45 protein-coding genes (1 of these 45 running past the window's edge) are annotated in these 57,671 nt (G+C 74.4%); 25 read left to right on the top strand and 20 right to left on the bottom strand.

Annotated features, from left to right (window positions below):
• The 6 genes from tap to ACYVO2_RS31050 form a co-directional block, all read left to right on the top strand.
• On the top strand, positions 1-706 hold part of the coding region annotated (gene tap, locus ACYVO2_RS31075; RefSeq protein ID WP_461011395.1) for a telomere-associated protein Tap (this coding region is incomplete at its 5' end). 1,029 nt of the annotated region lie to the left of the window's left edge; 706 of 1,735 annotated nt are visible.
• A 3-nt stretch (positions 707-709) separates the two neighbouring features.
• The gene (gene tpg / locus ACYVO2_RS31070) at positions 710-1,267 is read left to right on the top strand and encodes a telomere-protecting terminal protein Tpg (protein WP_461011394.1); all 558 of its coding nucleotides are present in this window, start codon (positions 710-712) and stop codon (positions 1,265-1,267) included.
• Between the two features lie 67 nt (positions 1,268-1,334).
• Positions 1,335-2,204, top strand: coding sequence for a class I SAM-dependent methyltransferase (locus ACYVO2_RS31065; protein ID WP_461011393.1), 870 nt, complete (start codon positions 1,335-1,337; stop codon positions 2,202-2,204).
• Between the two features lie 1,112 nt (positions 2,205-3,316).
• On the top strand, positions 3,317-4,324 hold the full coding sequence (locus ACYVO2_RS31060; RefSeq protein ID WP_461011392.1) for a hypothetical protein: 1,008 nt from the start codon (positions 3,317-3,319) through the stop codon (positions 4,322-4,324).
• A 210-nt stretch (positions 4,325-4,534) separates the two neighbouring features.
• A complete protein-coding gene (locus ACYVO2_RS31055; protein WP_461011391.1) occupies positions 4,535-6,052 on the top strand; it encodes an amino acid permease in 1,518 nt (505 codons plus the stop codon).
• On the top strand, positions 6,049-7,512 hold the full coding sequence (locus tag ACYVO2_RS31050) for a glutamine synthetase family protein (protein WP_461011390.1): 1,464 nt from the start codon (positions 6,049-6,051) through the stop codon (positions 7,510-7,512). Before ACYVO2_RS31055 ends, ACYVO2_RS31050 begins: the two co-directional genes overlap by 4 nt.
• A gap of 110 nt (positions 7,513-7,622) precedes the next feature.
• On the opposite strand, the gene ACYVO2_RS31045 is transcribed toward ACYVO2_RS31050, so the two are convergent.
• Both ACYVO2_RS31045 and ACYVO2_RS31040 read right to left on the bottom strand, forming a co-directional pair.
• Entirely contained in the window at positions 7,623-9,704 is a 2,082-nt protein-coding gene (locus ACYVO2_RS31045; RefSeq protein WP_461011389.1) for an RICIN domain-containing protein, read from the bottom strand.
• A 104-nt stretch (positions 9,705-9,808) separates the two neighbouring features.
• The gene (locus tag ACYVO2_RS31040) at positions 9,809-11,854 is read right to left on the bottom strand and encodes a beta-galactosidase (RefSeq protein ID WP_461011388.1); all 2,046 of its coding nucleotides are present in this window, start codon (positions 11,852-11,854) and stop codon (positions 9,809-9,811) included.
• A 313-nt stretch (positions 11,855-12,167) separates the two neighbouring features.
• On the opposite strand from ACYVO2_RS31040, the gene ACYVO2_RS31035 reads away from it, so the two are divergent.
• Positions 12,168-13,223: a LacI family DNA-binding transcriptional regulator gene (locus tag ACYVO2_RS31035; RefSeq protein WP_461011387.1), complete on the top strand. Its 1,056-nt coding sequence runs from the start codon at positions 12,168-12,170 to the stop codon at positions 13,221-13,223.
• A 15-nt stretch (positions 13,224-13,238) separates the two neighbouring features.
• Here ACYVO2_RS31035 and ACYVO2_RS31030 read toward each other — a convergent pair whose 3' ends face one another.
• The 4 genes from ACYVO2_RS31030 to ACYVO2_RS31015 all read right to left on the bottom strand — a co-directional run bounded on the left by ACYVO2_RS31030 (position 13,239) and on the right by ACYVO2_RS31015 (position 17,340).
• On the bottom strand, positions 13,239-13,589 hold the full coding sequence (locus ACYVO2_RS31030; protein WP_461011386.1) for a hypothetical protein: 351 nt from the start codon (positions 13,587-13,589) through the stop codon (positions 13,239-13,241).
• A 433-nt stretch (positions 13,590-14,022) separates the two neighbouring features.
• The gene (locus tag ACYVO2_RS31025) at positions 14,023-14,886 is read right to left on the bottom strand and encodes a hypothetical protein (RefSeq protein ID WP_461011385.1); all 864 of its coding nucleotides are present in this window, start codon (positions 14,884-14,886) and stop codon (positions 14,023-14,025) included.
• A gap of 104 nt (positions 14,887-14,990) precedes the next feature.
• Positions 14,991-15,617 carry a hypothetical protein gene (locus tag ACYVO2_RS31020; RefSeq protein WP_461011384.1) on the bottom strand — a complete coding sequence of 209 codons (627 nt, stop codon included), beginning with the start codon at positions 15,615-15,617 and terminating at the stop codon, positions 14,991-14,993.
• Between the two features lie 40 nt (positions 15,618-15,657).
• Entirely contained in the window at positions 15,658-17,340 is a 1,683-nt protein-coding gene (locus ACYVO2_RS31015; protein WP_461011383.1) for a glycoside hydrolase family 13 protein, read from the bottom strand.
• A 563-nt stretch (positions 17,341-17,903) separates the two neighbouring features.
• Between ACYVO2_RS31015 and ACYVO2_RS31010 the strand changes: the two genes are divergently transcribed.
• The 3 genes from ACYVO2_RS31010 (at position 17,904) to ACYVO2_RS31000 (ending at position 21,256) form a co-directional block, all read left to right on the top strand.
• Positions 17,904-18,770: an isocitrate lyase/PEP mutase family protein gene (locus tag ACYVO2_RS31010; protein WP_461011382.1), complete on the top strand. Its 867-nt coding sequence runs from the start codon at positions 17,904-17,906 to the stop codon at positions 18,768-18,770.
• 231 nt (positions 18,771-19,001) lie between these two features.
• Positions 19,002-19,559: a methanogen output domain 1-containing protein gene (locus tag ACYVO2_RS31005; protein WP_461011381.1), complete on the top strand. Its 558-nt coding sequence runs from the start codon at positions 19,002-19,004 to the stop codon at positions 19,557-19,559.
• On the top strand, positions 19,559-21,256 hold the full coding sequence (locus ACYVO2_RS31000) for a PP2C family protein-serine/threonine phosphatase (protein WP_461011380.1): 1,698 nt from the start codon (positions 19,559-19,561) through the stop codon (positions 21,254-21,256). The genes ACYVO2_RS31005 and ACYVO2_RS31000 overlap by 1 nt, the downstream gene beginning before the upstream one ends.
• A 243-nt stretch (positions 21,257-21,499) precedes the next feature.
• On the opposite strand, the gene ACYVO2_RS30995 is transcribed toward ACYVO2_RS31000, so the two are convergent.
• The 6 genes from ACYVO2_RS30995 to ACYVO2_RS30970 all read right to left on the bottom strand — a co-directional run bounded on the left by ACYVO2_RS30995 (position 21,500) and on the right by ACYVO2_RS30970 (position 26,328).
• Positions 21,500-22,066, bottom strand: a complete 567-nt coding sequence (locus tag ACYVO2_RS30995; RefSeq protein WP_461011379.1) for an Rv1733c family protein — start codon at positions 22,064-22,066, stop codon at positions 21,500-21,502.
• 161 nt (positions 22,067-22,227) lie between these two features.
• Positions 22,228-22,779, bottom strand: coding sequence for a phosphatase PAP2 family protein (locus ACYVO2_RS30990; RefSeq protein ID WP_461011378.1), 552 nt, complete (start codon positions 22,777-22,779; stop codon positions 22,228-22,230).
• A gap of 57 nt (positions 22,780-22,836) precedes the next feature.
• Positions 22,837-24,057, bottom strand: a complete 1,221-nt coding sequence (locus ACYVO2_RS30985) for a cytochrome P450 (RefSeq protein ID WP_461011377.1) — start codon at positions 24,055-24,057, stop codon at positions 22,837-22,839.
• A gap of 219 nt (positions 24,058-24,276) precedes the next feature.
• A complete protein-coding gene (locus tag ACYVO2_RS30980) occupies positions 24,277-24,867 on the bottom strand; it encodes a TetR/AcrR family transcriptional regulator (protein ID WP_461011376.1) in 591 nt (196 codons plus the stop codon).
• A 130-nt stretch (positions 24,868-24,997) separates the two neighbouring features.
• Positions 24,998-25,858, bottom strand: a complete 861-nt coding sequence (locus ACYVO2_RS30975) for an NmrA family NAD(P)-binding protein (protein ID WP_461011375.1) — start codon at positions 25,856-25,858, stop codon at positions 24,998-25,000.
• Positions 25,855-26,328: a nuclear transport factor 2 family protein gene (locus ACYVO2_RS30970; RefSeq protein ID WP_461011374.1), complete on the bottom strand. Its 474-nt coding sequence runs from the start codon at positions 26,326-26,328 to the stop codon at positions 25,855-25,857. Before ACYVO2_RS30970 ends, ACYVO2_RS30975 begins: the two co-directional genes overlap by 4 nt.
• A gap of 320 nt (positions 26,329-26,648) precedes the next feature.
• Here ACYVO2_RS30970 and ACYVO2_RS30965 point away from each other — a divergent pair, with 320 nt between their 5' ends.
• From ACYVO2_RS30965 to ACYVO2_RS30925, 9 genes are all read left to right on the top strand, one after another.
• Complete coding sequence (locus ACYVO2_RS30965; RefSeq protein ID WP_461011373.1) at positions 26,649-27,563, top strand: alpha/beta fold hydrolase; 915 nt, start codon at positions 26,649-26,651, stop codon at positions 27,561-27,563.
• 99 nt (positions 27,564-27,662) lie between these two features.
• Positions 27,663-28,307 carry a TetR/AcrR family transcriptional regulator gene (locus ACYVO2_RS30960; protein WP_461011398.1) on the top strand — a complete coding sequence of 215 codons (645 nt, stop codon included), beginning with the start codon at positions 27,663-27,665 and terminating at the stop codon, positions 28,305-28,307.
• Positions 28,308-28,723: 416 nt separating this feature from the next.
• Positions 28,724-30,085 (top strand): endo-1,4-beta-xylanase, encoded by a 1,362-nt coding sequence (locus ACYVO2_RS30955; RefSeq protein ID WP_461011372.1) that lies wholly within the window; start codon positions 28,724-28,726, stop codon positions 30,083-30,085.
• A gap of 155 nt (positions 30,086-30,240) precedes the next feature.
• Positions 30,241-31,053 (top strand): alpha/beta fold hydrolase, encoded by an 813-nt coding sequence (locus tag ACYVO2_RS30950; protein ID WP_461011371.1) that lies wholly within the window; start codon positions 30,241-30,243, stop codon positions 31,051-31,053.
• Positions 31,050-32,384 (top strand): PP2C family protein-serine/threonine phosphatase, encoded by a 1,335-nt coding sequence (locus ACYVO2_RS30945; RefSeq protein ID WP_461011370.1) that lies wholly within the window; start codon positions 31,050-31,052, stop codon positions 32,382-32,384. Before ACYVO2_RS30950 ends, ACYVO2_RS30945 begins: the two co-directional genes overlap by 4 nt.
• Before the next feature lie 619 nt (positions 32,385-33,003).
• Positions 33,004-33,588: a hypothetical protein gene (locus ACYVO2_RS30940; protein WP_461011369.1), complete on the top strand. Its 585-nt coding sequence runs from the start codon at positions 33,004-33,006 to the stop codon at positions 33,586-33,588.
• Between the two features lie 180 nt (positions 33,589-33,768).
• On the top strand, positions 33,769-35,538 hold the full coding sequence (locus ACYVO2_RS30935; protein WP_461011368.1) for a phosphorylase family protein: 1,770 nt from the start codon (positions 33,769-33,771) through the stop codon (positions 35,536-35,538).
• Positions 35,539-35,547: 9 nt separating this feature from the next.
• Positions 35,548-38,511 (top strand): DEAD/DEAH box helicase, encoded by a 2,964-nt coding sequence (locus ACYVO2_RS30930; RefSeq protein WP_461011367.1) that lies wholly within the window; start codon positions 35,548-35,550, stop codon positions 38,509-38,511.
• Positions 38,508-39,731: a hypothetical protein gene (locus ACYVO2_RS30925; protein WP_461011366.1), complete on the top strand. Its 1,224-nt coding sequence runs from the start codon at positions 38,508-38,510 to the stop codon at positions 39,729-39,731. The genes ACYVO2_RS30930 and ACYVO2_RS30925 overlap by 4 nt, the downstream gene beginning before the upstream one ends.
• 204 nt (positions 39,732-39,935) lie before the next feature.
• Here the strand turns inward: ACYVO2_RS30925 and ACYVO2_RS30920 are convergent, their stop codons facing one another.
• From ACYVO2_RS30920 to ACYVO2_RS30905, 4 genes are all read right to left on the bottom strand, one after another.
• On the bottom strand, positions 39,936-40,730 hold the full coding sequence (locus ACYVO2_RS30920) for an ABC transporter ATP-binding protein (RefSeq protein WP_461011397.1): 795 nt from the start codon (positions 40,728-40,730) through the stop codon (positions 39,936-39,938).
• A gap of 68 nt (positions 40,731-40,798) precedes the next feature.
• On the bottom strand, positions 40,799-41,857 hold the full coding sequence (locus ACYVO2_RS30915; RefSeq protein ID WP_461011365.1) for a FecCD family ABC transporter permease: 1,059 nt from the start codon (positions 41,855-41,857) through the stop codon (positions 40,799-40,801).
• Positions 41,854-42,858: a FecCD family ABC transporter permease gene (locus ACYVO2_RS30910; protein ID WP_461011364.1), complete on the bottom strand. Its 1,005-nt coding sequence runs from the start codon at positions 42,856-42,858 to the stop codon at positions 41,854-41,856. Before ACYVO2_RS30910 ends, ACYVO2_RS30915 begins: the two co-directional genes overlap by 4 nt.
• A gap of 77 nt (positions 42,859-42,935) precedes the next feature.
• Entirely contained in the window at positions 42,936-43,985 is a 1,050-nt protein-coding gene (locus ACYVO2_RS30905) for an iron-siderophore ABC transporter substrate-binding protein (RefSeq protein WP_461011363.1), read from the bottom strand.
• A gap of 218 nt (positions 43,986-44,203) precedes the next feature.
• Here ACYVO2_RS30905 and ACYVO2_RS30900 point away from each other — a divergent pair, with 218 nt between their 5' ends.
• Positions 44,204-45,475 carry an oxygenase MpaB family protein gene (locus ACYVO2_RS30900; protein WP_461011362.1) on the top strand — a complete coding sequence of 424 codons (1,272 nt, stop codon included), beginning with the start codon at positions 44,204-44,206 and terminating at the stop codon, positions 45,473-45,475.
• Positions 45,476-45,948: 473 nt separating this feature from the next.
• The gene (gene guaD / locus ACYVO2_RS30895; protein WP_461011361.1) at positions 45,949-47,475 is read left to right on the top strand and encodes a guanine deaminase; all 1,527 of its coding nucleotides are present in this window, start codon (positions 45,949-45,951) and stop codon (positions 47,473-47,475) included.
• Positions 47,476-47,523: 48 nt separating this feature from the next.
• Here the strand turns inward: guaD and ACYVO2_RS30890 are convergent, their stop codons facing one another.
• The 3 genes from ACYVO2_RS30890 to ACYVO2_RS30880 all read right to left on the bottom strand — a co-directional run bounded on the left by ACYVO2_RS30890 (position 47,524) and on the right by ACYVO2_RS30880 (position 52,175).
• The gene (locus ACYVO2_RS30890; protein ID WP_461011360.1) at positions 47,524-48,372 is read right to left on the bottom strand and encodes an MmyB family transcriptional regulator; all 849 of its coding nucleotides are present in this window, start codon (positions 48,370-48,372) and stop codon (positions 47,524-47,526) included.
• Between the two features lie 119 nt (positions 48,373-48,491).
• Complete coding sequence (locus ACYVO2_RS30885; RefSeq protein WP_461011396.1) at positions 48,492-50,594, bottom strand: discoidin domain-containing protein; 2,103 nt, start codon at positions 50,592-50,594, stop codon at positions 48,492-48,494.
• Positions 50,595-50,885: 291 nt separating this feature from the next.
• Complete coding sequence (locus ACYVO2_RS30880) at positions 50,886-52,175, bottom strand: ROK family transcriptional regulator (RefSeq protein WP_461011359.1); 1,290 nt, start codon at positions 52,173-52,175, stop codon at positions 50,886-50,888.
• A gap of 182 nt (positions 52,176-52,357) precedes the next feature.
• On the opposite strand from ACYVO2_RS30880, the gene ACYVO2_RS30875 reads away from it, so the two are divergent.
• The 4 genes from ACYVO2_RS30875 to ACYVO2_RS30860 all read left to right on the top strand — a co-directional run bounded on the left by ACYVO2_RS30875 (position 52,358) and on the right by ACYVO2_RS30860 (position 57,029).
• On the top strand, positions 52,358-53,674 hold the full coding sequence (locus tag ACYVO2_RS30875; RefSeq protein ID WP_461011358.1) for an ABC transporter substrate-binding protein: 1,317 nt from the start codon (positions 52,358-52,360) through the stop codon (positions 53,672-53,674).
• 11 nt (positions 53,675-53,685) lie between these two features.
• Complete coding sequence (locus tag ACYVO2_RS30870) at positions 53,686-54,681, top strand: carbohydrate ABC transporter permease (RefSeq protein ID WP_461011357.1); 996 nt, start codon at positions 53,686-53,688, stop codon at positions 54,679-54,681.
• Positions 54,674-55,555: a carbohydrate ABC transporter permease gene (locus ACYVO2_RS30865; protein WP_461011356.1), complete on the top strand. Its 882-nt coding sequence runs from the start codon at positions 54,674-54,676 to the stop codon at positions 55,553-55,555. The genes ACYVO2_RS30870 and ACYVO2_RS30865 overlap by 8 nt, the downstream gene beginning before the upstream one ends.
• 109 nt (positions 55,556-55,664) lie before the next feature.
• Positions 55,665-57,029 (top strand): GH1 family beta-glucosidase, encoded by a 1,365-nt coding sequence (locus tag ACYVO2_RS30860; protein WP_461011355.1) that lies wholly within the window; start codon positions 55,665-55,667, stop codon positions 57,027-57,029.
• Between the two features lie 102 nt (positions 57,030-57,131).
• Here the strand turns inward: ACYVO2_RS30860 and ACYVO2_RS30855 are convergent.
• Positions 57,132-57,671 (bottom strand): DUF305 domain-containing protein (locus ACYVO2_RS30855; RefSeq protein ID WP_461011354.1); only part of this gene is annotated, 540 nt, incomplete at its 5' end.

Here is a 57,671-nt window from a genome sequence, read left to right as displayed (position 1 = left end):
GCGCCCCTCGGGCCCCGCCTGGTACGCCACCCCCACCGTCGCCTACGCCGTGGAGCTCGGCGCAGACGTGGCACCAGTCGAGGCGTACCTGCGCCGGGAGACCGGCGCGTGGCTCGACCCGTGGCACGACCGGCTCAAGGACGCCTACCTGGCCACCATGGCCGACCTCGGCGTACCGGTCGGCAGGGAGCCGGACGAGGCCGCGTTCCTCGCCGCGATGGAGCGCCACAAGCACGTGGACCCCGCGCTGGCCTGCGTGCTCTCGGCGATCAAGGCCACGGTCAAGGGCGGCATCGGCAAGCTCCGCGAACGCCCCCAGGGCCGCGGCTACCGCGACGGGGAGCGCTGGCCCGCGCTGGAGCGCCCCACCTGGCGACCCGACATCCGCGCCGCCGTCATCGCCAAGGCCCGGGTGAACATGCACCGCAAGCTGCTCAACACCGTGCGCGCCGGCGGCCCGCACCCCCTGGCCGTGCTGTCCGACTGCGTCGTCTACCCCAGCCCGGGTCCCTCCCCGCGGGACTTCCTGCCCCGCACACCGGACGGCGCGCCCGTGCCCGGCACCTTCCGCCTGGGCGCCACGCCGGGTTCGGCCAAGCTGGAGGGCGTCCAGGAGATGGCCTGGGCGGTGGACCTGATGGAGCAGGGCCACAACCCGGCCCGGCACATCAAGGGCGGCGACGCCGTCCTGGACGAGGGGGAGTGACCCGTGGGCGACATCGACGACGCCCTCCGGCGCGCCGAGGCCGAGGCGTTCACCCGGCAGCCGCCGAAGACCCCGCTCGCCCAGATGCGGCTGCTGATGCGCGCCGAGAGGGGCTCCACCCGGGCGGTGGCCGCGCGCCTCGGCGTGTCCCGGCGCACCGTGGAGCGCTACCTCGCCGGGCAGCGCAAACGCCCCCGGCCGCCGCTGCGGGACGCCCTGGCCCGCGAGGTCGCCAAGGTGTGGCAGCCCCGGGTGCGGTTGCGCCGCCGCAGGCAGGCCGCCACCAGCACCGGCATCACCATCGAGACCAGGGCCCGCTTCGGCTACACCGCGCCCATCGGCACCACCGACGACCCCCGGCTGCGGCGCCTGACCGTCCACCTCCCGCCCGAGCACGCCGCCCGCCTGCTGTCCGCCCAGGAGCGCGGCGCGGGCGACCGGGAGCTGCGCGACATCGTCGCCCGGGGCCTTCAGGAGGTGTACTTCCAGGACCACGGCTCCCGTGCCCTGAACCTCGAGGTGGAGATCACCGACATCGACTACTTCGACGCCCAGTTCTGACGCCGCGCGCCGCGGCCGTCCGCCGAGCCGTGGGATCATCGGCGGCCGGGCGGTCGGCGATCACGCGATGCGAAGGTGGTGGACGGACGTGACCGGCGTCTGGGAGTGGGACGACACGCTGTTCGCGGGCACCGCGGCCCACTACCGGCGCGGGCGGCTCCCCTACGCCCCCGGGCTGGCGGACGTCCTCGCCGGGGCCCTGGGGCTCGACGGGCGGGGGCGCCTGATCGACGTGGGCTGCGGACCGGGAACCCTCGCCCTGAGCCTGGCTCACCTGTTCGCCGAGGTCGTCGGCGTGGACCCGGACAGCGGGATGATCGCCGAAGCCGCCCGGGGAGCCGCCCGGGCGGGGGTGGCCGGGAAGGCGCGGTGGGTGCGGGCCCGGGCCGAGGACCTGCCCGCGGGACTCGGCACGTTCACCGTCGCGACGTTCGGCCAGTCCTTCCACTGGATGGACCGCGACCTGGTGGCGGCGACCATCAGGGGGATGCTCCGGCCCGGCGGGGCCCTGGTGCACATATCGGACCTGAAGACGGAGGCGCGCACCGCCGGAGGACTGCCCCATCCGGCGCCGCCCGCCGCGGCGATCGACGAGCTGGTCAAGCGCTACCTGGGACCGGTCCGGCGGGCCGGCCGGGGCGTGCTGCCGCAGGGCACGCCCGGCGGTGAGGCGGCGGTGCTCGCCCGTGCGGGATTCGCCGGTCCCGACCGCCTCGTCGTCCCCGCGGGGCAGGCGCTGGAGCGCACCTGCGACGACATCGTCGCGTGGGTGTTCTCGATGTCCTACTCGGCCCCGCACCTGTTCGGCCCGCGCCAGGGCGCCTTCGAGGCGGACCTGCGCGGGCTGCTGCGGGAGGCCTCCCCGTCCGGCCGCTTCTCCGAGCGCCGTCCGAGCACCGAGGTCCACGTCTGGTGGCACGACCCCGCCGAACGGTGACCAGGTCGCCGATCGGCGCGCGCCATCCGCGCCCGGGTTCCCCGCCGGGGGCCGCGCGTCCACGGGGTCGGGTCGCCGCTGGTGGCGACGGCGAGGGTGGCGCCCGAGGGGGACAAGCCCGCGGCGCGCAGCTCCGAGCAGTGGGAGTGGAAGGGTCCGGCCACGGCCGAGCGCTCCCCTCGGGGCCCGCGGAGGCCCGTCCGTATCCGGTCAGGTTCGGCGGGAACACCGCGGGGCGGGGGCGAGCCGATGGCTTCGGGCCGTCCGCCCGGCGGCCTCCGCGCGGCTCGCGGGGTTCGCGGTCGGGGTTGGCGACCGGGTCCGCCGGCCGCGCCGGCATGTGTGCGGGATGACGTGTGGAAAAGGCGGGAACGGCCGGTCGCGCTTTTCCTCACCGTCTTCTCCGCGTCACCGGGAGGAAATCTTCCCCGGATGAGGCGAGAACGCGTACGGGGGATCGGCCCACCGCCTTCAAGGTGATTTTCCGTCACTTCCCGGAGGTCCGAAAACACCGGCGGCGAAGCCCCACCGGGCGGGGCGGAGTTTCGGCGGGGGAGGCCCGTGCTGGTAGGACTGGACGGCGACGTCAGGCCGGGGCGCCGGCCGCCGCCTTCCCCCGCGGACAGCGGGCGGCGGGCAGCGGTGCGCACGGGCGGCCCCGGCGGTGTCGCGGAAAGCGGCTGGGCGGCGGAGAGAACCACCGGCGGAACTCCGGACGGAACACGGAACGGAGCACCGGGCGGAACACGGGCGAAACCCCGCCCGGAAAGCCACGCGGAACACCGCGGAACACCGCGGAACGCGCGGAGCAATGCGGAGCAGTACGGCACGACGCGGAACACCGCGCCACCACGCGCGGCGACGCGCGATCGCACGGGTCACCGGCCGAACCCGGCCGTTCGCCATTCACCGCCCCCGCCCACCGCCTGCCGCCCGCCCCCGCCGTCCACCCGTCGCGAGGCAATGACCGTGACTCCCCGTGAGAAAGGGCCATGGCGCGTTGAGCTGCAACACCTCCGCCACTGCGGGGCCGGCACACCGGTCCGCGAGACGTGCGGGCACCGCCGGATGAGCACCGCGGTCCCGGAGCGGCGGCCAGGGAGGGGCGTGGAATGGCACGGGCTGCGGAGGCCGCGGTCTACCATCCGGGCGGGCTCGACGCGGAGCTGCGCGCCGCCGTGGACGAGGTGGTCGCCGGCCACTGGATGGCGATGCGCGACCTCCTGGCCAGGACGGGCGCCGACTGGGCGCGGCGGACCTCGCGCACCCAGGTCCTGGCGGTGACCGCCGCCCGGTCGGACCTGGTGCGGGTGTGGCGGGCCGAGGAGCCGGACAGCTACGACGCGCTGGTGATGTCGGCGCGGGTCGCGGTGGAGCGGGCGCTGCTCGCCCACGGCCACGCCCGCGGCCCGCACACCTCCACCGCGCAACTGGCCGCCACCGCGCGGCGGCTGTGCCTGGCCGCGGCGGAGCGGCACCCGCGGGACCCCGTGCCGTGGGTGTGCCTGCTGGCCCTGGCCCGGACGGACGCGCGCCGGGAGCGGCCGGAGCACCGGGTGCCGCACGGCGACGTGATGCTGCCGCCGGGCCCGTGGCGGCTGCTGGCGCACGTGGACCGGCTGGACCCGGGCAACCGGGAGGCGTACCACCGGGCGCTGCAATTCGTGCGCACCTGCGCCGGCGGGACTCCCGCTGCGGGCCTGGAGTTCGTCCGGTGGGCGGACTCCCGGGCGCCGGAGGGGTCGTCGCTGCTGGTGCTGCCGCTGTACGTGTACGTGGAGAACTACTGGAGCGGCAGGCGGCCCGGTGCCGTGGACGTGCTGCGGTACATCCACTGGGCGGCGCCCGGCGTCGCCTACCACACCCGCCGGGCCCTGGAGTCCTGGTTCGACTCCCCGGCCACGGCGGAGCGCTCCCTGCTGGACCTCAACCACCTGGCCTACGCCCTGTGGTCCGCGGACCGCCGCGCGGACGCGGGCCGCGTCTTCCGGGCGATGAAACGATTCCGCACCCCGCTGCCCTGGGCCTTCGAGGCCCCGCCAGGGGACTCGGGCGCCGAGGTCTTCGCCGAGGCCCGCCAGGCCTGCCTGCGCGCCCTGGACGAGAGCGGACGCGCATGACCGGCCCCGCGCGGCCGGGCGGCTGACCCCCGGCGGTCCAGGGGGGGCGAAGCCCTCTGGACTCCCACCGGGTGCGCGCCCCCGGACCCCCTGCCCCCGAAGCCCATGCCGCGGCCCGCACCCCAAACCCCGTGCCGGGGCCGCGCCCCCGGATCTCCGCCGGGCCCCGCGGCCCCCCGACCCCACCGACGCTTCCCCGAGGTGATACCCGTGTCCCACAGCGCAAGCCCCCGGCGCCTCGCCCGCGACGAGGACGCGTTACTGCGCGAACTCGACATCAGGCCCCAGCTCACCCGCCGGATGAGCGGCTTCGGCAACGCCGCCGCCTCGTTCAGCGTCATCAGCATCCTCTCCGGCTGCATGACGATGTTCGCGTTCGGCATGGGCGCCGGCGGACCGGTGATGATGCTGGGCGGCTGGCTGGTGGTCTTCGCGGCGGTGATGTGCCTCGGCGCGTCGCTCGCCGAGGTCACCAGCGCCTATCCCACCGCGGGCGGGCTGTTCTTCATGGCCGACCGGCTGCGCGGCCCGCGCTGGGGCTGGTACACCGGCTGGCTCAACACCCTCGGCCTGATCGGCGGGATCGCGGCCATCGACTACGGCGCCGCCACCTTCGTCAGCGCCCTGCTCAACCTCCAGTGGGGGATCGCCCCCACCGAGGGCCGGGTGCTCGCCGTCTTCGCCTGCATTCTGCTGCTGCACGCCGTGCTGAACCTGTTCGACGTGCGGCTGGTGTCCCTGCTGAACACCGTGAGCGTGTGGTGGCACCTGGCGGGCGTGGCCGTGATCGCCGGCGCGCTGGTGGTCGTCCCGTCCCACCACCGGTCCCCGGACTTCGCGTTCGAGTTCGTCAACGGCACCGGCTGGTCCAGCACCGTCTACGTCGTCGCGCTCGGGCTGCTGATGGCCCAGTACACCTTCAGCGGCTACGACGCGTCCGCGCACATGTCGGAGGAGACCACCGGCGCCTCGGTCAACGCCCCGCGCGGCATCGTCCGCGCCATCGCCTGGTCCGGGGTCGCCGGGTTCGTCCTCATCGCCGCGATGGTCTTCGCCATCCAGGACTACGCCGGCACCCAGGCGTCGGCCACCGGGGTGGCGCCCGCCCAGATCTTCCTCGACGCCCTGGGCATGACGGCGGCGAAGGCCCTGCTGCTCGTGGTGATCGTGGCCCAGTTGTTCTGCGGCAACGCGGAGGTCGCTGCCGCCTCGCGCATGGTGTTCGCGTTCAGCCGCAAGAGCGCGATGCCGTTCTCGGCGCGGCTGGTGCGCACCAACCGCCACACCGCCCCGCACTGGGCGGTGCTGCTGTCGGTCGCCACCGCCTTCGTGTTCGCCCTGCCCTCCCTGTGGTCGGCGACGGCCTACGGCGCGGTGGTGGCCATCAACGTCGTCGGGATGACGCCCGCCTACGCGATACCGGTCCTGCTGCGCCTGCTCGCGGGCAGCCGGTTCGTGCCCGGGCCGTGGAACCTGGGCCGCTTCTCCAAGCCGGTCGGCGTGGTGGCGGTGGCGTGGGTCGCCTGCGTCACCGTCGTGTTCTGCCTGCCCCAGTCGTCGCCGGTCACCACGCAGACCTTCAACTACGCCCCCGTCGCCCTGCTCACCGCGCTCACCCTGGCCTGGGTGTGGTGGCGGGTGCGGGGACGGCACGCCTACACCGAGCCCACCACCGTGGACTACGCGGGCGACCGCGGCATGGCCAAGGTCGGGGAGGGAGTCGTATGACCGCCACGGAACCGGTCGGCGCACGGGAGGCCGCCGCACCCGCGGGAGGGGCGCCGCGCGGCCGGCTGGCCGCGGAGGAGCTGCGCCGGCAGGCGGCGGTCGGCGCCGTCACCACCGTGCTGGTGGCCCTGCCCGACCTCCAGGGCCGGCTGAAGGGCAAGATCCACGACGCCGCGCACCTGCTGGAGGCGCCCGCCCGGGGCACGGACATGTGCGCCTACGTCCTGGCGACCGACGCGGACATGACGCCGCTGGACGGGTTCGCCCTCACCTCCTGGGACGACGGCTACGGCGACCTGGTCGCCGTCCCCGACCTGGCCACCGCCAGGACCCTGCCGTGGCGCCCGCGCACCGCGCTGCTCCACGCCACCGCGCTGCACGGCGACGGGCGGCCGGTGGAGGTGGCGCCGCGGCGGATGCTGCAACGCCAGATCGAGCGGCTCGCCGCGTCGGGGCTGACCGCGCGGGCGGCGCTGGAGACCGAGTTCACGCTGTACCGGCCCGCCGGGAACGGGCCGCGCCCGCCGGCCGGCCGGGACGACCCCGCCGGCCGGGACGGCACGGGCGGCCCCCTGCCGGCCGACCCCCGCCGCCGCCTCGTCCCCGTCACCCACCACAACCTGGACTACGCCCTGGACCACCCCCCGCGCCTGGAGCGGTTCCTGCGCAGGCTGCGGTCGGCCGTGACCGGCGCGGGCCTGCCGCTCGAAGCACTCAAGACCGAGTCGGCGCCGGGCCAGGTGGAGATCACCTTCCGGCACGGCGACCCGCTCCGCGCCGCCGACGACCACACCGTGCTCAAGCCCGCCGTGCGTCACGTGGCCGGCGCCTGCGGCCTCGCGGCGACGTTCATGGCCGCGCCCGAGACCGGCACCGGCAACGGCTGCCACGTCCACCTGTCCCTGTGGCGGGACGGCGCGCCCCTGTTCGCCGGGCCGGGCGGCGCCCACAGCGACCCGGTCCGGCACGCCGTGGCCGGGCTGCTGCGCCTCATGCCGCACCTGGCCCCGCTGTGGGCGCCCACCCCCAACTCCTACCGCCGCTTCCGGCCGGGCTCCTTCGCCCCGACCGCGTTCACCTGGGGGGAGGACAACCGCACCTGCGCGGTGCGGGTCACCGGCCACGGCCGGGGCCGCCACCTGGAGGTGCGGCTGCCCGGGGCGGACGCCAACCCCTATCTGGCCCTGGCCGCCGTGCTGGCCTGTGTCGCGGCCGGCCTGGCGGACGCCGCGGAGCCGCCGGCGCCGTGCGCCGGGGACGCCTACCGGGACGCGGGGGGCGCCCGGCCGCTGCCCGCCACGCTCGCCGAGGCGCTCGACGCCTTCCTGGAGCCCGCGGGGCGCGACGTGTTCGGCGCCGAGGTCACCGCGCACTACGCCCGGCACGCCGCGGCGGAGCTGGACCACGCCCGCCACCTCGTCACGGACGTGGAGCGGCAGCGCGGCTTCGACCGGGCGTGAGTCCGGCCCGGTTCGGACGCGACCCGGGCTCGCGGGGGAGGACGCGGAAAGGCCGCGGGCTCCGCCGCCGGTCCCCTGGCGGCGGAGCCCGCGGGGCGGGCGGGCGGGCGCTACTCGGCCCGCGCGGCGCCGGTCACGTCGGTGACCTTCCACCGCTGGTTTGCCCCGGAGTTGGGCTCCCACACCCCGACGGCGGCACCGTCGTTCGTAGCCTGCCCGGACACCTCCAGGAGCCGGCCGGTGGCGGCGTTGACCAGGGTCCAGGTGCCGTCACCGGTCGTGGACATGATCCACTGGGTGGCCCGGTCGCGGGGCCCGCGGTCCGGTTCGAGCACCGCGGCGCCGTCGCGCACCGCGAGCCGCTCGCCCCGCGCGGGGTTGGCGAACACGTACCGCTTCTGGTTGCCGGTGTCGCCGCTGACCTGCTTGATCTGCCACCGCTTGGCGGGGTCGGCCGAGCCCGGGCCCGCGGTCTCGATGACCAGGCCCTCGCCGTCGTCGGCGACGGTGAGCGCCTTGCCGCTCTGGGCGCCGGTCAGCTCGTAGGTGTGGCCCTTGCGCAGCGTCGCCGCGTCCCCGGCGACCCCGGAGACCCCCTTGACGAGGAAGGACGTCACCGACTGGGCCGGCACGGTGAACGACGCCCGCTCGCCGGTGACGGCGATCGGGGCCCGCCGCTCCAGCTTGCCCTCGGCGCTGGTCACCACGGGGGTGACGGTGGCGCCCCGGGCGACGTGGCCGAACTTGGACAGGTCCACGGTGACCGTGCGCGGCGCGGTGGCGCTGTTGACGTGGACGACGGTGGCGGCGTCGCCCCTCCGGGACACGGCGGCGGCGCTCGAGGTGTCGTCGACCTTCACCAGCCGGTCGCCGGGCTTGATGAAGTGGGTGAAGTTCCTGGCGGTGTGGAACTTGGTGTTGGTGCGGATCGGGCAGGTCGCCAGGGTGTCCTCGGCGGTGCAACTGAAGGGGAGCTGGATGCTGCCCCAGTTGCCGCCCTTGGCGGACTCGCCGCCGGGCTTCATGTTGTCGTAGTCCTCGACGGGCTGCCAGAACACCCACGCCTCGGGCTCCAGCTCGCGCAGGTCGTCCACGATGCGCTGGGCGAGGCCGAGGCCGGGACGCATGTCCTCGAAGTCCTGGCCGTCGCCCCAGTCGCCCTCGACCTCGCTCATCCACAGCGGCTTGTCCGCGGCCTTGGCCAGGTCCCGCACGGTGGTGCGGTTGCCGGTGCCGTAGGTGTGGACGTTCATCTGGTCGACCAGGTCCCGCACCTGCTGGGGATAGGTCCGCCAGTTCTGCGCGAAGATGGTGGGGTTGGTCTCGTCCATCGCGGAGATCTCCGCCTTGGTCCCGGACTTGTCCAGCGCCTTGTCCAGGGCGGTGATCACCTTCTGCTGGAGCTCGGGGCCCATGTGCGCCCCCTCCTGGCGGCCGCCGACCGGCTCCCCGTCGGGGCCCAGGCGGGTGCCCCAGTACCCGGTGTTGGGCTCGTTGAACGGGTCGAGGGTGTCCACCTTGATGCCGTGGGCCTTCTCCAGCTTCTCGGTGGCGCCCACCAGGTACTCGGCGAAGTCGTCGACGGACTCCGCCTTGAGCTGGTCGGCGTTGGCGTCGAACCCGCCGGAGACGTAGCCGCTGACGGTCATGAACCACGGCGGGGAGTTGCTGAACGTCTCCCAGTGGTCGATGTCGTCCTTGATCCGGTCCACCCACCAGCGCTGGGTCGCGTCGGCGTCCGGGTTCCAGTCGGCCGGGTCGTCGGCGCTCCACCAGTCGGTGTCCTCGCGGGTGGTGCCCTCGGGGGCGTTCCACCAGCCCTGGACCGCGCCGCCCGCGCGCAGGTAGTCCTTCACGTCCGGGGCGTTGCCGCCGCCGATGTTGTAGCGGGCGATGTTCAGGGCGAGGCCGTCGTCGCCGAAGAGGAGCTGCGCCAGCTTCTCCCGGATCTCCGGCGGGTAGTCGCCGGTGGCGTTGGCGAACCAGACCAGGCTGGTGCCCCAGCCCTGGAACTTCTCGTGCGCGTAGGAGGGGTCGGGCCGGACGGTGACGGACTCGGCCGCGGCCTGCGCGGCCCGCGCGTCCTGGGCCTGGGCCAGCGGGGGCTGGACCGCGGTCAGGACGGCGCCGGTGGCCAGGGCGGTGCCGATGGCTCCGATGAGTCGTCGTCTGCTGCGGGTGCGACGTGCCATCGTGTGCTCCCAACTTCTGTGGTGGTCGCTGCGGTGGGACGGAGGGTGCGGCATGGCCGGCGGGCATGCCGGGTGCGCTGACCGTGCGCTGCGCGGTTCAGGCGTCAGGAGGCGGGCTGCCGCAGTACGGCGACGTCCCGGGGCGGGAGGACGAGCGGCCCTGCGGCGCCGGTGCCGCCGATGAGCGGCTCCCCGGTGAGGCCCGGCAGGGGCACCGGCTCGTCGGTCCGGTTGACCAGGAACAGGTAGCGGTTCCCCGCGTCGCGCCGCACCGCGAGCTCCACCCGCCCGCGCGCCTCGGCGGGCAGCTCGCTGCCCACCCCGGCCGCGTCCAGCAGCCGCGGCAGCAGCCGGGCCAGGCCGTCGGGGCCCAGCCGGGTGGAGACGTACGCGGCCGAGCCGCGGCCGGCGGCGCGGCGGGTGACGGCGGGGCGCCCGGCCCAGGCGCCGGTGCGGTAGCCGGCCAGCACCTCGGTGGCGGGGTCGGTGACGGTGATCCGGTCGGTCCACAGCGTGCCCGGCGAGGCGTCGTCGAGCTCGACCGACTCCCCGTCCGGCAGCGGGCCGAACTCCTCGACGCGGATGCCGAGCAGGTCGCGCAGGGCGCCGGGGTAGCCGCCCAGCCAGACGTGGTCGTTCTCGTCCACGATCCCGGAGAAGTACGTGGTCACCAGGTGGCCGCCGTTCTCGGCGTACCGCGTCAGCTCCTCGGCCAGCGCCGCGGGCACCATGTGCAGCACGGGCGCGACCACCACCGGGTAGGGCGCCAGGTCGGTGCCGGCCGGCACGACGTCGGCCCGCACCCCGAGGGCCAGCAGGGCCGAGTACCAGTCGAGCGCCTCCTGGCGGTAGTCCAGCAGCGAGGTGGGGTGGGAGTCCTGCTCGCTCGCCCACCACGACGCCCAGTCGAACAGCACCGCCACCCGGGCCCGCTCCCGCTCGGCCCCGGCGACCGGCGCGAGCGCCCGCAGGGTCCGGCCGAGCGCGGCCACGTCCCGGAACAGGTCGCTGTCGGCCCCGCCGTGCGGCACCATCGCCGAGTGGTACTTCTCCGCCCCGGCCGCGGACTGCCGCCACTGGAAGAAGCACACCGCGTCCGCGCCGTGCGCCACGTGCACCAGCGAGTCCCGCGCCAGCTCGCCCGGGAGCTTGGGCACGTTGACCGGCTGCCAGTTGACGGCGCTGGTGGAGTGCTCCATCAGGAACCACGGCCGCCCGCCCGCGATGCCGCTGGTGAGGTTGGCGGAGAACGACAGCTCGTCCCTGGCCTGCGGCCCCGGGCGCACGTAGTGGTCGTTGGCGACGAAGTCGACCTCCCCGGCCCAGTCCGCGTAGTCCATGCCCTTGATGTCCTTCATCACCATGAAGTTGGTGGTGACGGGCACCCGCGGCGTGATCTCGCGCAGCACCTCCCGCTCCGCGCGCAGGTACTCCTTCAGCACGTCGGAGGAGAACCGCTTGAAGTCGAGCTGCTGCGTCGGGTTCGGGTGGGACGCGGCCAGCCGGGGCGGCAGGATCTGCTCCCAGTCGGTGTAGTGCTGGGACCAGAACGCCGTGCCCCAGGCGTGGTTGAGCGCCTCCAGGGTGCCGTAGCGGGCCCGCAGCCAGTCGCGGAACGCGCGCGCCGCGTCGTCGGAGTAGTCGTACACGTTGTGGCAGCCCAGCTCGTTGGAGATGTGCCACGCCACCAGCGCGGGGTGGTCCGCGTAGCGCTCGGCCATGCGCCGCACCAGGGCCAGCGCGTACCGCCGGAAGACGGGGGAGGTGGGCCGCCAGTGCTGGCGCGCGCCCGGCCACACCGTCTCGCCGGACGCGGTCACCGGCAGGATCTCCGGGTGCGCCGCGGTGAGCCACGGCGGCGGGGACGCGGTGGCGGTGGCCAGGTCCACGGCGATGCCGCCGGCGTGCAGCAGGTCCATGACCTCGTCGAGCCAGGAGAAGTCCCACTGGTCCTCGGCGGGCTGGAGGCGGGCCCAGGAGAAGATCGCCAGGGAGACGACGGTGACCCCGGCCTCGCGCATCAGCCGGATGTCCTCGGCCCACACCTCGCGGGGCCACTGCTCGGGGTTGTAGTCCGCGCCGTAGGCGATGTGCGGTGCGGGGTCACCACCCGGTCCGTGCGGCAGCCGGGACGGGAGGGCGGGGGTCATGGCGGTCCTTCCGGTGCTGCGCCGGGACGGCGGTGGCGCGGACGTCGTCGTCGGGCGGGGAACGGCCGCGGGCGGGTGCCCGCCCCCGCGGTCGCGGCGCCGCTCGCGGCCCGGGCCTCGTTCCGAAACGGGACCAGGGTCGCGGGCGGCCGGTGCGGCCGCGGATGTCCACGTGAACACCGGCCGGCGCGCGAGCGGCTCCGCGCGGATGATGTTTACGTAAACATGCGGTGGCGGCATGTCTACACTGTCCGATGTCGGCGGTCAAGGGTCGTCCGGGGACCCCGACGCGGCACGAAACTGGGGGACAGCAGTGGACACAGCGGACAGCGCGCCCCCCACCCGCGTCCGCGCCCGCGCGCGGGTCCGGCCCGGCGCGTCCATGGCCGACGTGGCCCGCCTCGCCGGCGTCTCCTCCCAAACCGTCTCCCGCGTCTCCAACGGCTACCCGGGCGTGACCGAGGAGACCAGGCGGCAGGTGCTGGCCGCCATGCAGGAGCTCGGCTACCGGCCCAACAGCGCCGCCCGGGCCCTGCGCCGCGGCGAGTTCCGCACCATCGGCGTCATCACCTTCACCCTCTCCACCACCGGCAACGTGCGCACCCTCGAGGCCATCGCCGCCTCCGCCGCCCAGGAGGGCTACGCCGTCACCCTCCTGCCCGTCGCCGTCCCCACCCATGACGAGGTGCGCGGCGCCTTCTCCCGCCTCGGCGAGCTCGCCGTGGACGCCGTCATCGTCATCATGGAGGTGCACCTGCTGGACGCGGCGACCGTCTCCCTGCCGCCCAACGCCCAGGTCGTCGTGGTCGACTCGGACGCGGGCGACCGCTACAGCGTGGTCGACACCGACCAGTCGGGCGGGGCCCGCGACGCCGTGCGGCACCTGCTCGACCTCGGCCACCGCACCGTGTGGCACCTGGCGGGCCCCGAGGAGTCCTTCGCCGCGCAGCGCCGCGCGGACGCCTGGCGCACCACGCTCACCGGGGCGGGCCGGGTGGCGCCGCCGCCGGTCAGGGGCGACTGGTCGGCGGAGTCCGGCTACCGGGCGGGGCTGCGGCTGGCCGAGCGGGCGGACTGCACGGCCGTGTTCGCCGCCAACGACCAGATGGCGCTGGGGTTGCTGCGGGCGCTGCACGAGAGCGGCAGGAGGGTCCCCGACGACGTCAGCGTGATCGGGTTCGACGACATCCCCGAGGCCGGCTCCTTCCTGCCGCCGCTGACCACGGTCCACCAGGACTTCGCCGAGGTGGGTCGGCGCTGCGTGGAAGGCGTCCTGCGGCAGATGCGCCAGGACTCCCCGGAGCGGGGCACCACCCTGGTGCCGACCCGCCTCGTCCTGCGGCGGAGCACGGCGCCGCCGCCGCGGTAGGGGCCGGCCGGGCCGCTACGGTTCGCCGGGGTCGCCACGCCGCGCCCCCTCCGCCGTGACCAGGAGGCCGCCAAGGTCCTGGGCCGGCGCCACCGAGTGGCCGAGCTGGGTGAGCAGGCCCACGACCGCCGTGAGCACCACCTCCCGCAGCCGCTCCTCCACGCTTCCGCCCCGCTCCCCGGTGCCGCCGCCGTGCTCGGCGAGCGACGCCAGCCCCGCCGACGAGGTCCAGGTGATCAGGACACCCCCGGCGACCGGCCGCACCCGGAGCCCCGGCTTGCGCACATCGGTCCCGCCCGCCACCTGGAGGCCCGCCGCCTCCAGGGAGCGCGTCACCTGCTCGGCCAGCAACTGGTGATCCGTCATGGGTTCCCTTCAAGGCACGTGGCGACTCGCCGGCACGGGGCCGGGCGGGGCGAGGGGCGGCGGGCCGATCCCGAAGGCGCCGGCGGCCGGGGCGCCGGGCGGCGGATACGGCGGCGAAGGAGAGACGAGGGGCGCTTCGGCGTGGACGCGCGAAGGGCCGCGACACGGCTCGGGCGTCGTGCGAGCGCCATCGGGGGGCTCCGTTCGGTGAACAGACGGGTGTCCTGCTCGCCGACCAGACTTCCCGGCACTCCTCCCGAAACCCTATCGGAGATCGCCGACACGGCGACGACATCACCGGCCGCCCCCGCGCGAGCCGCGAGCGGGCGCCGGCGCCGGGGGCCGGTCCGCGGGGGCGTGCCCCGCCCGGCGGCGCCGCGGACCGCGCGCCCCGGTGACGGGCGCCTCCCCCTCCGGGCGGCCTCCCTCACCGTCACCCCGGCCCGCCTCCACCGGGGGCCCGATCGCCCCCGGCGGCCCCGGCGCGCTCCGCCGCCGCGGACGCGGAGCGCAGGGCGCGGTCGGCCTGCCGCAGCAGGTCGCGCCGCTCCCGCTCCCGCTCGGCCGCGGCCCGCTGCTCCGCCTCGGCGCGGGCCAGCTCCTCGCGCAGCCCGGCGGCGCGCCGCTCGCAGCGCTCCCGCTCCCGCACGGCCCGCTCCAGCTCCCGCCGGGCCGCCGCCTGCCCCTCCCGCCGGGCGGCGACCTCCCGCTCGGCCTCCTCCTTCTCCCGCCGCGCGCGGGCCTGCTCCGCCTCCCGCCGCCGGTCCGGGCGGGCGGGCCGGGCCGGGCGGCTCGCGGGGCGGCGGGCGGCGGCCACGTCCGCGGCGGGCAGGCCGGTGGCGGGGGACAGGGGAGCGACCAGCCGGCCCTCCGCCCAGGCGCGGGCCGCCTCCGGGTCGGCCAGCGCCGCCCGCAGGGTCTGCTCGACCTCGCGCTGGGCGTCGTCGCCGAGCGGGTGACCGGCCCCGGCGGCCAGCCGCCGCGCCCGCCGGGACAGGCCGGCCACCACGGCGCCCTGGCGGCGGCTGAGCTCACGGAGCCGTCCGCCGTCCAGCACGCGGTGGGCGTCGCGCAGCGCCTGCCCGAGCTCGACCAGGGCGGCGGCCTCCGCGGGCTCCGCCCTGACCAGCAGGTTGCTCGCCCAAGCGGCCAGCGTGGGCCGGCGCAGCGCCGCGACGCGCTCCGCGAGGTCGCGCCTGCCGGCCCGCCTCGCCTCCCGGGCGCGCTCGTCGCGGACGGCGGTGAACCGCTCCGGCCGCAGCCCGTACAGCTCGTGGACGACGGTGTCCCAATCCACGGGTCCCTCGCGCTCCGCACCTGGTGCCCGGGGCGGCGCACCCGGGCACCACCGGGGTTCCCCCGCGGCGCGGGCGCACACCCGGCGGGCGGCCCCGGGCCGGGTCAGTACGGGACGAGGCCCACCACCGCCCAGCCGCGCCGCCCGGCCTCGTCCACCACCTCGGCCCAGTCGTGCAGCAGACCGCGGAACTCGGCGAAGTCGCGCGTCCAGCCCGAGGGCCTGGCGGCGTGGACGGCGAACGGCTCCGCGAGGCCGTCCAGCAGGGGGAGGGCCTCCCGCCACGCGGCGGCGAGCGCCGGGACGTCCTCCGGCGGGCAGGCGACCATCACCCGCCGCCGGGGCAGCAGACCGCCGTCCCCGTCCCCGCCGTCCCCGTCCTCCGGGGGCCACGGCCCGTCCCAGAACAGCCCGGAGAGGAACGTGTCCAGCGCCGAGCGCAGCGCGGGCCCGGCGTGGCCCCGGACCCGCTCCCACGCCTCTCCGGCCCAGAAGTGCGGCTTGAACGAGTCCAGGGTGCCCGGGAACCGGTACACGCCGTACCAGGGCGTGCCGGCCCGCGCGGGCCACGCCCAGCCCTCGTCCGCCCCGGCGCCGCCGCCCCCGCCGCCCCGGTCGCCCTCGTCGTCCAGCGCGGACACGGCGTCCCGCAGCAGGCGCAGCCGCTCCCCGCGGGGCGTCCCGGTCAGGCGCTCCGGGTCGACGACCAGCACCGCGATGTCCACACCCATGCCCGTCGACCCGTCCGTCCGGGGGCGCCCGCGGGCGCTCTCAGTCCCCGTCCGGCCCGGCCGTCACCTCCAGCCACACCGCGCCGTCCGGCGGGATCGCGCCGTCCTCGGGCTCCTCGCTGGCCAGGATCACCCGGGCGCCGTCCGGCAGGGGCAGCGGGCGCCCGGAGAAGTTGACCCGGCACTCCAGTCCGGAGCCCTTGCGGAACGCCAGCTCGCCCTCGCGCGACGGCAGCCAGGCGAAGCCGGTGTCCCCGGCGTGGGCGCGGCGCACTCGCAGCGCCGTCCGGTACAGCTCCAGGAAGGAGCCGGGGCGGCCCTCCTGCTCCTCCACCGCGTACGCCCCCCAGCCCTCGGGCTGCGGCAGCCAGGTCGCCTCGCCCGGACCGAAGCCGTGGCCGGGGCCCGTACGGGTCCAGGGCAGGGGGACGCGGGAGCCGTCGCGGCCCTTGCGGGCCCGGCCGGTGCGCTCCCACATCGGGTCCCGCAGCGCCTCCCGCGGCAGGTCCGCCACCTCCGGCAGGCCCAGCTCCTCGCCCTGGTACACGTACGCCGCGCCCGGCAGCGCCAGGGTCAGCAGCGCCGCGGCGCGCGCCCTGCGCCGCCCGAGCCCGGTGTCCGGCGCGGGCTCGCGGCCGTCGGAGGCCAGCCAGGCCACCAGGTCGGTGCCCTCGGGCAGCGCGTACCGGCTCGGGTGCCGCACCACGTCGTGGTTGGACAGCACCCACGTCGGCAGCGCACCCACCGAGCGCGCCCCGTCCAGGGAGGTGTCCACGACCCGGCGGAACTCCTGGGGGTCCCACGGGCAGCGCAGATAGAAGAAGTTGAACGCCTGGTGCATCTCGTCCGGACGCGTGTACAGCGGCAGCCGCGCGGCGCTGACGCCCGCCTCGGCGACCAGGATCCGCGGCGGGTCGTAGGCGTCGACCACCTTCCGCCAGGCGCGGTGGACGTCGTGGACCTCGTCGCGGTCCCAGAACGGGTGGTTGTCGCCCTCCGGCGGGGCGTTGAGCGGCGCGGTGTCACCGCCGAGGGTGTCGCGCAGCGGCGGGGTGAGGTCCTTGCACAGGCCGTGCGCGACGTCCACGCGGAAGCCGTCGACGCCGAGGTCGAGCCAGAACCGCAGGGTGCGCTCGAAGTCGGCGGCGACCTCGGGGTTCGCCCAGTTCAGGTCGGGCTGCTCGGCCGCGAAGATGTGCATGTACCACTGCCCGTCCGGCACCCGGGTCCAGGCGGGGCCGCCGAACTTCGACTGCCAGTCCGACGGCGGCTCGCCACCGTCCGGGCCCCGGCCGTCGCGGAAGACGAACCGGTCCCGCGCGGCCGAGCCGGGCGGCGCGGCCAGCGCCTCGCGGAACCACGGGTGCCGGTCGGAGCAGTGGTTCGGCACGATGTCGACGATCACCTTCAGGCCGAGCCCGTGCGCCCCGGCGAGCAGGTCGCGGAAGTCGTCCAGGGTGCCGTGCCGGGGGTCGACGTCCCGGTAGTCGGCGACGTCGTACCCGCCGTCGGCCCACGGCGAGGGGTAGAACGGCGTCAGCCACACCGCGTCCACGCCGAGCCGGGCCAGGTGGCCGAGGCGGCCGGCGATGCCGCGCAGGTCGCCGATCCCGTCGCCGTCCGAGTCGGCGAAACTCGGGACGTAGACCTGGTAGACCACCGACTCACGCCACCATGCGCCGTCCCGCTCCCGCGCGCGGTCGCCAGGGGTGCTGCCTGTCACGTTGTCTCTCCTGTGTGGTGCTGTGGCCCGCCCCGCGCCGCCGGGCGGGGCACGCTCCGCCGGGACCGGGCAGGCGGACGGCGGGGCCGGGGCACGCGTCCCCGGGCCACCGCACGCGGATGGGTGGAGGAGTGCGCCTCGGCCGCGCCGCGCCGGTGCGCGGAGCGCCGCCGTCGGGCCCGGTGCCGCGGCGGGACGTCACGTCCCTTCCGCCGCGGACACGGCCGCCCGCACGGCCATGGCCACCTCCGCCGGGCAGACTACCGTTTCAACCGACCGCGTCCGCGGTCACTTCATCAACTCGTGCCACACGCGGGGACGGACGCGGATCCCCGTTCCCCCGGCCCGGGGCTCCGGGCCGAGGCCCCGACCCGGTGACGCCGCCCGGTGCGCTTGTTGCGGGGCCCGCCCATGACTAATGTCCTGCCGGACAGTAGTCGATCGCGGACGGTGAGTGACGGTCCCGCGGCGGCCGCGGCGCTGACGCCTGCCCCGCGCCGCCCCGCCGGGGCCGCCCGCCCCACCGGGGCCGCGTCCGCCACCGAGAACCGGGAGAGTCGCCGGTGAACCACCCCAGCCGACTGCGGGCCGCCATCGCGCAGGAGGGCACCACGCCGATCATCGGCATCTTCGACATGCTCTCCGCGTCCGTCGCCGCCCGGCACTACGACGGCCTGTTCGTCTCCGGCTTCGGATTCGCCGCGTCCCACTACGGCCTGCCGGACATCGGCTTCATCGCCTGGCCGGACATCGTCGCCTTCGTGCAGCGGCTCAGGCTCGCCCTGCCCCGGCAGCACCTGCTGGTCGACATCGACGACGGCTACGTGGACCCGGAGACCGCCTGCCACGTCGTGCAGCACCTGGAGGCGATCGGCGCGTCCGGCGTGGTCCTGGAGGACCAGAAGCGCCCCCGGCGCTGCGGCCACGTCGGCGGCAAGCAGGTCCTGCCCCTGGACGAGTACCTGGAGAAGCTGGCCATGGTCCTCGACGCGCGGCGCGACCTGGTGGTGGTCGCCCGCACCGACGCCACCGAGGAGGAGGAGATGCTGCGCCGCGCCGCGGCGCTCGCCGCCACCGACGCGGACGTGGTCCTGGTCGACGGCGTGCGCAGCGTCGAGCAGATCCGCGGGGTGCGCGCCGCCGTGCGCGGCAAGCCGCTGCTGTTCAACCAGATCGCGGGCGGCAGGTCGCCGATGCTGTCCCTGCCGGAGCTCACCGAGCTGGGCGTGGACGTCGCCGTGTACAGCACGCCCTGCCTGTTCGCGGCCCACGCCGCCATCGACCGGGCGCTGGGCGAGCTGAAGAGGTCCGGCGGGCGCCTGCCCGCGCCCGGCGAGGACGGCGTGGGCGTGCCCGAGGCGTTCGCCCTGCTGGAGCGGAACATCAGCAGGCACCACGCCAGGCCGGAACCGGAACTCGAGTACGGCTGACGGACGCCGCCGCCCCGGCGGGCCGCTCGCGCCGCAGGTCGGCGCGGTCGCGCGGCGGCCGCCCCGGCCCACGGCCGGGGCCGGGCCGGGGGCGGAGCGAGTCGGCGTGGCCGGGAACGCCATCCGTAACGAGATACGCGTCTCACAACGGCGGGAAAGCGGTTTATGCTGGTCTCGAACCATGTCGGGGCAACCAGTGAGGCGTGCGCGCTGAGGCGAGGGGAGGGCTCCGTGAGCCAAGTGGCGGACGCCGACATCGGACTGGACCGCGACGTATTCCTCCGAACGCTGGTGAGGGAGCTGGCCACCTCGCTGGAAGCGGTGGTCGGCCTGGAGGAGGCCTCCGGCTACATCAGCCTGGTGTCCCAGGGCGTGGGCAACCAGATCAACGACTCCTACACCCGCGCCCTCGCCGTCGACCGGCTCGACCGCGAGCAGGTGGCCGAGGTGCTGGTCGACCTCAAGCAGCGCATCCAGGGCGACTTCTACATCGTCGAGCAGGACGACGAGAGGATCGTGCTGGCCAGCCGGAGCTGCCCCTTCGCCGAGAAGGTCGTCGGCCGCGAGTCGATGTGCATGATGACCTCCAACATGTTCGGCACCATCGCCGCGCGCAACCTCGGCTACGCCAAGGTCGAGCTCCAGGAGACCATCGCCAGGGGCCACGGCAGGTGCCGGGTCGTCGTCCACCTCGTGCCCGACAAGCAGGCCGAGGAGGCCGTCGGCCGCGAGTACTACGACAGTGCCCCCTTCGAGGGCACCGGCCCCGAGCCCACACGGGTGCCTTGATGGACCTCGGCCTTTTCAAGGCCATCGTCAAGGTGCTGCCCAACCCGGTCCTGCTGTGCGCGGCGGACGGGCGGATCCTCGCGGTGAACGCCGTCACCACGCGCCAGGCCCCGGTGCTGAGCGTCGGAGCGAACCTGTTCGACCTGGCGGTCAACGACAGGCACATCCTGCTCAGCCAGATGGAGCACTGGCTGTGCAGCGGCGACCCCCTCCCGGGCGCCCTCACCGTGCCGGGGGCCGACGGGTCGCTGGTGCGGTTCCGCTGCCACGGCGCCCGCGCCACCTGGTACGACGACGGGGAAGCCGCCGTGCAGGTGGTGATGACCCGCCTGGACCGCAGCGACCGCTTCGTCGCCCTGAGCCAGCAGGTGGCCGCCCTCAACCGCGAGGTCGCGTTCCGGCGCGTGGCCGAGGCCGAGCGCGAGCGCCTGCTGGCCGCCGAGCACGCCGGGCGGGTGCGCCTCCAGCACCTGTACCGCCTCACCGCCTCGCTGGGCGCCGCCACGACCCTGGCCGCCGTGGTCACCGCGGTGCACCGGACCGCCCCCCAGACGCTGGGCGCCCGCGGCATCGCCCTGGCGCTGCACTCCCAGCGGCTCCTGCCCTCCCTCGGTCCCGCCGAGGACCTGCGCGCCCTGGTGGGGGACCGCTGGACCGACCTCGACCAGCAGCCGGGCCGGGCCGCCCCGCCCGGCGCGGAGCCCGCGCACCGGCCGGGCACGGAGGGCACCGAGGTCACGGTGGAGCTCGAGGCGGACGGCCTGGTGCTGGGGAACCTGACCGTCACCTACACCCCCGGCGACACCCCGGCCGGGCCCGAGCACACCACCGCGGTCTGCCAGCAGATCGCCCAGGCCCTGCGCCGCGCCGCCCTGTACGAACACGAGCACCGCCTCGCCGAGCGGCTCCAGCGCAGCCTGCTGCCGACCCTCCCGGTCGTCCCCGGCATCGACATAGCGGGCCGCTACGCCCCGGGCACCGACAGCGTGGACGTCGGCGGCGACTGGTACGACGTGCACGTCCTGGACCGGGACCACGTGGGCTTCACCATCGGCGACGTCGCCGGGCACGGACTGGCCGAGGCCACCGCCATGGCGCAGATCAGCACGGCCCTGCGCGGCATCGCCCTGCGCTGCGGCACGGCCCCCGGCGCGGTCCTGACCGAGCTGAACGCCTTCCTGAACGTCTACCACCACGGGCTGATGGCGACCGCCTGCTACCTGGTGTACGACCGCCGCACCCGCGTCCTGCGCTACGCCAGGACCGGGCACCTGCCGCCGCTGCTCATCCGCCCCGACGGCACGAGCCGCTACCTGGACCAGGCGACCGCGCCGCCGCTCGGTCCCGTCACCGGCATCGAGTACAAGGAGGCGGAGATCGCCCTGGAGGGCGGCGAGGTCCTGCTGCTCTACACCGACGGCCTGATCGAGCGGCGCGGCGAGACCCTGGACACGGGCCTGGCCCGGCTGACCGAGCTCGCCCGCCGCACGGCGGGGGCGACCGTGGAGGAGCTGTGCGACCGGTTCCTCGACCACCACCCCGACGCGGAGATGCCCGACGACCGGGCCCTCCTGACCATCCGCTTCCCCCACAGCCCCGCCGCGCCCGTGCCCTGCGAGCCGGTGGCGCCGCACCCGCGGGCCCGGCGGGTGGCGCCGACCCCGGAGGCGGCCGGCGCCGCGGGCGCCGAACGCTGAGGGACAGGGCGGCGACGGCGCCGCGCGGACCGGGGGAGCGAGGCGCTCACGGAGGGTGCGGGCCGCGGGGGCGGGTCTGCGGGCTGCTCGGCCTGCTGATCGGCGACCCCCGTCCGCTGCGGGCCGACGGCATCCCCGGCCACCCCGGCTCCTCGGGCCTCCCGCCGGGGCACTCGCCGACGCGCACCCCGCTCGGGACGGCACCCCGGCCGGGGCACGCCCAAGCCGCCCGGCCCGCGGCCGTCACACCGGTTTCCTGCGCCACTCCGGGCCGCACCGGGCCCACTCCCGCTCCCACTCCTGCTCGCGACGCCGGTCCAGCCACTCCCTGGCGCACCACCAGCCGCCCACCGCGAGCAGGCACACCCCGCCCGCCGCCGCCGCGCCCGTCGCCATGCCCTGCGCCCTGGCCTGCGCGTGCGTCGGCGGGTCGCGCCGCAGCCCGCCGTCGCCGTCGACCCACACCACGGTGCGCGAACCGGCCTTCGCGTGCGGGGCCACCACCGCCACACCGGAGCCGGGGGCGCCGCCCGGCGCCGTCCACCGCACCTCCGCGCGGCCCTTGACGGCCTCCTCCACGCTGTACGCAGCGCCCTTCGCCAGCCGGGCGTCCTCGGTGAGCACGGCGCTCACCCGCCGCAGCCCCGCGAGCTCCTCGCGCACCGCCGCGTCCGCGGACAGCCCCGCCGCCACGCCCGCGGCCGGGGCCCCCACGGCGACCAGCACCGCGGCCGCGAGCGCCACCCACGCCTCCGCGACGTCCGAGCGGCGCCGCAGCGGATTGGCCCGCAGACGCCACAGCCGCGTCATCGCCTGCTCCATCACCCACACCCCCTGGGGTCGTCCCGTGACCCTGACAGGTTCCAGGTACCCGCTCGAACGGCCGAGCGGACCTCCGGACGCGGATCCGCCGGGCGGGTTCCTGCCGGGCCGCCGGCGGGCCGTCGGCGGCAGCCGCGCGGCCCGCCGGATCACGGCCAGTGGCGCAGCAGCAGCCGGGGCGAGCGCCGCACCAGGCACGCCGCGGCCAGTCCGAGGACCGCGCCCGCGGCGACGTCGCTCGGGTAGTGCGCGCAACTGTGCACCCGCTCCACGGCCACCGCGACGGCCGGCGCCGCGCAGGCGGCGCCCACCCACGGCCACGTCGGGGCGACCGCGCAGGTGAACGCGACGGCCGCGGCGGTGTGCCCGGACGGGAACGAGGAGCTGCCCGGCCGGTCATCCGCCTCGCCGTCGGCGGCGCTCCACTCCCGGGGCGGCCTGGACCGTTCGGCGAGCCGCTTGGCCACGGCGTTGCAGACCACCTGCGCCACGGCCATGCCGCCCAGGCCCGCGGCGGCCGCCCGCCTGCCCCGCCACCCCCCGGCCGTCGCCATCAGCACGGCGGCGCCGCACCACAGCTTGGTGTGCCGGCTCGCCTCCTCCACGGCGGGCAGCATCCGCCGCGCCGCCACCGAGTCCCATGCCGCCACCCGGCGGGTCACCCGCACATCAAGCTCACGAAGCGCCGTCACTGCCTTCATGAGCTGCCGTTTTCCCGGCCGGGCCGCGCGCACACCCCGCGGTGCGCGGCGGGCTCGCTACCAGGTGAGCGGCAGGTGCCGCGGACCGCGGTTGACGGTTCCCCGCAGCCACTCGACGCGCGCCGGGGGGACGGCGAGCCGGAAGTCGGGCAGCGCGGCCAGGAGCCTGGTGAGGATGACGGTGGCCTGCACCCGGGTGAGCGCCGATCCCAGGCAGTAGTGGATGCCGTGGCCGAACGCCAGGTGGGGGGCCTCGTCGCGGGTCAGGTCGAGCCGGTCGGGGTCGGTGAACACCTCCGGGTCGCGGTTGGCGGCGAGGTACGAGACGTGGACCGCCTCGCCCGCCGCGACGGGCCGGCCGCCGATGACGAGATCCTCGGTGGCGACGCGGGGCAGGCCCACGCCGTTGCGCTGGGGGATGAACCGCAGCAGCTCCTCGACCGCCCGCGGCATCAGCGCCGGCTCGGCGCGCAGCAGGGCGAGCTGACCGGGGTGGGTGAGCAGGGCGTACACCATGGTGGAGGTCAGGTTGCGCACCTGGTCCAGCGCGTTCAGGACGATCATCACCGACAGCGAGATCAGCTCCGCCTCGTCGAGCGCGCCCTCACGGTGCGCCGCGACCAGGGCGCTGAACAGGTCGTCGCCGGGGTCGGCGGCGCGCAGGGCCGCCAGGTCCCGGAAGTACCGTGCGATCTCCCGCTTGACCGCCTCGCCCTCCCGGAGCGAGTGGTCGCTGGTGAGGATCACACGGCGCCACGCGTGCAGGCGGTCCATGTCGCGGTGCGGGACGCCGAGCAGGGAGCCGATCACCTGCTGCGGCAGGGGCCCGGTGAGGGCCTCGGTGAGGTCGGCCGGCGGGCCCTGCGCGACCATCGCGGCGAGGAGCCGGTCGGCGACGGCCCGCGCCTGGTGGCCGAGCCGCTCCACGTGCCGGGGGCCGAACGTCCTGGCGACGAGCCGGCGCAGCCGCGTGTGGTCGGGAGGGTCGGTCCTGCCGATGCCCCCGGGCGGCGCGATGGTGTGCGGGGTCATGCCGGTGATGGGCCGGTCCACGATCAGCGCGCGGCTGAGCCGTGGATCGCAGACGGCCCGCTGGACGTCGTGGTACCGGGTGACCAGCCAGGCGGAGCCCTCGCCGAAGCGCATGCGCACCCGGGCGACGGGCCGCTCGCGCAGCAGTCGGTGCAGCAGGGGATCGAACTCGAGCCCGTCCAGGTGCGGCACGTCCCAGGGGATCACCGGGGTGGTGGAGGACTCGAGGCAGTGGGATGCGGTCATCGGGCTCCTTGCGGGGTCGGCGTCCCGGACTGCGTGCCGCTCGGGGACGGCGGGCGCGGGTGCGGCGTCGCCTCACCCGTCCCGTCGCCGCCGCGCGACCGGGGAGGCGGACCCCGTCTGGGCAGCACGCTAGGAACGGTCGGCCGGGTGTGCCACCGGGACTGGTCCGTCCGCCCCCGGCGGGCTCGCCCGCGCCGACCCGCGGCTCGGGCCCCGGGGTCAGCCGCCGGGGGAGGGCTCCGGGCCGGGTCGGGGCGCGGTCATGGCGCGCAGGAGCGTGTCGAGGAGGCGGTCGAGGTAGTCCTGGGTGACCGGCAGGCGGCGCACGCTCAGGTGCCAGAACACCGGGGCGGCCAGCAGGTCGAGGATGAGCTCGTGGTCGGTGTCGGCGGGGATCTCGCCCCGGGCGACGGCCCGCTCCAGGACGGCGCGGCCCCGCTCCCGCCGAGGGTCGCCCAGCTCCGCGGTAAGGGCGTCGGCGAGCGCCTGGTTGCGCCTGGCCTCGGCGACCAGGTCCGGCAGGATGCGGCCCACGCGGGGCTCGTCCAGCCAGTCGAGAACGGCCCGCAGCAGGGCGCGCAGGTCCCCGCGCAGCGAGCCGGTGTCCGGGACCTCCGCCATCGGCACGCCCAGGCGGGACATCGCGTCCACCGCCAGGGCCTGCTTGGACGGCCATCTGCGGTAGACGGCGCTCTTGCCGACGCCCGCCCGCTTGGCCACCGCCTCCATGGACATGCGGCCGTAGCCCTTCTCCGCGAACTCCTCCAGGGCCGTGCTGATGATGGCGTCGGTGACTTCCGGTCGGTGCACGGCGGCACCGGACGGCTTTCTCGGTGGTCTCGGCTCCACGGGTGATCACCCTAACAAGATCCGGACGGTACGGTCCCGTCTCGACGGTGGTGGCGGACGCCGGGCCGGGCCCGGCCCCGGCCCGGCGCGGTCAGGCGGGGCGCAGGTGGTCGCGGTGCTCGGCGAGGAAGGCGCGCAGCGACGTCGGCGGGCGCCCGGTGAGCCGCTCGACGGCGTCGCCCACCCGCTCCTGGCCGCCGCCGCGGATGAGCTCGTCCAGCGCGGCGAGGCCGGAGGCGAACGACGCGTCGTACCCGGCGGCGGCCAGCCGGGCCGCCAGCTCGCCGGTGCTCACGTCCACGTGGCGCACCGCCCGGCCGGTCACCTCGGCGACCAGGGCGGCGGCCTCCCCGTGGCTCAGCGCGCGCGGCCCGGTGACCAGGTGCTCGCCGCTCTCCCAGCCCTCGGCGGCCAGCAGCGCCGCGGACACCGCGCCGATGTCCCGCGCGTCCACGAACGGCAGCCTGCCGTCGGCGGTGGCGGTGACGATCTCGCCGGTGGAGCGGATGGAGTGGGCCAGCGGATGGTCCCCGACGAAGTTCTGCATGAACCACGACGGGCGCAGCACCGCCCACTCCGGCACGGCGCGCCGCACCAGGGCGTCCACCCGGCCCAGGCCCGGGTCGCCCGGGGCGACCGCGGAGGAGCTGAGCAGCACCACCCGCCGGACCCCGGCCTCGAGTGCCCGGCGCAGGAACGGTTCGACCAGCGGCGCCGGGTCGGCCACCCCCACCGGCGCCACCAGGTGGACCCCGGTCGCACCGGCCAGCGCGGGGGCGTGCGTCGCCGGGTCGGCCCAGTCGAACCGCACGTGCTCGCCCCCGTGCGGCGGGGCCGTGCCGCGCGACGCGGTGCGCAGCGGCACACCCCGCTCCCGCAGGGCCCGGGCGGTGGCGGAGCCGGTGTTGCCGGTGGCGCCGAGGACGAGGACCTTCCCGGGGGCGCCGGTCACGCGGCGGCCTCCGTCCCGCCGGTGACGGCCTCCACCATGGCGTCCAGGTTGCCCAGGACGTGCCCCGCGGCCAGCGGGTTCCAGTAGTCGCGGTAGCGGGTGACGCCCTCGGCGCCGACGGTGATCACCGCGACGTAGTCGATGAGGTACCGCCTGCCGGTGCCCAGCGCCACGCCGTCCACGCCCCACTCCAGGATCAGCGTGTCCGGGTCTCCGGTCTCGTGGCGCTTCTCGTGCCTGATCGCGCGGATGTCCACGTGGTCGGTGTAGTCCCGCAGGTGGGCGCGCACCTCCTCGCGGCAGCTCGGGGCGGCCCAGCCGGGCGGCGCGAACGGGAACTCCATCACGCCGTCGGGGGCCCACAGGTCGGCGAACCCCGCCATGTCATGGGCCAGCAGCCGCTCTTGCAGGGCATCGACCACCTGGTGGGCGCGCCGCCGCCGGGCGTCGTCGTCGAGCGTCTCCGTCATGGGGGTCCTCTCTCGTCGCGGGGAGCGGGGCTGGAAGGGGGCTGCCGGGGAGCGCGCCCCGTGGGGGTGGCCCGCCGGCCGGCGGGGCTTGGGCGGCCTTGGCGTACGGCGGGGCCGACGGACGTCGGGACGGAACCGTCCCGTCCAACCTGGAGTGGACGGTACCGTCCCGTCCATTCGAGAGTCAATCCACCCCCGGCCGCCACGCCCCGCCCCCGGCGCCCTGGGCCCGGCCACCCGGCCTGGTCGTGGGCAAACAAACCGCACGACCGTTCGTGCTACTCTCCACTCCTCTGAAGCCGACCGAGGAGCCAGCGAGCGTGAACCCCACCGAGGCACTCACCAGCACCGTCCTGAACGCCGCCTCCCTCGTCTCGGGACGGCTCGCGGGCGCGGGCGCGTTCGCCCTGTTCCACATGCCGCTCGCCCGCAGCAGGGTGCGGTCCGCGGAGCGCGAGCAGCTCGTCGGCGCGCACATCGGCCGGGTGGACGTCGGCGGCGTGTCCGCGGTCACCTACCGGTGGGGCGACGGCACGCGCCCCGTGCTGCTGGTGCACGGCTGGCAGTCGCGGGCGTCCCGGCTGTCCGCCTTCGTCCCCGAGCTCCTCGGCCGGGGCCACAGCGTCATCGCCTTCGACGCCCCCGCCCACGGCGATGCCCCCGGCCGGAGCACCACCATTCATGACTACCGGGCGGTGATCGCCGCGCTCCACGACGAGTACGGCACCTTCGACGGCCTGGTGGCGCACTCACTGGGCGCGCTGGGGTCGTTCGACGCGATGCGGCACGGGGTGCAGGCGCGGAAGGTCGTCACCCTCGCCGGGGTCTGCGACTTCGCCCACCTGGTGGACGAGTTCTGCTCCGCCCTGCGGCTGCGCCCCCGGGTCAAGGCCCAGCTCCACCGCCGGATCGAGCGAAAGCTCTTCCCCGACGCGCCCGCCGGCCAGGTGCCCTTCTCCGTGACGCACACGGTGGGGCAGGTGCGCTCGCCGATCCTGGTCGTCCACGACGAGGACGACACCAGGATCGAGCCGGCACAGGGCCGCAGGCTCGCCGCCGCGTTCGGCGACCGGGCGCGGCTGGTCACCACCAGCGGCCTTGGGCACCGGCGGATCCTCGGCGACCCCGAGGTCGTCCGGACCGTGCTGGAATTCCTCGACCACGACGGGGACCGCGCCCGGGAGGCCGCGGCGGACGGGCGCACCGGCGGCACCGGGCGGCCCGCCGCGCACTGACCGCACGACCGTGCGTCCGCTCACTACACTCGGGTACCTCATCGGCGCCCCGGGTCCCGGCCCGGGCGGGCACGGCCAGGAGAGCAGGCGGTAATGGGTGTGGCAGACGCGCGCACGGACGGGCGGATCGCCCGGGGCAACCAGACCCGCCGGCTGGTCCTCGAGCGCGCCGTGCGGATCGCGTCCGTCGAGGGCCTCGAAGGGCTCTCCCTGGGCCGGCTCGCCACCGAGCTGGAGCTGAGCAAGAGCGGCGTGTTCGCGCTGTTCGGCTCGAAGGAGGACCTCCAGCTCGCCACGGTCCGCGCGGCCGTCGAGGTCTATCTGGAGCACGTGGTCCGGCCGGTCCGGGACCTGCCGCCGGGGATCGGCCGCCTGTGGCGGGTGTGCGCCGGCTGGATCGCCTACTCCCGGGAGCGGGTCTTCCCCGGCGGCTGCTTCTTCCACGCGGCGTCGGCCGAGTTCGACGCCCGCGCGGGCAGGGTCCACGACTCCCTCGCCAAGGCCCGGGCCGACTGGATCGCCTACCTGGAGGAGACGGCGCGGGAGGCGCAGCGGGCGGGCGAGATCCAGGACGGCGCCGACGTCCCCCAGCTCGTCTTCGAGCTCGCCGCCCTCCTGGAGATGGCCAACGCCGAGTCCGTCCTGCACAACGAGTTCACCTGCTACGACAAGGCCGCCAAGGGCATCCTCGGCCGTCTGCGCGCCGTGGCCGCCGACCCGTCGCTGCTGCCCGCCACCCCGTAACCCGCCCCGGCCCCCGCCGCGCCGCCGACGTACCATCCCGCCTTTCACGCCCCCTCCGAAACTTTCGCTGAGAATGCAGCAATTTCGATCCTCTCGGGGCGAATCGGGGCGGACGGCGCTCCTCAACACCGCAGCTCCCCCACTCTCCCCACCCACCTCTGACTCCCCGTCATTTCCCCTGTTTAGGCAGCTCACAGAGCTGACCCCAGGTCGCTCCTCCATTTGCGGATTTATTTCGGAAACAATCGTTGACCATAGTTGTAACTCCAGCGCATACTTCCGCTCATCGATCGCAGCGGCCCCCGCCACCGCCAGCCGCCCGCCCGCGCGAGTGGGACAAGGGGCGCCGCCTCAGCAGTCCCGAAACGCCCGGACCCGGGGGCTCCCGCCGTCCGGTCACCGAAGAAGGGGAAGCGATGATCAGCGAATCCTCCGGACGGCGCGAACGCTCACGCGCCCGCAACCTGCTGGCGGCAGGGCTCGCGGGCGCTCTGGCGGCAGTCACCACCGTCGCCCTCGCGGGCACCGCCAACGCCGCGAGCACCCTGGGCTCCGCGGCGGCGGCCAAGGGGCGCTACTTCGGCGCCGCCGTGAGCGCCAACTACCTGGGCGAGGCGCCGTACGTCTCCACGCTCAACAACGAGTTCACCAGCGTCACGCCCGAGAACGAGATGAAGTGGGACGCGGTCGAGAGGAACCGCGGCTCGTTCAACTTCCAGGCCGCCGACCGGATCGTCAACCACGCCCAGTCCCGCGGCATGAGCGTCCGCGGCCACACGCTGGTGTGGCACTCGCAGTTGCCCGGCTGGGTGAGCGGCCTGGGCACCTCCGACCTGCGGTCGGCGATGAACAACCACATCAACCAGGTGATGCAGCACTACAAGGGCAAGATCCACTCCTGGGACGTGGTCAACGAGGCGTTCCAGGACGGCAACAGCGGCGCCCGCCGCAGCTCCCCGTTCCAGGACCGGCTCGGCAACGGCTTCATCGAGGAGGCGTTCCGCGCCGCGCGCGCCGCCGACCCGGCCGCCAAGCTCTGCTACAACGACTACAACACCGACGGTGTCAACGCGAAGAGCAACGCGGTGTACAACATGGTCAAGGACTTCAAGCAGCGCGGCGTCCCCATCGACTGCGTCGGCTTCCAGTCCCACTTCAACGCCCAGTCCCCGGTCCCCGGCGACTACCAGCAGAACCTCCAGCGGTTCGCCGACCTCGGCGTGGACGTCCAGATCACCGAGCTGGACATCGAGGGCTCCGGCACCGCGCAGGCCGACAACTACCGCCGCGTCGTCCAGGCGTGCCTGGCCGTCTCCCGCTGCACCGGCATCACGGTGTGGGGGATCCCCGACAAGTACTCGTGGCGCGCCAGCGGCACCCCGCTGCTGTTCGACAGCAACTACAACAAGAAGCCCGCCTACACCGCGGTGCTCAACGCCCTCGGCGGCACCGGCGACGGCGGAGGCGGCAGCCGGGGCTGCACCGCCACCTACAGCCCGGCCGAGCGCTGGGGCGACCGGTTCAACGGCAGGGTGACCGTCACCGCGGGCTCCGAGCCCATCAGCGACTGGACCGTGACGGTGACCGTCCAGAGCCCGCAGCGGATCTCCGCCACCTGGAACGGCACGCCGAGCTGGGACAGCAGCGGCAACGTGATGACCATGAAGCCCAGCGGCAACGGCGCGGTGAGCGCCGGAGGCAGCACCAGCTTCGGCTTCACCGTGATGGCGAACGGGAACTGGTCCACCCCCGTCGTCGGCTCCTGCACCGCCTCGTGACCCGGGCTGGCGAGCCCGGCCCCACCCCGTGACCACCGCGGAACCCCCCACCGCGCGGCGCGGCGGCCCAGGCCGCCGCGCCGCCCGCGTTCCCGCCCGCGGGCAGCCGTCCGCCCGAACGCGCGTTCCCGCCCCACGATGGGATACTTGCCGATATGGACGTCCTCGGCAGGAACCACGTCACCGTGACCGGGCGGAAGGACGGCCAGGCGATGCTCTTCGCGCATGGGTTCGGGTGCGACCAGAACATGTGGCGCCTGGTCGCCCCCGCCTTCGCCGCCGACCACAGGCTGGTGCTGTTCGACCACGTCGGGGCCGGGCGCTCCGACCTGTCCGCCTGGCGGCCCGAGCGGTACGCCACCCTCGACGGCTACGCCTCCGACGTCCTGGAGATCTGCGCCGAGCTCGACCTGCGCGACGTCGTCTTCGTCGGGCACTCGGTGAGCGCCATGATCGGGGTGCTGGCGGCGCTGCGGGAGCCCGACCGCTTCTCCAGCCTGGTCATGGTGGGCCCCTCGCCCTGCTACATCGACGACGACGGCTACACCGGCGGGTTCACCCGGCCCGACATCACCGAGCTGCTGGAGTTCCTGGACAGCAACTACCTGGGCTGGTCCGCCGCCATGGCCCCGGCGATCATGGGCAACCCCGACCGGCCCGAACTGGGGGAGGAGCTGACCAACAGCTTCTGCCGCACCGACCCGGAGATCGCGCGGCACTTCGCCCGGGTGACGTTCCTGTCCGACAACCGCCGCGACCTGCCCGGCCTCGGCGTTCCCGCCCTGGTGCTCCAGTGCCGGGAGGACGTGATCGCGCCCCGCGAGGTCGGCGAGTACGTGCACCGGCAGTTGCCCGGCAGCGAGCTGGTGGTGCTCGAGGTCACCGGGCACTGCCCGCAGCTCAGCGCCCCCGAGGCGACCGTCGCCGCCATGAAGTCCTTCCTCGCCGCCCGGGGGAGCGCCCGTTGACCACCCCCGCACGGACCGGCGGGACGGCCGACGCCGCCCCCGGCCCCGCGGCGGGCCGGCCCGACAGCGCCTCCGCGCTCGCCCTGGTGCGCGGCGACAGCGCCGAGGACCTGTACGAGTACGCGCCGTGCGGCTACCTCTCCACCACCCCGGACGGCCACATCCTGAAGGTCAACACGACCCTGCTGCGCTGGCTCGGCCGCGAGCGCGCCGAGCTGGTGGGCAGGCGCCGCTTCGCCGACCTGCTCACCCCCGGCGGCAAGCTCTACCACGAGACCCACTACGCGCCGCTGCTGCGCATGCAGGGCGAGGTGCGTGCCATCGCCCTCGACCTGGTCGCCGCCGACGGCGGCCGGCTGCCCGTGCTGGTCACCTCGGCGGTCAAGACCGACGCCGAGGGCGGGCCGCTGCTGATCCGCACGGCCGTCTTCGACGCCCGCGAGCGCCGCTCCTACGAACGCGAGCTGCTGCGCGCCCGGCAGGAGGCGGAGCGGGAGAGACAGCGGCAGGAACGGCTGGCCAGGACGTTGCAGCGCACCCTGCTGCCCCCGTCGCTGCCGGACGTCCCCGGGCTGCGACTGGCCGCCCGCTACCGCACCGCCTCCCGCGACGAGGTCGGCGGCGACTTCTACGACGTGTTCCCGCTGGGCCCGCACCGCTGGGGCTTCTTCCTCGGCGACGTGTGCGGCAAGGGCGCCCAGGCCGCCGCCCTGACCTCGCTCGCCCGCTACACCCTGCGCGCCGCCGCCGTGTACCACCCCGACCCCCAGGCGGTGCTGGCCAACCTCAACACGGTGCTGCACCAGGAGTACCAGGAGCCCGAGCCGCGCTTCTGCACCGTGGTCTTCGGCCTGCTCGAACCGGACGCGGACGGCTGCGCCGTCACCGTGGCCGGCGGCGGCCACCCCCCGGCCCTGGTCCTGCGCGCCGACGGGACGGTGGAGCCGCTGCACACCCCCGGCGGCCAGCTCGTCGGCGTGCTCCCCGACGCGCGCTTCACCCGGGCCGCCACCCGCCTCGCCCCCGGCGACGGCCTGCTGCTGTACTCCGACGGCCTGACCGAGGCCCGCGACCCCACCGGCGCCATGCTCGGCGAGGACCGCGTCGCCGCCCTGCTCGCCCCCCTCGCCGCCACCGACGCCGAGACCATCGCCGCCTCCCTCGACGACACCCTCTCCGCCCTCGGCGAGGGCCTCACCGACGACGCCGCCATCCTGACCATGACCGTCCCACCCGGCGCCCCGGGTGTGGCCGCGCATGAGGTCGAGGCCGGAGCCGCGGCAGAGACCGCGGACGACGACGGCGCGCCCCAGCGGGGGCGGACCGGCTGAAGGGACGGGGGCGGCCGTGGCCGATTCCCCGCACCACGCTCGCCGGCCCCGCCGCGTCAGGCGCGCCACCGCCCGGTGCAGGGTGGACCGGCTTCCCGGATCGCAGTCACTACGTTCGGCGACGACGCGGCCGGCGGCGCGGCCGCCCGTGCCTCCTCGGCCGGGCAGCGCAGCTCGTTGTCGACGTTTGGGCGATTTCCGCTGCCCGTACCGGTGGGGACGCCGGCGCTCGCAGGTACGACGAGTTCCTCCACATCCGCTGGAGCGGGCTCTCACCGCCGATCCCGGTTCGCCGGCCTCAGGCCCTGCCGGCGCGGTGAGCCATCCGCCCGTGGCGAAGGCGACGTCCCGCTGACAGCCGGTGCGTGCTTCCCCACCGTCCGTGCCACCCGCGCCGCGCTCACCGGCCCTCTCCGGTGTGTGTTCGCCCGCCGACCGCCAGCGGGTTGCGGAAGGCCTTCCGGAACCGGCTGGCAGAGATGTCCACGACGTAGGTGGTCTTGCGGCTGTACGGGCTGATGTGTCCAGAATTCTCGATGGGCCCTTGATGGGCGGCGGCTGCCGGACGCCGCCGCGCCATCCGCGCCGATGGGAGCCTCGGCATCCGTGAGGGGGAGCTGTGTCGACGGGCGACGACATCACAGTCAGTGGGCTGCTCGTGGCGGAGTACGAGCGGGTCAAGCAGGAACAGCAGGCCAGGATCGGTTTCCGTGACAACCTTCTCTACGCCACACTCGCCTCCATGGCAGCGGTCGTCGCCGCTGTCCTCCAGCGAGACGGACAGGCCGAGCTGCTGCTGTTGTTCCCCCCGGTGTCCTTGCTGCTGGGATGGACCTACCTGGTCAACGACGAGAAGATCTCGGCCATAGGCCGCTATGTGCGGGAGGAGCTCGCTCCCCAGCTCGTGGCGCTGACCACTGGCCAGAGACAGGGCATCAGTGGGCAGGTGCAGGTCTTCGGCTGGGAGACGGCCCACCGCAGTGACGACCGGCGCGTCTCCCGCAAGCGCCTCCAGCTCGCGGTCGACCTGATCACCTTCTGTGTCGCGCCGCTCGCCGCTCTGCTCGTCTTCTGGACAACCGGACCGATGACCATTGCGCTCGTCACCGTATCCGCCGTCGAGCTGGCGGCAATTGCCGTGCTGGCCGTGCAGATCGCGGTCTACGCCGACCTGCAAGGGACGTCGACCGGCCTACGGGCGTAGCGCAGTTCCCCCGGTGGTCGCGAGGACATCTGATCGAGATTGTTCGAGTGGGTGACGAGCCGCGGGAGCGGTAGGGTGCCGAGCCCTCGGTCGCGCTGACAGGGGAATGCCGCGACAGGTCATTCGCGCCTGTCCGTGTGCACTCCCGCGGTGCGCGCCGATGATCAGCGAATCCAGTGAATGACGCGATGGGGACGGGGACGTTCGTTGGGGGACGGACAAGACGGCACGGTCGTTGTACTGACCGCGCTGGAAGTGGAATACCGAGCCGTCAGGGCACATGTGACGGCCTGCGTGGACAAGCGCCATGACAGCGGCACGCTGTTCGAGGTCGGGTGGCTCAACGGGACTCCCTGGCGAATCGCGCTGGCCGAGATCGGAGACGGCAACCAGGGTGCGGCCGTGCTCACTGAGCGGGCGATAGCGATGTTCCGCCCGCAAGCCGTGTTCTTCGTCGGGGTGGCCGGAGCTCTCAAGTCCGACGACATACGGCTCGGTGACGTCGTCGTCGCGACCCACGTCCACCACTACCACGGTGGGAAGGAGGACAACGGGGAGTTCCTGGCACGGCCGAGAGGTTGGCCCGCGCCGTATGAGTTGACGGAGATCGCCAAGCACGTACGCAGGACCGATTCGTGGGCCGAGCCGCTGTTGGACACCCCGGGCGCGCTGCTGCCGAAGGTGCACCTCAAGCCCATAGCGGCAGGCGAAGTGGTGCTCAACTCGATGGATTCGCCACTGCGGCGGCAGTTGCGATGGCACTACGAGAACGCCGTCGCGATCGAGATGGAGAGCGCCGGGATGGCGCATGCCGCACATCTCAACAAGTCGTTACCCGCCCTGACGGTCCGCGGCATCAGCGACAGGGCGGACGGCGGGAAGTACTCCGCCGACGCCGGGGGATGGCAGACGATCGCCTCCCGCAACGCGGCCGCATTCGCATTCTCGATCATTCGGAGAATGCCGTACGAGCAGGCGGAGCCTGGAGGTGGGGCGGTCGCCGCCGCCCCGACGCCGCTGGCCGTGCGCTCCGCTCCAGGGCCGTCGCCGCGCAGCATCGCAGCGGGGCACCCCCGGCAGGAGTGGCGCGGCGGTGGGGAGATCGCTGTTGGAGAGCGGCGGTATCTGCTCTGCGACGACTTCTTGGACGAACGCTCCGCCGGTGATCACAGCCTGATGGAACGGCAGGCGCTGGCCATGCGACTCGCCTTGTCCGCCGATGCGGCATCCGGGTACACATGGCTCCGCCAGGTCGAGGCACGCCGCCCCACCGCCTCCGCTCGGAGTGCGTTGAAGGCGTTGGAGAGGGAACGGGACCTGCTCACCGGGCTGCGACGGGTGGGTGGCCTGCCGAGGCTGGAGCTGTACGCACCGGGTGGCCGGACATCGACTCTCGCGCTCACCTGGCCGGTCTCCCCCGTCACCGGGGCGCCGTGTGAAACTCTCGCCGCCGTTTACGGCCTGGGCGAGGAATCGCTCCTCGACTCCTGGCGTCTGCACCGCCTCCTCACCGGCCTCAGTGGCCTGTGCAACAGCCTGGAAGCCCTGCACAACCGCGGTTTCTCCCACCGCGGCCTCACCCCTGTGGGAATCGTCGCGCTCGACGACGGCCGCTTGGTGCTGCGTGATCTCGGCCTGGCCTCCCGGGAGCCGGAGCCCGGCGAAGGGCCCGAGGTGTACCGAGCCCCCGAGCAGCAGCGACGCGGCAGTTGGCGGCCGGGCCCCGGCGCCCTGACCGACGTCTATCAGCTAGGCGCCGTTGCCTACCACCTCGTCACCGGCCATCCGCCTCTGCGTGGAGCCCCGCTGCCCGTGCGAGTCCACGTGCCGGGAGTACCGGCGAGCCTCGACCGCGCGGTGCAGACAGCCCTGTCCGCGGATCCTGCGGAGCGTCCTGACGCCCGCGCGCTCGCGGCCGCTCTGCGCAGTGCACGCGACGACCTCTCCTGAGGAGCACCGATGCCGTTCCACACCGTCCGCCTGCCCGGGCCTGTCGTCCTGGTGCCCGGCAAGTCCCTCGAGGGCCAAGTGCGCCGTCAGGCCCGCGATCATCCCAGGCTGCCGCCGGGGCTTCCCCAGTTGGCATTCGACCTGAACAACCGCAGCGAGGGAGTGCCGACCACGTTCGACGAGCCTCGCAACGGAGGCGACCCGAGTCTTCTGCTGCACGGAGAATCCTATGTTGCGCGCCTGTTCCTCACCAGGCAAAGGGACGCGTACACGATCGGCGCGATCAACCCGCTGAGAATCCGCGACCATCACCGAGTCGCCCACGGCTGCCTGCTGGTACGGCCCACTTCCTGGCAGCCTGTGTACGAATACCGGGAGATACCGCAGGGCTCCGACGCCTACTGGTCCAAGCTTACGAAGGAGTGGGAACGACTCGGCGCCAGGTCGGCCGAGGAGACCGGGGCACCCCCGCTGACCGGTCCCCAGTCCGCCTTCCTGGACACGGTGGAGAAACTGATAGATGCCACCGAGGAGATCACGACGAACGGAGCCCGCTCGACCCGTCCCTTCCCCTACGGTGCCGTCACCGCGACCGGCGGGGAGCGGTACGGCACACGGGCGGTCTACGAATTCCTGCTCGTCACAGGACGCAGGCCCGAGGAGCGCGCGTTCGTCCAAGTGCGCGGAGAGCCCGAGCAGAGGGGGCAGGTGACCAGGGTCGCGAACTCTTCGGTCACCGTCCGTTTCGACCAGCCGGTCGACTGGGCGCGCATCCCACAGCAGGGGGAATTGGAGATCACCCTCAGCAGTGTTGTTTATGCCAAGCAGCGTGAAGCCGTGGCGTTGTTGCGAGCAAGGCAGTCCCGCAGTCCCGGTCTGATGCCGGCGCTGGTCGAGCACCAGGTCCGCGCGATCCGGCCGGCGCCCGAGTCCCCCACCGAGCAGCTCGACGACGACCAACTGGACGCCTTCCGCAAGGCCCTGACCGTGAATGACATGTTGCTCGTACTCGGCCCACCCGGCACCGGCAAGACCCGCACGATCAGCCAGATAGCGGGTGGCGTCGCTGCTGGCGGCCACAACGGCCCGGTACTGATCACCTCACACACCAATCGTGCCGTTGACAACGTCCTGCCTCGACTGCCGCGTGGGCTGTGCGTGGTGAGAGTGGGCAATGACGGCAGGGTTACCGAAGAAGGCCGCCCGTTCCTCCTGGAACGCCAGGCCACTGACATGAGGGAGGAGATCCTCGGCAGTACGGGTCCCAGGAAGGACACTTACGCGGGCGTCGATGTCGCCCTGCGGTGGGCACAGGAGCTGGACAACCGACTGGACAAGTTACAGGCTCTTGTGCACAGCGAATCGCAACTGCGTGACGAGTGGGCCGCAGTCCGCCGGTCTGCCGGCGGTGAGGCACAGACTCGTGTGGACGAACTCGAGTCCGCCCATCAGCGCCTCGCACGGTCCTTGGCCCGCAACGGGCGGAGGATCACCCGCCTGAACGGCACGCGCGAGTCGATCCGACGGGGCGCCCACTGGTGGGTGATCGGCGCGCTCCTCGGACTCCTCGTGCAGCTCTGCGACCGACGCCTGACGAAGGCATGGGAAGGCGCTCAGCAACTGCTCGCGCAGAAGGCGCATGTCCAGGCGGAGATGGACAGGGCGGAGCAGGAACTGGAAGCCCGCACCCGGGACGTCCCGGAGGTACTGGCGGCCCGCTTGGCCTTGGACCGAGCGGAACGGCTCAGCGGTGAGTGCCGGGCCGAGGCGTGCACAGCGGCTCACGCCTGCCGTGCAGCGCTTCCTCCGAGCGAGCACCCGCCGGCCTTGCGCGACACCACCGATCCGGTGGCAGCGGACCAGGACCTCACCGCTCTGCGCATCTGGCTGGCGGAACACCTGCCGCTGATCGCCGCCCGGGCCAACCTGCTCGCCGAGTGGCACGGCGAGGTCTCGGGGGAGTCCGAGCAGCTCTACCCCGAACTGATCCGATACGCCCATGTGATCGCCGCGACCTCCATCGGTGTGGCGTCACGGCCCGAGTTGTCCAGCGTCGAATTCGAGCTGGCGATCGTGGACGAGGCCGGGCAGATCGGCATGGCCGATGTCCTCGTACCCCTGGTGCGAGCCCGCCGCGCCGTGCTGGTGGGGGACCATCAGCAACTCCCCCCCTTCCTGGACTCCGAGGTGGAGGCATGGGGCAGGCGTGACACGGACCGTACCGTCCTGGACCTGCTGACCAAGAGCGCGCTGGAGACGCTCGTGCATGCGCTGCCCGGGACCCACGTCGTGCCCCTGACCGTCCAGCGCCGCATGCCGTCGGCGATCGCCGACTTCGCCTCGGCCATGTTCTACGAAGGACGACTGCGCACAGGGGTGGTCCGCGAGCATCGGGACCCGCTGTTCCGCAGCCCGCTGGCGTTCGTCGACACGGCGCGCCTCCCGGAGAGGGAGAGGCAGGAGAAGGCCGGCGGCAGCGATGAGAGGTGGGGGCAGCGCGGATACACCAACCCTGCGGAGGCCAGGCTGCTCATCCGGCTCGCCTTGCTGTACCACCGACGCGGTGGCGAGTGGGCTGTCATCGTCCCCTACCGGGCGCAGGCGGGAGCGATCAGCGACGAACTCATCCGGCTGACAGGGGAACCGGAGACCATCGGGCTCAACGTCGGCACCGTCGACTCGTTCCAGGGCGGTGAGCGTGACGTCATCCTCTACGGCTTCACCCGGAGCAACGCCAACGGCAGCGTCGGCTTCCTCAAGGAACTGCGCCGCGTGAACGTCGCACTCACGCGGGCCAAGAACCAACTCGTCCTGGTGGGCGACATGAACACCCTGACCTCGGCGCGGGACCGGAGGTTCCGCGACCTGGCGGTCGCCTTGCGTGCGCACCTCGCCGTGCACGGCGACATTCGCCAGTACCGGGAGATCCACCAGCGCCTTGCCGACCTCGACAACGAAGGCACCGACGCATGAGCACCACGACTCGGCTGATGCCCTATCCGGAGGACCGTGCCCTGGAGCACACCATGTTCGCCGTCGACGCGGTGCCCACGCGGATACACAGGGTCCTGCTGCCCGTGTGGTGCGTCGAGGTGGAGGCGGACGTGACCGAGGGAAAGCCCTACGAGCTGATCGACCGCTATCTGGAGCGTGGCATCGCCGAGGCCGGACTGGGCACTGCGGAAGAGCTCGCCTCCTTCTTCGCCCTGGAGCCGCCGGTCGTCGGCCAAGCGCTGCGGTTCCTGGCCGGCATTGGTCACCTCGTCGAACACGATGGCCGACTGGTCCTCACCGAGCTCGGCTACCGCTCCGTCCGAGACAAGGTGCGTTACGTCCACACCCGCAGGGATCGCCGGAAACTGTACTTCGACGCCTTCACCTGCCGCCCCCTGACCCGTGGCTACTACGACGTTCGCAAGGTCGCCTTCCTCACCGGCGGGCCGGAGGGGATGCCGGACCGAAGAGAGGGGCCTTCGTTCCACGCACTCAGCTCCATGCGCGGGTTCCGGCGGGAGGCGCTCGCCGAACTCGCCGGCCACCCGGACCGGGATCGCTACAACCTGCCGGAACGGATCGACAACCCGCGGAGTTTGGACGAGGAGTGCCAGGTCTTCCTGCCCGCGTACCTCGTACGCGCAGTCGAGCGCGGCGGCCGGGTCAGGTATCTCGCCTACACACCGGCCGGCGACACGGCGGACGAGGATCTCAGCGCGGCATGCGAGGAGACGCCCTGGGTCATGAACGCCCTGGAGGCCGAGGACGCGGTGGCCAGGCGCGAGGACTTCGAGGTCCAAGCCGGGCGCTGGCTCAGCGCCAAAGGGCTGGCCCGCCACCGACCGGTCAGAGCGGGCAATGGCGCGTGGCGGGTCACGCTCCCCGGCGACTGCTTCGGCGCGGACGCCGCGCTGCGCTTCACCAAGCTCGGTTCCTTCGTGGTGCTGCGCACCGGATTCTTCCAGGTCTGGTGCAAGGACACACGTGTGCGCAAACACGCTCTCGTCATGCGTCTCGACTCCTACCTCGGCTCCCGGGTCCGCGCCGACCGGGACGACGTCCGTGAGCGCATCGATCAGTTCGCGCGCCAGCTCGACCTGGGCGCGGTGGGCATCGCCGAGCTGCGTCGGGCAGCCGTGCAGGCGGGCCGCCGGAGTCTCGCCGATCAACTGGCCCGTCTCGCCGCGGACGGCGACTGATGAGCATCACCCACGGCGCGGTGAACCGGCTCCTGCGCGCCGGTGTCAACATGCTCAACGTACTCCATGCCGCGACCCGCAACAGAGGGATGGAGCCCGCGGCCGGTGCGTCGCCCGCTCCCGTGGGTTCGGGCTGGCCACCCTCCGGCTTTCAGGCCCCCCGGTACCACTCGTATGCGCTCCGGACGCAGACCGAACGATCTCTCATGCTTCGCCCGCCCCCGCCCCCCACGGTGCCGCCGGGACCACCAGTGGGTCGCCCGTGACCGGGTCGGGGACGACCACGGAGCGGAGGCCGAAGACCTCGTGGACCAGGTCGGCGGTGACCACGTCGCGGGGGGCGCCCTGGGCGACGATGCGGCCCGACTTCATCGCCACCAGGTGGTCGGCGTAGCGGGCCGCCTGGTTGAGGTCGTGCAGGACGGCGACGACGGTGCGGCCGCGTTCCCGGTTCAGCCGGCGCATCAGGTCGAGCACCTCCACCTGGTGGGCGATGTCCAGGTAGGTCGTCGGCTCGTCGAGCAGCAGGATGCCGGTGTCCTGGGCGAGCGCCATGGCGATCCACACCCGCTGCCGCTGGCCGCCCGAGAGCTCCTCCACTTGGCGGTCGGCCAGGTCCGCGGTGCCGGTGCGCTCCAGCGCCTCGGCCACGGCCCGCTCGTCGGCCTGCGACCACTGCCGCCACCAGCTCTGGTGCGGCTGACGGCCGCGGGAGACCAGGTCGGCCACGGTGATGCCCTCCGGCGGCACCGGAGTCTGCGGCAGCACCCCGACCGCCCGGGCGATCGCCCGGGACGGCATCCTGGCCAGCTCGGTGCCGTCCAGCAGCACCGCGCCGCGCCGCGGCTTCAGCAGCCGGCCCAGCGCCCGCAGCAGCGTCGACTTGCCGCACGCGTTGGGGCCCACGATGACCGTCACCCGGCCGTGCGGCACCGCCAGGTCCAGGCCCTCCACCACGAGGCGGTCCTCGTAGGCGAGGGTGAGCCCGCGGGCGGTCAGGCGCCCGGCGGGAGCGCCCTCGCCGCTGCTGTCCTTGCCGCTGCTGTCCTCGGCGAGACGGTTGTCGGTCACGCGGCGCCTCCGGAGCGGGCACGGGAGCGGATGATCAGCCACATCAGGTAGGGGGCGCCGACCGCGGCGGTGAGCACGCCGACCGGCAGCTCGGTGGGGGAGAGCAGCACCCGCCCCAGCAGGTCGGCGACGACGACGATCAGCGCGCCCATCAGCATCGAGCAGGCCAGCGGCGTCTGGGCGGTCCGGGTGAGCCTGCGGGCGATCTGCGGGGCGAGCAGGGCGACGAAGTCGACGGGGCCGGCCGCGGCCGTCGCCAGCGAGGCGAGGACCACCCCGAGCGCGGTGAGGCCCAGCCGCAGCCGGCCGAGCCGGACGCCCAGCGCGGTCGCCGTGTCGTCGTCGAAGGAGGCCGTGCGCTGGGCGCGGGCCGCCCACAGCAGCGCCGGCGCCAGCGCCACCAGCGCCCACGCGAGCGGCTCCGCCTGGTCGTAGCCGCGGCCGTTCAGCGAGCCGGTGAGCCACACCTTGGCCTGCTGCGCGACGAGGAAGTCGCCCTTGGTCAGGAAGAGCCGGGTGAGCGAGCCCAGCGCCACGGAGATGCCGATGCCGATGAGCACGAAGCGCGCGGCGTGCAGCCCGCCCCGCCAGGCGAACAGGTACACCAGCAGCGCCGCGGACACGCCGCCGCCGACGGCCGCGTACGGCAGGTCGTCGTGGGCGGTGACGCCGAACGTCATCGCGGCGACGGTGGCCGCGCCCGCGCCGTGCGTCACCCCGATCACGTCGGGGCTGGCCAGCGGGTTGCGGGCCACGGTCTGGACGAGCGCGCCGGCGGCCCCGAACGCGGCGCCGACCAGCAGGCCCACCGTCAGCCGCGGCAGCCGCAGGGTGCCGACCACCAGCTCGTCGGGGCTGGGCTGCCCGAGGACGACCCGCACCACCTCCCCGGGGGGCACGAACGACTGCCCCACGCACAGGTAGGCCACGCAGGCGGCGGCGAGCAGCACGGCGAGCGCGACGGCGACCAGGGCCGCCCTGCGGTGCACCAGCAGGCTGCCGCGCCGCAGCCGCACCACGGTGTGCCCGGCGGGGCGCACGACGAGGCCGGTCATGCCGCCACCGCCGCCCTGCGCCGCACCAGCACCACCAGGAACGGCACGCCGAGCAGTGCCGTCATCACCGCGACCGGCACCTCCGAGGGCGGGAACAGGACGCGGCCCACCACGTCGGAGCCCAGCAGCATCACCGGCCCGAGCAGCGCGGCGAGCGGCAGCACCCAGCGGTGGGCGGTGCCGACCAGGGCCCGCGCGATGTGCGGCACGGCCAGGCCGGTGAACGCGATCGGGCCGACCGCGGCCACGGCGGCGCCGGTGAGCACGGTCGCGCCGAGCGCCCCCGAGGCGCGCACCAGCGCCACGTTGTGGCCGAGCGCCCTCGCGGTGTCCTCGCCGAGCGCGAGCGCGTCGAGCCCGCGGGCCACCACCGCCACGAGCAGCAGCCCCGCCAGCAGGAACGGCCAGGTCTGGTGGATGATCCCGGTGCCCCGGCCGCTCAGCGAGCCCACGTCCCAGTACCGGAACTCGTCCAGCGCGCGGGCGTTGGTGGTGACGATGCCGGAGACCACGGACGCCAGGAAGGCGTTCATCGCCGCCCCGGCCAGGGCCAGCTTCACCGGGGTGGCGCCGCCGCGGCCCCCGCTGGCCACCGCGTACACCGCGACGGCGGCGAGCCCCGCCCCCGCGAACGCGAACCACACGTACCCGGTGAGGCTGTGCACCCCGAAGAACGCGATCGCGCAGACCACGCCGAGCGAGGCGCCCTGGCTGACCCCGAGGATGCCGGGCTCGGCGATCGGGTTGCGGGTGATCCCCTGCATCACCGTGCCGGCCACGGCCAGGGCGACCCCGGCCATGACGCCGACGACGGTGCGGGGCACCCGCAGGGACCGCACCACTTGGGCGTCGTCGCTGCCGTCGCCGTGCAGCAGCGCGTCCAGGACGGTGCCCGGCGGTATCTGGCGGCTGCCGACGGCGAGGCTGAGCAGGACGGCGAGGAGCAGCAGCAGCACGCCCGAGCACAGCCAGGCGATGCGGCGCCGGGTCGCCTTGGACATGCGCGCTTCCTCCTCCAGCGGTCGTGCTGCGCGGGACCGGCCCGGCGGACGGGCGGGGGTCCGCCGAAGGGCCGGGCTCACCGCGTCAGGTACGTCTCCAGGTCGGCCACGACCTCCTCGGCCGCGGTCACGCCCAGGCCCAGGTACCAGGTCTCGTCCGGCACGTCGTGGGCGTGGCCGGCCTTGACCGCCTTCAGGTTCTTCCACAGCGGGTTGCCCTGGGCGGCGGACTTGTCGGTGGCCTTCGGGCTGCCGTAGACGCCGGTGAAGATGTAGTCGGCGTCGGCCTGGTCGATGTTCTCCGCGCTGATCTCGGCGGCGAGGTCGTCGATGTCCTGGTTCGCCGGCCGCGGGATCCCGGCGTCGGACAGGATCGTGCCGATGAACGAGGCGTTGGCGTAGAGGCGGATCACGCCGTCGGGCAGGTAGCGGACCATGGAGACGGTGGGCTTGTCCGGGCCGAGCCGGTCGCTGAGGGCCTTCACCTTGCGGTCGTACTCGGCGAGCTTCTCCTTCGCCTGCGCGGTCCTGTCCAGCGCGGCCGCGTTGAGGAGGTAGTTCTCCTTCCAGGTGAAGCCGGGCCGGATGGAGAAGACGGTCGGCGCGATCCGCGCGAGCTCGTCGTACATCTCGGCGGCGCGCAGTTGGCTGCCGAGGATCAGGTCCGGCTTCAGCGCGGCGATCGCCTCCAGGTTGAGGCTGTTGATCGTGCCCACCTCCGCCGGCTCGCCGGCGTCCTCCTTCAGGTAGGAGGGCAGGGTGGGGGAGCCCTCGGTGAGCGCGACGCCGACGGGCTCGACGTTCAGCGACACCACGTTGTCCAGCTCGCCGACGTCCAGGACGACGACGCGCTTCGGCTGCTTCTCGATCACCGTCCGGCCCATGGCGTGGGTGACGGTGCGCGGCCACTCGCCGGGCGCCGCGTCGGTGCCCATGGCGGCGGTCTTCCTCCCCGCGTCCGCGAAGTCCTTGCCGCCCTTCGCGACGGACTTCGAGTCCTTGGCCGCCGTGGTCTCCTTCCCGGCGCCGGACGCGCCGTCACCGTCCGAACCGCCGCACGCGGTGAGGGAGAGGGTGGCAACGACAGCGACGGCGACGGCGCGGATGCCGCGGCACCGGAGGGACATGACGGACTCCTGGGATTGTCCACACCGTGTGTGATCTTTAGGACAGGCTTACCTTACGCGGTCCCCGTGCCTCCGCCGCACGTCAGAGGTGTGGCTCTGGTCACTGGCCGCGGCCGGGGCGCCCGTGGCCGGGCACACCGGGTGACGGCGCGCGGGCGGGGAGGGGCCCGGCCGGCGCGGGCGTTGTCCACGCGCCCTCCCCGTGCCAGCATCCCGCCATGGCCGCACGCGAAGCGCACGCCGGTGACGCGCCGTCACCCTCTTCCGACCCCTCCGCACCGGCCGGCCCCGCAGTCCACCCCGGGCGTTTCCGCGCGACCGAGGCCCGCAACCGCCGCCTGGGCGTGCCGCTGCGCCTGGTCGCCCGGGTGGGCGCCCCGGACGAGGCGCTGCTTGACACCATCGGGCGCCGCCTGCTGGAGCGCGACGAGCCCGCCGCGGCGCTCGCCCGGGCCCTGCGCGCCGACGGCGCGGGCAAGGTGACGACGGCTCAGTTCCGGCGCGCCCTCGCCGAGGGGGTCGAGGCGGTGCCCGACGCCCCCGAGCCGCTGCGCGCCTTCTTCGCCGTGGTGGACCGCGTGCCCCCGTGGGTGGACTTCGACCTGGTCGAGGAGGGGGCCGGGGTCGCCCGGCGGTTCGGTGCCAACGGCGCCGACGTGCTGCTCCAGTTGACGCTCATCGGCTCCTACCGGTTCGCCGGGCCGCCGGACCTGCTGGCCGCCACCGGCGGCCTGACCGGCGGCGGAGCCGTCCGCAGGCTCGCCGAGACCCAGTACTGGGCGTTCGCCGCCACCGGCCGCGGCGCCCTGCGGCGCGGCGGGGAGGGCTTCCGGCTCACCGTCCACGTCCGCCTCATGCACGCCCTGGTCAACCACGCCTTCGAGACCGGCGGCCGATGGGACACCGCCCGCTGGGGCCTGCCGGTCAACCAGGCCGACCTGGCCGCCACCCTCGGCCTGTTCAGCGGCGTGCAACTGCTCGGCGTGCGCATGCTGGGAGTGCCGGTCGGCCGCCGCGACTCGCGGGCCTTCATGCACCTGTGGAAGTACGTGGGCCTGCTGCTCGGCGTGGACGAGGACTGGCTGTGCGACACCGAGGCGGAGCAGCACCGCCTCAACTACCACCATCTGCTGGCCCAGTGCTACGGCAGCGCCGCGGGGCCGCCGCTGGCGAACGCCCTGGTCGCCGCGCAGGCCGCCGTTCACCGCGGGCGGTTCGCGCGGCTGCGCGGCGCGTACGCCCGCGCCCGGCTGCTGAGCATGCTCCGGTACTTCCTCGGCGCCCGGGGGATGCGCGACCTGGGCCTGCCCGCCGCCCTGCCGTGGGCGGTGCCCCCGATCGTCGCCGCCAACACCGTCCGCTACCGCGTCCTGGGCCGCACCCCGCCCGGCCGCCGAGCCCTCCGGCGCTGGGGCGACCGCTCGTCCCTGGCCGTCGTCGCCCGCTCCTTCGGCGGGGAGGTGCCCGAGGTGGGGCCGCTGGTCCCGTGACGGCCGGGAGCGGCTCCCCGGCGCGACGGCCCTTTCCCGGGGGGCGTGTGTGACGCGCGCCCGCCGCCACCGCGCCGTACCGGCGCGGGGCGAGATCCCCGCCGGGGGTGACCACCGCGGGCGGGGATCTCACCCGGGCCCACGGCATCGTCGTCGGGGCCGTCACCAGGCGGTGTTCCAGCGTCAGGTCGCCGACGGTGACGGGGGACCACAAGGGGGTGGGCACACCGGTCCCCTCGTCCGCCCGGCCCGTCCCCACCGCCATTCGTGTGACCGACCACGCGTACGCAGCACGGCCATGTGGCCGGCCAAGCACGGGCGCGCGGGCAGCCGCCCCCCGGCAGAGCCCGCCCGAGGACGGCGGCGGGGAACCGGTGCCCCGCCGGTGCCGACTGGCCCGACGGAGTGACGTGCGCGGTGTCACCGGCGTCCGGGCCCTCAAGCCCCGCCTCGCGGGCGCCGATAGGCCGGGCATGATCATGGATGAGCGTGAAGCACCGCGGTGGGACAGACGACGCTTCCTCGCCGGCACCGGACTCGCCGGCACCCTCGGGCTCGCCGGGGCGCTGGGCGGCCGCGAGGCGGCGGCGCACTCGGGCGGCGGACGGCGGACCACCGTGTTCCACGGCACCGTCCTGCACTTCACCGGCGACCCGTGGGTGCCCGGCCGGGAGGGCGAGGACGACCCGGGCGCGTACCGGCTGTTCGACCCCGGCGCGCTCGTGGTCCGCGACGGCACGGTGGTGTGGGCGGGCCACCGCCACAAGGTGCCGGCCGGGCTGGCGCGCCACGCCCACGTCGTCGACCACCGGGGCAAGCTGATCGTGCCCGGCTTCGTCGACTGCCACGTCCACAGCGGGCAGGTCGACTCCATCGCCAGCCCCGGCGGGCAGTTGCTGCCCTGGCTGCGCGACTACATGTACCCCTCGGAGATGCGGTTCGCCGACCCCGGGTACGCCCGCCGGGCCGCCGCGTTCTTCCTCGACACCCTCCTCGCCGCCGGCACCACGACGGCGAGCGTCTACACCACCACCCACGCCCACGCCGCGCACGCGCTGTTCGCCGAGGCGCACCGGCGCGGCCTGTGCCTGGTGACGGGCAAGGTCCTCATGGACGACGGCGCCGTCTCCGAGGGCGGGGCCGTCCCCGACGCCTACCTCGACCGCAGCGTCCGGCAGGCCGAGGCCGACACCCGGGCGCTGATCGACAAGTGGCACTTCAACGGGCGGCTGCGCTACGCCGTCACCCCGCGCTTCCCGCTCACCTCCACCCTGGCCGCGCTGCGGATGGCCGGCAGGCTGTACCGGGAGGCGCTGGACACCGGCCGGCCCCTGTGGGTGCAGGGCCACCTGGCGGAGAACCGCGACGAGGTGGACGAGGTCATGCGGAAGTTCCACGACCGGCTGCGGCCCCGCTCGTACCTGGACGTCTACGACAAGTGCGGCCTGGTCGGCCCCCGCAGCATGTGGGGGCACTCCGTGTGGATCGACGACACCGACCGCCGCCGGCTCGCCGAGACCGGGGCCGGGGTGGCCTTCAACCCCACCTCCAACCTGTTCCTGGGCAGCGGCCTGTTCGGCCTGCGCCGCGCCTCCCGGGCGGGCGTGCGGGTGGGCCTGGGGACCGACGTCGGCGGCGGCACCAGCTACTCGCTGCTGCGGACGATGGGCGAGGCGTACAAGGTCGTCGCCATGGGCAACACCTACCCCGAGCGCGTCCCCGAGGACCGGCGGGCGACCCTGACCGGGCTGCGCGCCTTCTACCTGGCCACCCTCGGCGGCGCCCGCGCCCTGTGCCTGGACGACCGCGTCGGCAGTTTCCGCGCGGGCCGGGACGCGGACTTCGTGGTGCTGGACTGGGCGGCCACCCCCGTGCTCAAGCGCCGCACGGAGGCGGCCCGGGACTTCCGCGAGCGCCTGTTCGTGCTGGCCACCCTCGGTGACGAGCGGGCGGTGGCCCGCACCTATGTGCGGGGCAAGCAGGTGGCGCACCGCGGGTGAGCCGCGCCGGGGCCGCCACCGGGCGGGCGGCGCCGGCCGCCCGCCCGGTCAGGGCTCCGTCGCCGGCACGCGCTGCGCCCCCAGCACGTCCAGCAGCGCCAACCGCTCGGCGCCCGCGCTGCCCGGCGGGGCGGTGAACCACAGCAGGCGCTGGCGGCCGTCCTCGCTGAACAGGCTGTGGCAGTCCAGCTCGATCACCCCGAGCCGGGGGTGGACGATCCGCTTGCGGTCCGTGCGGCGCAGCGCCACGTCGCGGGTGTCCCACAGCTCGGCGAACTCCCGGCTGCGCCGCCGCAGCGCGGCCACCATCCCCGCCACCTCCGCGTCGCCGCCGCGGCGCGCGGACACCGCCCGCAGGTCGGCCACGAAGACCCGGGAGTGGTGGGGGTGGTCCTCGGCCGGGTACAGCGCCCGGGACGCGGGGTCGGTGAACCAGCGGAAGACGAAGCCCGCCGCGGGACCGCGCTCGCCCGGCGCCTCGCCGAGCAGCGCCACCGCGAGCCGGTTCTGCGCCAGGGTCTCGTGCAGGTCGGTGATGACCTGCGCGGGCGTGGTGGTGAGCCGGTCCAGCAGGCCGAGCAGCGCCGGCTGGACGTGTCCCGCGGCGCCGTGGACGGGCGGCGCGGCGTGGCCGGCGAGGTGGAACAGGTGGTCCCGCTCGTCCCGGTCGAGACGCAGCGCGCGGGCCAGGGCGGCGAGCATCTGCGCCGACGGCTGGGCGCCGCGGCCGCGCTCCAGCTCGGTGTAGTAGTCCGCGGACGCGCCCGCGAGCCGGGCGACCTCGTCGCGCCGCAGCCCCGGCACCCGGCGGCGCGGGCCGGTGGGCAGGCCCACGTCGGAGGGTTTGATCCGGTCGCGGCGCGACTTGAGGAAGGCGGCGAGTTCGGGCAGGTCCACCCCTCCATCCTCGCGCGCGCCCGCCCCGCGCGGCCAGGGCCCCCGGGCACGGCCCCGCGCCCGCCGCACCGCGCCCCGACCGCGCAGGGCGGTCGGGGCGCGGGCTCAGCGCCGCGCCGTCACGGGTAGGACACCACCACCGACGGGACGGTGGACGTGCCCGACGTGGGGGAGCCGGTGTTGTTGATCACGTGCTCGTACTGGCCGTGGCCGCCGAGGGAGACCACCAGCAGGTGGTGGAAGCGCACCCCCGGCTTGACCGGTGCCGCGAACCCGTGGTCCTGGCGGATCGTCGGGTCCGTGGAGTAGTAGCAGTAGCTGCCCATGCCCCAGCCCTCGTGGGTGTTCACCGAGTCGGCCACCTTGTAGGCGGCGTAGCCCTTGGTGCTGCCGTTCTGGATGGCCGCCTGGTTGGGGGCGTCGTACGCCTTCTCGTTCTGGAAGAAGATCGTCCTGCCCCGCTCGCCGTACCACTCCACGTCGTACTTGTTGAAGTGCTCGGCGAACAGGCCGGTGGCCAGGACGTCGTCGCCGTTGACGCGCAGCCCGTAGTCGGCCCGGTTCAGGTCCCAGCCGACGCCGTCCCCGTGGTCGGCGCGCCACAGCCAGGTGTGGTCGATGAGCACGTCGTCGCTGTTGACGACCACGGCGGTGCCCGCCTTGCCGACGCCGGAGCCGCCGACGCGCACGAACACGTCCTGGAGCGAGGTCGGGTTGGCCGAGTGGTCGGCGCTCGCGCCGTCCGGGCCCACCTGGACCAGCACCGGGGAGTGGACCGGGCCCGCGTCGATGAGCAGCCCGGCCAGCCGGACGCCGTCCACGTCGGCCACCTTCACCGCGGTGGTGCCGCCCTCCGGGACGATGGTGGCCAGGCCGAGGCCCAGCACCACGGTGTCGGGGCGGTTGACCTCGATGGGCCGGTCCACGCGGTGGATGCCCGGGGTGAACAGCAGGTGCAGGCCCTGGGCGAGGGCCGCGTTGATGGTGGCGGCGCCGGTGCCGGGCTTGACCACGTAGAACCGGCTCAGCGGCAGCGAGGTGCCCTGCGGGGCGCCGCCGCCCCAGGACGGGCCGCGGGCGTTGGTCCGCTTGGCGGGGACGAACACCCTGTAGTCGTTGCCGTCCAGGTACAGGAACGGCTTCTCCCGGGAGACCGGCGTGGTCTCCAGCGTGGTGTACGGCGGGTTGGGGAACGACTGGGCGGGCGCGCCCTGCACCCCGGAGAAGACCATGTTCCACACGGCGTTGGTCCAGCCGCCCACCGAGCTGTCCCGGGTGTACCACTGCTGCTGCGAGTAGGGGCCGACCGTGCCGTCCACCTTGCTGTCCGCGATGTAGCCGCCGCTGGCCCAGCCGTAGCCGTCGGGCGCCAGGTTCAGGTTGCCCTTGACGTGCATGCGGCGGAACGGCGCGGCCTGCGACACCGCCCAGCGGTTGGTGCCGTTCACCGGGTTCAGCGCCAGGTTCTCCGCGCCGCGCCAGAAGTTCTGGGTGGCGTTGCCGTTGAACCAGCCCGCGTCCACGGTCACGTCGCCGTTGAAGGTGGTGTCGTCGGGGGAGAGGCCGAGCCCGGCGATGGTGGTGTAGAAGCCGAGGTTGGCGTTGATGTTGTGGTAGGTGCCGGGCTTGAACAGCAGGGCGTACCGCCCGGTGCCGAACTGCGCGGACTCCTGGCGCCGGAAGATCTCGTCCAGCCTGCCCTGGATGTTCGGCGTGGACGGATCGAAGACCAGCACATTGGGGCCGAGGTCGCCGCCGCCGGGCAGGCTGCCGCCGCCGATGGTGCCGTGGACCTGGAACTCCCACAGCGAGTAGCCCCACTGGGTGGCCCGGGTCGTGCCGTGCACCCGCACGTAGCGGGCGTCGCCGGAGACGTTCAGCGTCTCGGTGCCGCCCGCGCCCGTGGTGGTGGAGTGGGCCGTGGACCAGGTGCCGCCGTCCGTGGAGAACTCGATCCGGTACGCCTTGGCGTACGCCGTCTCCCACCGCAGGACCACCTGGCTGACCGCGGCCGTGGCGCCGAGGTCCACCCGGATCCACTGCGGGTCGGAGGCGGCGCTGGACCAGCGGGTTCCGTTGTCGCCGTCCACCGCGGCGGTGGCCGGGGTGCCGGCGTTCTCCTGGCTGGACGCCTCCACGGGCCTGCCCTGCGAGAGCAGGGCGGGGGCGGCGTGCGCCGGGGCGCCGGGGACGCACATCAGCACTGCGCCGAGCAGGGCCATGACAATCAGGGCGGCCGGGCCGCGCCGGGGCGGCGGTGCCCGGTGCGCCGCGGGCACGCCGGGGGAGGGAAGTGGCATGGGGTCTCCTGAGGATGACGGACTGCGGGTGTCTGCGTTCGCCTTGCGGAAGAGGTCGGAGCACACCACGTACAAGAAGTGAAGGAACAGGCTCCGAGAGAGCGCTCTCCTGCCAGGGATGGTTCTCGTACCGCCGCTTTCCCGTCAAGAGTTGTGCACGGACCGTCCTTGGGAACTCCCCATTCCGGCGCGCCGCGCACCGCTCGCGCCCGCTCAGTGCGCCGTCCGCTCCTCCACCACGCTGCGCCAGGCCGGCCCCCCGGGCCGCGCCTCGGCCCTGGCCCGCTGCCCGCCGCGGGCGAAGAAGTCCGCGAGCGGCAGCGTGGCCGCGCCGACGGTCACCGCGTCGGGGCCCAGCTTGCCCAGGTCCACCGTCACCCGCCCGGCCGGGTGGCGCAGCGCGTACGCGGTGGCGTGCTCGCGCACCGCGGGCAGGAAGCGCGCGCCGAGCTGGAGGCCGGCCCAGCCGCCGATCAGGATCCGCTCCGGCTGGAACAGGTTGATCAGGTCGGACAGGCCCGCGCCCAGGTACTCGGCGGTCTCCGCGAGCACCCCGTGGGCCACCGGGTCGGGCGCCGCGCCGCCCTCCGGGTGGGCGGCGGCCAGCAGCGCGGCCAGGGCGGTCTCCTCGTCGGCGCCGAGCGGCGGCCGCCCTCCCGCCTCCCGCCACCGCGCCACCAGCGCCTCGGCCCCGGCGTACGCCTCCAGGCAGCCCAGGGCGCCGCACCGGCAGCGCCGTCCGCCCACCCGCACCGTCAGGTGCCCCCACTCCACGGCCCGGCCGTGCTCGTCGTCCTCGCCGACCACGCACGCGCCCACGCCGGAGCCGAACAGCACGACGACCGCGCTGCGCGCCCCGCGGCCCGCGCCGAACCACATCTCGGCCTGGCCGAGGGTCTTGGCGCCGTTGTCGATGAAGTACGGGACCTCGCCGGGCAGCCTGCGGGTGGCGCGCAGCAGCTCCTCCAGCGGGACGGCGTCCCAGCCGATGGTCTGGCCGTGCACGACCGCGCCGCGCTCGGGGGTGCGCTCCACGATGCCGGGCACGCCCACGCCCGCGCCGAGCAGCCTGCCCGGCGGCACGCCCGCGCCCGCCAGCACCTCGGCGATGCCGTCGCCGATGTGGTTCACCACGGTGGCCACGTCGTAGCCGCGGTCGGCCAGCGGCCGCTCGGCTCGGGCCAGTTCGGTCAGGGTGAGGTCGAACAGCTCCACCCGCACCCTGGTCTCGCCCACGTCCACGCCGATCAGGCAGCCGCTGTCGGGGGTGACCCGCAGCAGGATCCTGGGGCGTCCGCCGTCGGAGTCCACGCTGCCCGCCTCCTCGACCAGCCCCTCGGCGAGCAGTTCGGCGACGACGTTGCTGATCGAGCCGGAGCTGAGCCCGGTGGCGGGCCCCAGCTCCTGGCGGCTCGCCGGGCCGTCGAAATACAGCCGCCGCAGCACCGCGCTGCGGTTGCCGCGCCGCAGGTCACGGACTGTCCGTCGGTCGCGCGCTGCCATGTGGCTCCTTCCGGCCTTACAGGTCCTCGCAAGATACCGCTGCGCGACGTCTTGACGCGCCCTTTTCCGCAGGATTAACTCACGCTCTAAATTAAGCCGTGAGGGCGTTCATGACTCGAACGCCGCGCCGTTCCGGCGTGTCCTCGCGGAAGTTCCGCCTGCCGGAAGGGACCCCTGGAGCCATGCGCAGTTTCCGAGCCGTCGCCGCCGGTGCAGCCGCCCTCAGCCTGATGGCGGGGGTGAGCGCCTGCGGCGGCGGATCGTCCACGGGCGGAGGGTCCGACGACTCGCCCAAGACCCTCACCTACTGGGCCTCCAACCAGGGCCCCAACCTCGAGGCGGACAAGAAGGTCCTCGAACCGGAGCTGAAGAAGTTCGAGCAGCGCACCGGGATCAAGGTCAAGCTCGAGGTCGTCCCCTGGACCGACCTGCTCAACCGGATCCTGACCGCCACCACCTCCGGCCAGGGGCCGGACGTGCTCAACATCGGCAACACCTGGTCCGCCTCGCTCCAGGCCAGCGGCGCGCTCCTGCCCTGGGACGACGCCGCGTTCGGCAGGATCGGCGGCAAGGACCGCTTCGTGGCGTCCGCCCTCGGCTCCACCGGCGCCGAGGGCGCCGACCCCGCCGCGGTGCCGCTGTACTCCATGGCCTACGCGCTCTACTACAACAAGAAGATGTTCGAGCAGGCGGGCATCGACAAGCCGCCCGCCACCTGGGACGAACTCGTCGCCGACGGCAAGCGGATCAGCAAGAACGGCAAGTGGGGCCTGGGCGCCGAGGGGTCCAACCTGGCCAACAACATCCACCAGATCTTCGTCCTCGGCAAGCAGCACGGCGCCGACTTCTTCGACGCCCAGGGCAAGCCCGACTTCACCTCCGACGGCGCCGTCGCCGCAGTCAAGCAGTACGTGGACCTCATGGCCGAGCACCGCGTCATCGCCCCCGGCAACGCCGAGTACGCGCAGAACCAGTCGCTCGGCGACTTCGCCAGGGACAAGACCGCGATGGTGCTGTGGCAGTCCCCGGCGACCACCTTCCAGGCCCAGGGCATGAGCGACGACGAGTGGGGCGTCGCCCCCGTGCCCGTGCCCTCCGGCGCCCCCGGCCAGGGAACGTCCGTCAACTCCATGGTCGCCGGCATCAACCTCGCCGTGTTCAAGAACACCCGCAACACCGACGGCGCCATCGAGTTCGTGAAGTTCATGACCAGCGACGAGGAGCAGCGCATCCTCAACAAGAGCTACGGCTCCATCCCGCCGGTCAAGGCCGCCCAGGACGACCCGGCGTTCGGCACCCCCACCATGAAGGTGCTGCGCGACACCCTCGCCACCAGCGCCGCCCCGCTGCCGCAGGTCCCCGAGGAGTCGCAGTTCGAGACCACCGTCGGCACCGCCGCCAAGGAGCTGTTCGCCGAGGCCGCATCCGGCAGGCGGATCACCACCGAGTCGGTCCGGGCCAAGCTCGCCAAGGCCCAGCAGCAGATGCCGGCGAAGTGAGCGCCCGCACCATGACCGCCACCACCGCCGAAGACGCCCCCGGCCGGGCGGTGCGCGAGAACTCCCCCCGGCCGGCGCGCCGCGGCCGCCGGCCGGGGCGGATCCGCCGGATCGGCCTGCCCTACCTGCTGCTCCTCCCCGCGCTGCTGCTCGAACTCCTCGTCCATCTCGTGCCGATGGCCATCGGCGTCCTGATGAGCTTCAAGCAGCTCACCCAGTTCTTCATCCGCGACTGGACCACCGCGCCGTGGACCGGCCTGGACAACTACCGCCTCGCCGTGGACTTCGACGCGCCCGTCGGCGAGGCGCTGCTGAAGTCCTTCCTGGTCACCTGCGCCTTCACCGTCTGCTCCGTCGGTCTGTGCTGGCTGCTGGGCACCGCCACCGCCGTGTTCATGCAGGAGAACTTCCGCGGCCGCGGCCTGCTGCGGGCGCTGTTCCTGGTGCCCTACGCGCTGCCGGTGTACGCGGCCGTCATCACCTGGGCGTTCATGTTCCAGCACGAGAACGGCCTGGTGAACCATGTGCTGCACGACCAGCTCGGCCTCACCGACAAGCGCCCGTTCTGGCTGATCGGCGACAACGCCTTCATCGCCCTGCTCACCGTCTCGGTGTGGAAGGGCTGGCCGTTCGCCTTCCTCATCGTCATGGCCGGGCTCCAGAACATCCCCCGGGAGATGTACGAGGCCGCCTCCCTGGACGGGGCCGGCATGTGGCAGCAGTTGCGCCGCATCACCCTGCCGTCGCTGCGGCCGGTCAACCAGGTGCTGGTGCTGGTGCTGTTCCTGTGGACGTTCAACGACTTCAACACGCCCTTCGTGCTGTTCGGCAAGTCCGCGCCGGAGTCCGCCGACCTCATCTCCGTCCACGTCTACCAGTCCTCGTTCGTCACCTGGAACTTCGGCACCGGCTCGGCCATGTCCGTCCTGCTGCTGCTGTTCCTGCTGCTGGTCACCTGCGGGTACCTGCTGCTCACCTCGCGGGGAAGGAAGTCCGCCGATGCCTAGCGCGCACCCCCCGGCCCGTGCGCGGCGCTCGCCCACCGCGCCCCCGCGCTCCTTCCTGTGGGCGCGCCGGATCTTCCTGACGCTGCTCAGCGGCTTCGTGCTGCTGCCGGTGTACGTCATGCTCTCCAGCTCCCTCAAGCCGCTCCAGGACGTCTCCGGCTCCTTCCGGTGGCTGCCCAGCGGGCTGACCTGGCGCCCGTACAAGGACATCTGGCAGACCGTGCCGCTCGGCAGGTACTTCGTGAACTCGCTGGTGGTGGCGAGCGCGGCCACCGTGGCCTCGGTGGTGGTCGCGGTGTTCGCCGCCTACGCGGTGAGCCGCTACGACTTCCCCGGCAAGCGCGTCTTCAGCGTCACCGTGCTGTCCACCCAGATGGTCCCCGGCATCCTTTTCCTGCTGCCGCTGTTCCTCATCTACGTCAACATCGGCAACGCCACCGGCATCGCCCTGTTCGGCTCCCGCGGCGGCCTCGTCCTCACCTACCTCACCTTCTCGCTGCCGTTCTCCGTGTGGATGCTGATCGGCTACTTCGACTCGATCCCGCGCGACCTGGACGAGGCCGCCAAGGTGGACGGCTGCGGCCCGATCGGGGCGCTGCTGCGCGTGGTGGTGCCCGCCGCCGTGCCCGGCATCGTCGCCGTCGCCGTCTACGCGTTCATGACCGCCTGGGGAGAGGTGCTGTTCGCCTCGGTGATGACCAACGACACCACCCGCACCCTGGCCGTCGGCCTCCAGGGCTACTCCACGCAGAACGACGTGTACTGGAACCAGGTCATGGCTGCGTCCCTGGTCGTCAGCGTCCCCGTGGTCGCCGGCTTCCTGCTGCTCCAGCGCTACCTGGTGGCCGGGCTGACCGCGGGAGCCGTCAAGTGAGCCGCCCCGGACGCCCCCGCGCGCGCCGTCCGAGCCGCCGCCCCGTCGCCGCACCGCGCCGCACCCCTGTGCCGCACCTCGTGCCGCACCCCGTTTCGAAAGGACATCCGTGACCGTCTCCATCGACCTCGCCGCCTTCCCCTCCGACTTCGCGTGGGGCACGGCCACGTCGGCGTACCAGATCGAGGGGGCCGTCGCGGAGGGAGGCCGCTCGCCGTCCATCTGGGACACCTTCTCGCACACCCCCGGGGCCATCGACAACGACGACCACGGGGACGTGGCCTGCGACCACTACCACCGCTGGCCCGAGGACATCGCCCTGATGCGGCGGCTGGGCACCAACGCCTACCGGTTCTCCGTGGCCTGGCCCCGGGTGGTGCCCGGCGGGCAGGGGCCGGTCAACCGCGAGGGCCTGGACTTCTACGACCGGCTCACCGACGCCCTGCTCGAAGCGGGCATCACCCCCTCGGTGACCGTCTACCACTGGGACCTGCCGCAGGTCCTCCAGGACCGCGGCGGCTGGCCCGAGCGGGACACCGCGCTCCACTTCGCCGCGTACGCCTCCGCCGTCGCCGAGCGCCTCGGGGACCGGGTGCGGCACTGGGCCACTCTCAACGAGCCGCTGTGCTCGGCGTGGATCGGCCACCTCGAGGGCCGGATGGCGCCCGGCTGGACGGACCTGACCGCCGCCGTGCGCGCCTCCTACCACCTGCTGCTCGGCCACGGCCTGGCCGCCCAGGCGATCCGCGCCGCCGCGCCGGGCGCCGCGGTCGGCATCGTCAACAACCTCTCCACCGTGGCGCCCGCCACCGACCGCCCCGAGGACCTGGCGGCCGCCCGCCGCATGGACGGCCACACCAACCGCTGGTGGCTCGACCCGGTGCACGGCCGCGGCTTCCCCGCCGACATGCGCGAGGTGTACGGCGTGGACCTGCCCGAGCGGCCCGGCGACGACGGCGTCATCGCCCAGCCCCTGGACTGGCTGGGCCTGAACTACTACTTCCCGGCCGTGGTCACCGACGACCCGCGGGGCCCCGCGCCCTTCGCCCGCCAGATCCGCCGCCCCGGCGTGGAGCGCACCGGCATGGACTGGGAGGTGGACGCGGACGGCATCGAGGCGCTGCTGCTGCGGCTCACCGAGGAGTACGGCGCCCGCTCCCTGTACGTCACCGAGAACGGCTCCGCCTACCCCGACCGGGTCGCCCCCGACGGCTCGGTGCCCGACCCCGAGCGCGCCGCCTACCTGGAGCGGCACCTGGCCGCGTGCGCGAGCGCGGCCCGCAAGGGGGCGCCGCTCGCCGGGTACTTCGCCTGGTCCCTGCTGGACAACTTCGAGTGGGCCTACGGCTACGACAAGCGGTTCGGCCTCGTCCACGTCGACTACCGCACCCAGCGGCGGACGGTGAAGGGCAGTGGCCACCGCTACGCGGAGATCATCCGCGGCCATCGCGCGCTGGGGCGCAGTGCCGCCTGACCCGCGCCGCCCCGCCCGGCGCCCCGCCCGCCGCCCCGTCCCGCGGCCCGGCCCGCGCCGGGCCGCAGGCGCCCGGGCGCCGTGCCGCGGCCCGCGGGCCCGTCAGGACGGCATGCTCCGCGCCAGGCCGTCCGCGGTCCGCTCCACGTCCCGGGCCAGGCGCCCGACCGCGGGGTCGGACCCGGCGGCGCGCCGCGCGCGGGACAGGTGCCGGGCCTGGTCGAGGTGCTCGCGCAGCGCCGCCCGCAGCAGGCGGTCGAACGCGGCGCCCCGGGACGCCTCCAGGGTCCGCAGCTCCGCGGCGCCGACCATGCCGGGCATGTCGTGGCCCTCGTGCGGATCGGGGCCGGTGACGCGCGCGGCGGCGAGCAGCTCCCGCACCCGGGCGAGCTGCGCGCGGTGTCCCGCGGCGGCCGACTCGGCCCACCGCGCCAGTCGCGCGTCGGCGCCGCGCCCGGGGGCCAGGCCCATCAGGTGCAGGGCCTGCTCGTCCATGGCGGCGAGCAACTGCAACCAGGCGATGTCGGTGGCGTTCGGCCCCGCGGTGGCGTCCGCCCGCGCGGGCCCGGAGCCGACCGCCCGGGCCGGCGGGGCGGCGCGCGGCGGGGCGGCGGCACCGGACGCGCCGCCGCTCGCGCCGTC

The sequence above is a fragment of the Streptomyces capparidis genome (assembly GCF_054782095.1).
Note: the sequence above shows the minus strand (reverse complement) of the source record. Positions and strands in the feature narration are given on the sequence as shown.

Bases quoted from the DNA above. Each gene is read 5' to 3' on its own strand.
- ACYVO2_RS31065 (WP_461011393.1), top strand. From the start codon at position 1,335: ATGCGAAGGTGGTGGACGGACGTGACCGGCGTCTGGGAGTGGGACGAC.
- ACYVO2_RS31060 (WP_461011392.1), top strand. From the start codon at position 3,317: ATGGCACGGGCTGCGGAGGCCGCGGTCTACCATCCGGGCGGGCTCGAC.
- ACYVO2_RS31050 (WP_461011390.1), top strand. From the start codon at position 6,049: ATGACCGCCACGGAACCGGTCGGCGCACGGGAGGCCGCCGCACCCGCG.
- ACYVO2_RS31045 (WP_461011389.1), bottom strand. From the start codon at position 9,704: ATGGCACGTCGCACCCGCAGCAGACGACGACTCATCGGAGCCATCGGC.
- ACYVO2_RS31040 (WP_461011388.1), bottom strand. From the start codon at position 11,854: ATGACCCCCGCCCTCCCGTCCCGGCTGCCGCACGGACCGGGTGGTGAC.
- ACYVO2_RS31030 (WP_461011386.1), bottom strand. From the start codon at position 13,589: ATGACGGATCACCAGTTGCTGGCCGAGCAGGTGACGCGCTCCCTGGAG.
- ACYVO2_RS31020 (WP_461011384.1), bottom strand. From the start codon at position 15,617: ATGGGTGTGGACATCGCGGTGCTGGTCGTCGACCCGGAGCGCCTGACC.
- ACYVO2_RS31000 (WP_461011380.1), top strand. From the start codon at position 19,559: ATGGACCTCGGCCTTTTCAAGGCCATCGTCAAGGTGCTGCCCAACCCG.
- ACYVO2_RS30995 (WP_461011379.1), bottom strand. From the start codon at position 22,066: ATGACGCGGCTGTGGCGTCTGCGGGCCAATCCGCTGCGGCGCCGCTCG.
- ACYVO2_RS30990 (WP_461011378.1), bottom strand. From the start codon at position 22,779: ATGAAGGCAGTGACGGCGCTTCGTGAGCTTGATGTGCGGGTGACCCGC.
- ACYVO2_RS30985 (WP_461011377.1), bottom strand. From the start codon at position 24,057: ATGACCGCATCCCACTGCCTCGAGTCCTCCACCACCCCGGTGATCCCC.
- ACYVO2_RS30970 (WP_461011374.1), bottom strand. From the start codon at position 26,328: ATGACGGAGACGCTCGACGACGACGCCCGGCGGCGGCGCGCCCACCAG.
- ACYVO2_RS30955 (WP_461011372.1), top strand. From the start codon at position 28,724: ATGATCAGCGAATCCTCCGGACGGCGCGAACGCTCACGCGCCCGCAAC.
- ACYVO2_RS30950 (WP_461011371.1), top strand. From the start codon at position 30,241: ATGGACGTCCTCGGCAGGAACCACGTCACCGTGACCGGGCGGAAGGAC.
- ACYVO2_RS30935 (WP_461011368.1), top strand. From the start codon at position 33,769: ATGACGCGATGGGGACGGGGACGTTCGTTGGGGGACGGACAAGACGGC.
- ACYVO2_RS30930 (WP_461011367.1), top strand. From the start codon at position 35,548: ATGCCGTTCCACACCGTCCGCCTGCCCGGGCCTGTCGTCCTGGTGCCC.
- ACYVO2_RS30925 (WP_461011366.1), top strand. From the start codon at position 38,508: ATGAGCACCACGACTCGGCTGATGCCCTATCCGGAGGACCGTGCCCTG.
- ACYVO2_RS30915 (WP_461011365.1), bottom strand. From the start codon at position 41,857: ATGACCGGCCTCGTCGTGCGCCCCGCCGGGCACACCGTGGTGCGGCTG.
- ACYVO2_RS30910 (WP_461011364.1), bottom strand. From the start codon at position 42,858: ATGTCCAAGGCGACCCGGCGCCGCATCGCCTGGCTGTGCTCGGGCGTG.
- ACYVO2_RS30905 (WP_461011363.1), bottom strand. From the start codon at position 43,985: ATGTCCCTCCGGTGCCGCGGCATCCGCGCCGTCGCCGTCGCTGTCGTT.
- ACYVO2_RS30900 (WP_461011362.1), top strand. From the start codon at position 44,204: ATGGCCGCACGCGAAGCGCACGCCGGTGACGCGCCGTCACCCTCTTCC.
- guaD (WP_461011361.1), top strand. From the start codon at position 45,949: ATGATCATGGATGAGCGTGAAGCACCGCGGTGGGACAGACGACGCTTC.
- ACYVO2_RS30885 (WP_461011396.1), bottom strand. From the start codon at position 50,594: ATGGCCCTGCTCGGCGCAGTGCTGATGTGCGTCCCCGGCGCCCCGGCG.
- ACYVO2_RS30880 (WP_461011359.1), bottom strand. From the start codon at position 52,175: ATGGCAGCGCGCGACCGACGGACAGTCCGTGACCTGCGGCGCGGCAAC.
- ACYVO2_RS30875 (WP_461011358.1), top strand. From the start codon at position 52,358: ATGCGCAGTTTCCGAGCCGTCGCCGCCGGTGCAGCCGCCCTCAGCCTG.
- ACYVO2_RS30870 (WP_461011357.1), top strand. From the start codon at position 53,686: ATGACCGCCACCACCGCCGAAGACGCCCCCGGCCGGGCGGTGCGCGAG.
- ACYVO2_RS30865 (WP_461011356.1), top strand. From the start codon at position 54,674: ATGCCTAGCGCGCACCCCCCGGCCCGTGCGCGGCGCTCGCCCACCGCG.